The 57,043-nt window shown below is 72.8% G+C and carries 47 protein-coding genes and 3 pseudogenes (1 of these 50 cut by a window edge); 21 read left to right on the top strand and 29 right to left on the bottom strand.

Going from position 1 to position 57,043, the window contains the following annotated elements:
* Positions 1-643: the 5' portion of a helix-turn-helix transcriptional regulator gene (locus ACFV3E_RS30875; RefSeq protein ID WP_500537657.1), read on the bottom strand. It extends 260 nt beyond the left edge of the window; the window shows 643 of its 903 coding nt (coding positions 1-643); it begins with the start codon at positions 641-643; its stop codon lies off the left edge, out of view.
* A 306-nt stretch (positions 644-949) separates the two neighbouring features.
* On the opposite strand from ACFV3E_RS30875, the pseudogene ACFV3E_RS30870 reads away from it, so the two are divergent.
* Positions 950-1,384 (top strand): annotated as a pseudogene (locus ACFV3E_RS30870) (ATP-binding protein); the annotation flags it as partial.
* A gap of 150 nt (positions 1,385-1,534) precedes the next feature.
* On the opposite strand, the gene ACFV3E_RS30865 reads toward ACFV3E_RS30870, so the two are convergent.
* The 4 genes from ACFV3E_RS30865 to ACFV3E_RS30850 form a co-directional block, all read right to left on the bottom strand.
* Positions 1,535-4,282 (bottom strand): ABC transporter substrate-binding protein, encoded by a 2,748-nt coding sequence (locus tag ACFV3E_RS30865; protein WP_500537656.1) that lies wholly within the window; start codon positions 4,280-4,282, stop codon positions 1,535-1,537.
* A gap of 204 nt (positions 4,283-4,486) precedes the next feature.
* Complete coding sequence (locus tag ACFV3E_RS30860; RefSeq protein WP_500537655.1) at positions 4,487-5,533, bottom strand: SCO1860 family LAETG-anchored protein; 1,047 nt, start codon at positions 5,531-5,533, stop codon at positions 4,487-4,489.
* A 212-nt stretch (positions 5,534-5,745) separates the two neighbouring features.
* On the bottom strand, positions 5,746-6,864 hold the full coding sequence (locus ACFV3E_RS30855) for a Hint domain-containing protein (RefSeq protein ID WP_500537654.1): 1,119 nt from the start codon (positions 6,862-6,864) through the stop codon (positions 5,746-5,748).
* A 167-nt stretch (positions 6,865-7,031) separates the two neighbouring features.
* Complete coding sequence (locus ACFV3E_RS30850) at positions 7,032-8,132, bottom strand: amidohydrolase family protein (protein WP_500537653.1); 1,101 nt, start codon at positions 8,130-8,132, stop codon at positions 7,032-7,034.
* A gap of 67 nt (positions 8,133-8,199) precedes the next feature.
* Between ACFV3E_RS30850 and ACFV3E_RS30845 the strand changes: the two genes are divergently transcribed.
* The 5 genes from ACFV3E_RS30845 (at position 8,200) to thpD (ending at position 12,742) form a co-directional block, all read left to right on the top strand.
* A complete protein-coding gene (locus tag ACFV3E_RS30845) occupies positions 8,200-9,288 on the top strand; it encodes a pyridoxal-phosphate-dependent aminotransferase family protein (RefSeq protein ID WP_500537652.1) in 1,089 nt (362 codons plus the stop codon).
* Between the two features lie 319 nt (positions 9,289-9,607).
* Positions 9,608-10,102, top strand: coding sequence for a diaminobutyrate acetyltransferase (gene ectA, locus ACFV3E_RS30840; protein ID WP_500537651.1), 495 nt, complete (start codon positions 9,608-9,610; stop codon positions 10,100-10,102).
* A gap of 50 nt (positions 10,103-10,152) precedes the next feature.
* Positions 10,153-11,424 carry a diaminobutyrate--2-oxoglutarate transaminase gene (ectB, locus tag ACFV3E_RS30835; RefSeq protein ID WP_500537650.1) on the top strand — a complete coding sequence of 424 codons (1,272 nt, stop codon included), beginning with the start codon at positions 10,153-10,155 and terminating at the stop codon, positions 11,422-11,424.
* A 19-nt stretch (positions 11,425-11,443) separates the two neighbouring features.
* Positions 11,444-11,842, top strand: coding sequence for an ectoine synthase (locus tag ACFV3E_RS30830; protein WP_500537649.1), 399 nt, complete (start codon positions 11,444-11,446; stop codon positions 11,840-11,842).
* 6 nt (positions 11,843-11,848) lie between these two features.
* A complete protein-coding gene (gene thpD / locus ACFV3E_RS30825) occupies positions 11,849-12,742 on the top strand; it encodes an ectoine hydroxylase (protein ID WP_500537648.1) in 894 nt (297 codons plus the stop codon).
* A 687-nt stretch (positions 12,743-13,429) separates the two neighbouring features.
* On the opposite strand, the gene ACFV3E_RS30820 is transcribed toward thpD, so the two are convergent.
* Positions 13,430-14,965, bottom strand: coding sequence for an aldehyde dehydrogenase (NADP(+)) (locus ACFV3E_RS30820; protein ID WP_500537647.1), 1,536 nt, complete (start codon positions 14,963-14,965; stop codon positions 13,430-13,432).
* A 111-nt stretch (positions 14,966-15,076) separates the two neighbouring features.
* Here ACFV3E_RS30820 and ACFV3E_RS30815 point away from each other — a divergent pair, with 111 nt between their 5' ends.
* Complete coding sequence (locus ACFV3E_RS30815; protein WP_500537646.1) at positions 15,077-15,844, top strand: IclR family transcriptional regulator; 768 nt, start codon at positions 15,077-15,079, stop codon at positions 15,842-15,844.
* Between the two features lie 9 nt (positions 15,845-15,853).
* On the opposite strand, the gene ACFV3E_RS30810 is transcribed toward ACFV3E_RS30815, so the two are convergent.
* Positions 15,854-17,851 carry a beta-galactosidase gene (locus ACFV3E_RS30810; RefSeq protein WP_500537645.1) on the bottom strand — a complete coding sequence of 666 codons (1,998 nt, stop codon included), beginning with the start codon at positions 17,849-17,851 and terminating at the stop codon, positions 15,854-15,856.
* Positions 17,852-18,008: 157 nt separating this feature from the next.
* Here ACFV3E_RS30810 and ACFV3E_RS30805 point away from each other — a divergent pair, with 157 nt between their 5' ends.
* From ACFV3E_RS30805 to ACFV3E_RS30785, 5 genes are all read left to right on the top strand, one after another.
* Complete coding sequence (locus ACFV3E_RS30805) at positions 18,009-19,325, top strand: ABC transporter substrate-binding protein (RefSeq protein ID WP_500537644.1); 1,317 nt, start codon at positions 18,009-18,011, stop codon at positions 19,323-19,325.
* A 140-nt stretch (positions 19,326-19,465) separates the two neighbouring features.
* Positions 19,466-20,386 carry a carbohydrate ABC transporter permease gene (locus ACFV3E_RS30800; protein WP_500370243.1) on the top strand — a complete coding sequence of 307 codons (921 nt, stop codon included), beginning with the start codon at positions 19,466-19,468 and terminating at the stop codon, positions 20,384-20,386.
* Complete coding sequence (locus ACFV3E_RS30795) at positions 20,386-21,291, top strand: carbohydrate ABC transporter permease (protein WP_500537643.1); 906 nt, start codon at positions 20,386-20,388, stop codon at positions 21,289-21,291. The genes ACFV3E_RS30800 and ACFV3E_RS30795 overlap by 1 nt, the downstream gene beginning before the upstream one ends.
* A 22-nt stretch (positions 21,292-21,313) precedes the next feature.
* Positions 21,314-22,336, top strand: coding sequence for a LacI family DNA-binding transcriptional regulator (locus ACFV3E_RS30790; protein ID WP_500370241.1), 1,023 nt, complete (start codon positions 21,314-21,316; stop codon positions 22,334-22,336).
* A gap of 95 nt (positions 22,337-22,431) precedes the next feature.
* Positions 22,432-22,833 (top strand): hypothetical protein, encoded by a 402-nt coding sequence (locus ACFV3E_RS30785; protein ID WP_500537690.1) that lies wholly within the window; start codon positions 22,432-22,434, stop codon positions 22,831-22,833.
* 32 nt (positions 22,834-22,865) lie between these two features.
* On the opposite strand, the gene ACFV3E_RS30780 is transcribed toward ACFV3E_RS30785, so the two are convergent.
* Positions 22,866-23,426: a carboxymuconolactone decarboxylase family protein gene (locus tag ACFV3E_RS30780; protein ID WP_500537642.1), complete on the bottom strand. Its 561-nt coding sequence runs from the start codon at positions 23,424-23,426 to the stop codon at positions 22,866-22,868.
* A gap of 109 nt (positions 23,427-23,535) precedes the next feature.
* The gene (locus ACFV3E_RS30775) at positions 23,536-24,501 is read right to left on the bottom strand and encodes an SDR family NAD(P)-dependent oxidoreductase (RefSeq protein ID WP_500537641.1); all 966 of its coding nucleotides are present in this window, start codon (positions 24,499-24,501) and stop codon (positions 23,536-23,538) included.
* 120 nt (positions 24,502-24,621) lie between these two features.
* Between ACFV3E_RS30775 and ACFV3E_RS30770 the strand changes: the two genes are divergently transcribed.
* Complete coding sequence (locus tag ACFV3E_RS30770; protein WP_500537640.1) at positions 24,622-25,533, top strand: AraC family transcriptional regulator; 912 nt, start codon at positions 24,622-24,624, stop codon at positions 25,531-25,533.
* Between the two features lie 85 nt (positions 25,534-25,618).
* Here the strand turns inward: ACFV3E_RS30770 and ACFV3E_RS30765 are convergent, their stop codons facing one another.
* The 12 genes from ACFV3E_RS30765 to ACFV3E_RS30710 form a co-directional block, all read right to left on the bottom strand.
* Entirely contained in the window at positions 25,619-26,947 is a 1,329-nt protein-coding gene (locus ACFV3E_RS30765; RefSeq protein WP_500537639.1) for a pectate lyase family protein, read from the bottom strand.
* Positions 26,948-27,052: 105 nt separating this feature from the next.
* Positions 27,053-28,387, bottom strand: coding sequence for an ABC transporter substrate-binding protein (locus ACFV3E_RS30760; protein WP_500537638.1), 1,335 nt, complete (start codon positions 28,385-28,387; stop codon positions 27,053-27,055).
* A gap of 155 nt (positions 28,388-28,542) precedes the next feature.
* Entirely contained in the window at positions 28,543-29,385 is an 843-nt protein-coding gene (locus ACFV3E_RS30755) for a DUF6807 domain-containing protein (protein WP_500537637.1), read from the bottom strand.
* Positions 29,382-30,590: a Gfo/Idh/MocA family protein gene (locus ACFV3E_RS30750; protein WP_500537636.1), complete on the bottom strand. Its 1,209-nt coding sequence runs from the start codon at positions 30,588-30,590 to the stop codon at positions 29,382-29,384. The genes ACFV3E_RS30755 and ACFV3E_RS30750 overlap by 4 nt, the downstream gene beginning before the upstream one ends.
* Before the next feature lie 49 nt (positions 30,591-30,639).
* Positions 30,640-31,560 (bottom strand): carbohydrate ABC transporter permease, encoded by a 921-nt coding sequence (locus tag ACFV3E_RS30745; protein WP_500370233.1) that lies wholly within the window; start codon positions 31,558-31,560, stop codon positions 30,640-30,642.
* The gene (locus ACFV3E_RS30740; RefSeq protein ID WP_500537635.1) at positions 31,557-32,483 is read right to left on the bottom strand and encodes a carbohydrate ABC transporter permease; all 927 of its coding nucleotides are present in this window, start codon (positions 32,481-32,483) and stop codon (positions 31,557-31,559) included. Before ACFV3E_RS30740 ends, ACFV3E_RS30745 begins: the two co-directional genes overlap by 4 nt.
* 108 nt (positions 32,484-32,591) lie before the next feature.
* Positions 32,592-34,316 (bottom strand): L-arabinonate dehydratase, encoded by a 1,725-nt coding sequence (gene araD, locus ACFV3E_RS30735; RefSeq protein ID WP_500537634.1) that lies wholly within the window; start codon positions 34,314-34,316, stop codon positions 32,592-32,594.
* A gap of 24 nt (positions 34,317-34,340) precedes the next feature.
* A complete protein-coding gene (locus ACFV3E_RS30730; protein ID WP_500537633.1) occupies positions 34,341-35,243 on the bottom strand; it encodes a dihydrodipicolinate synthase family protein in 903 nt (300 codons plus the stop codon).
* Positions 35,244-35,338: 95 nt separating this feature from the next.
* On the bottom strand, positions 35,339-36,013 hold the full coding sequence (locus tag ACFV3E_RS30725) for a GntR family transcriptional regulator (protein ID WP_500537689.1): 675 nt from the start codon (positions 36,011-36,013) through the stop codon (positions 35,339-35,341).
* 510 nt (positions 36,014-36,523) lie between these two features.
* The gene (locus ACFV3E_RS30720) at positions 36,524-37,234 is read right to left on the bottom strand and encodes an HAD family hydrolase (protein ID WP_500537632.1); all 711 of its coding nucleotides are present in this window, start codon (positions 37,232-37,234) and stop codon (positions 36,524-36,526) included.
* 460 nt (positions 37,235-37,694) lie between these two features.
* Positions 37,695-38,897, bottom strand: a complete 1,203-nt coding sequence (locus ACFV3E_RS30715) for a hypothetical protein (protein WP_500537631.1) — start codon at positions 38,895-38,897, stop codon at positions 37,695-37,697.
* Between the two features lie 41 nt (positions 38,898-38,938).
* On the bottom strand, positions 38,939-39,874 hold the full coding sequence (locus ACFV3E_RS30710) for a 5-dehydro-4-deoxyglucarate dehydratase (protein WP_500537630.1): 936 nt from the start codon (positions 39,872-39,874) through the stop codon (positions 38,939-38,941).
* A 209-nt stretch (positions 39,875-40,083) separates the two neighbouring features.
* Here ACFV3E_RS30710 and ACFV3E_RS30705 point away from each other — a divergent pair, with 209 nt between their 5' ends.
* Positions 40,084-40,893, top strand: coding sequence for an NAD-dependent epimerase/dehydratase family protein (locus tag ACFV3E_RS30705; protein WP_500370225.1), 810 nt, complete (start codon positions 40,084-40,086; stop codon positions 40,891-40,893).
* On the opposite strand, the gene ACFV3E_RS30700 is transcribed toward ACFV3E_RS30705, so the two are convergent.
* Complete coding sequence (locus ACFV3E_RS30700; protein ID WP_500537629.1) at positions 40,862-41,647, bottom strand: SDR family NAD(P)-dependent oxidoreductase; 786 nt, start codon at positions 41,645-41,647, stop codon at positions 40,862-40,864. The two genes, ACFV3E_RS30705 and ACFV3E_RS30700, sit on opposite strands and share 32 nt — an antisense overlap.
* Before the next feature lie 65 nt (positions 41,648-41,712).
* On the opposite strand from ACFV3E_RS30700, the gene ACFV3E_RS30695 reads away from it, so the two are divergent.
* Positions 41,713-42,930 carry a TerD family protein gene (locus ACFV3E_RS30695; protein WP_500537628.1) on the top strand — a complete coding sequence of 406 codons (1,218 nt, stop codon included), beginning with the start codon at positions 41,713-41,715 and terminating at the stop codon, positions 42,928-42,930.
* A gap of 68 nt (positions 42,931-42,998) precedes the next feature.
* On the opposite strand, the gene ACFV3E_RS30690 is transcribed toward ACFV3E_RS30695, so the two are convergent.
* The 3 genes from ACFV3E_RS30690 to ACFV3E_RS30680 all read right to left on the bottom strand — a co-directional run bounded on the left by ACFV3E_RS30690 (position 42,999) and on the right by ACFV3E_RS30680 (position 47,882).
* Positions 42,999-44,465 (bottom strand): alkaline phosphatase PhoX, encoded by a 1,467-nt coding sequence (locus ACFV3E_RS30690; protein ID WP_500537627.1) that lies wholly within the window; start codon positions 44,463-44,465, stop codon positions 42,999-43,001.
* A gap of 165 nt (positions 44,466-44,630) precedes the next feature.
* The gene (locus tag ACFV3E_RS30685; RefSeq protein WP_500537626.1) at positions 44,631-46,157 is read right to left on the bottom strand and encodes a hypothetical protein; all 1,527 of its coding nucleotides are present in this window, start codon (positions 46,155-46,157) and stop codon (positions 44,631-44,633) included.
* A gap of 864 nt (positions 46,158-47,021) precedes the next feature.
* Positions 47,022-47,882: an alpha/beta fold hydrolase gene (locus tag ACFV3E_RS30680; RefSeq protein ID WP_500537625.1), complete on the bottom strand. Its 861-nt coding sequence runs from the start codon at positions 47,880-47,882 to the stop codon at positions 47,022-47,024.
* A 43-nt stretch (positions 47,883-47,925) separates the two neighbouring features.
* Here ACFV3E_RS30680 and ACFV3E_RS30675 point away from each other — a divergent pair, with 43 nt between their 5' ends.
* Positions 47,926-49,653, top strand: a complete 1,728-nt coding sequence (locus tag ACFV3E_RS30675; protein ID WP_500537624.1) for a dolichyl-phosphate-mannose--protein mannosyltransferase — start codon at positions 47,926-47,928, stop codon at positions 49,651-49,653.
* A gap of 64 nt (positions 49,654-49,717) precedes the next feature.
* Positions 49,718-50,893, top strand: coding sequence for an aromatic ring-hydroxylating oxygenase subunit alpha (locus ACFV3E_RS30670; RefSeq protein ID WP_500537623.1), 1,176 nt, complete (start codon positions 49,718-49,720; stop codon positions 50,891-50,893).
* A gap of 17 nt (positions 50,894-50,910) precedes the next feature.
* Here ACFV3E_RS30670 and ACFV3E_RS30665 read toward each other — a convergent pair whose 3' ends face one another.
* Positions 50,911-51,669 carry a hypothetical protein gene (locus ACFV3E_RS30665; RefSeq protein ID WP_500537622.1) on the bottom strand — a complete coding sequence of 253 codons (759 nt, stop codon included), beginning with the start codon at positions 51,667-51,669 and terminating at the stop codon, positions 50,911-50,913.
* A 206-nt stretch (positions 51,670-51,875) separates the two neighbouring features.
* Between ACFV3E_RS30665 and ACFV3E_RS30660 the strand changes: the two genes are divergently transcribed.
* Positions 51,876-52,346 carry a GNAT family N-acetyltransferase gene (locus ACFV3E_RS30660; protein WP_500537621.1) on the top strand — a complete coding sequence of 157 codons (471 nt, stop codon included), beginning with the start codon at positions 51,876-51,878 and terminating at the stop codon, positions 52,344-52,346.
* A 28-nt stretch (positions 52,347-52,374) separates the two neighbouring features.
* Here ACFV3E_RS30660 and ACFV3E_RS30655 read toward each other — a convergent pair whose 3' ends face one another.
* Complete coding sequence (locus tag ACFV3E_RS30655; protein ID WP_500537620.1) at positions 52,375-53,019, bottom strand: hypothetical protein; 645 nt, start codon at positions 53,017-53,019, stop codon at positions 52,375-52,377.
* 119 nt (positions 53,020-53,138) lie between these two features.
* Between ACFV3E_RS30655 and ACFV3E_RS30650 the strand changes: the two genes are divergently transcribed.
* Positions 53,139-53,678, top strand: coding sequence for an MFS transporter (locus tag ACFV3E_RS30650; RefSeq protein ID WP_500537619.1), 540 nt, complete (start codon positions 53,139-53,141; stop codon positions 53,676-53,678).
* 96 nt (positions 53,679-53,774) lie between these two features.
* On the opposite strand, the pseudogene ACFV3E_RS30645 reads toward ACFV3E_RS30650, so the two are convergent.
* Positions 53,775-53,898, bottom strand: a pseudogene (locus tag ACFV3E_RS30645) (site-specific integrase); the annotation flags it as partial.
* Here ACFV3E_RS30645 and ACFV3E_RS30640 point away from each other — a divergent pair.
* Both ACFV3E_RS30640 and ACFV3E_RS30635 read left to right on the top strand, forming a co-directional pair.
* Positions 53,866-54,063: pseudogene (locus ACFV3E_RS30640) on the top strand (NUDIX hydrolase); the annotation flags it as partial. The pseudogenes ACFV3E_RS30645 and ACFV3E_RS30640 overlap by 33 nt on opposite strands.
* Positions 54,064-54,205: 142 nt before the next feature.
* Positions 54,206-54,868 carry a Type 1 glutamine amidotransferase-like domain-containing protein gene (locus ACFV3E_RS30635; protein WP_500537618.1) on the top strand — a complete coding sequence of 221 codons (663 nt, stop codon included), beginning with the start codon at positions 54,206-54,208 and terminating at the stop codon, positions 54,866-54,868.
* Positions 54,869-55,004: 136 nt separating this feature from the next.
* Here the strand turns inward: ACFV3E_RS30635 and ACFV3E_RS30630 are convergent, their stop codons facing one another.
* A complete protein-coding gene (locus tag ACFV3E_RS30630) occupies positions 55,005-56,768 on the bottom strand; it encodes an IS481 family transposase (protein ID WP_500537688.1) in 1,764 nt (587 codons plus the stop codon).
* Between the last annotated feature and the right edge of the window lie 275 nt (positions 56,769-57,043).

Genomic DNA, 57,043 nt, shown 5'->3' with positions numbered 1-57,043 from the left:
CGTCCGCGGCCGACAGGTGGCCGATCAGCTCGGTCAGACGCGTGTCGTCCGGATTCTGACCCGCGTACAGGTGCAACCCCGTCACCACCATGCGGGCGGCCATGTCCCAGTCGACGAACAGTTCACGTGCCGCAGGATCGAGAAATACATACCGCGCCAAATTACGTTCACGGACCGGCATGGCTTCGAAATCGACGAATAGCGCCCGCGCCATCCGGTTGACGGCGAGGACGTCCATACGGCCGTCCAGGATCATGGCGGGGCTGTCCGCGAGAACCTCGAGCAGGGCGTACGCACCCGGCCGCACTCGCCGCGGAACCTCCGGCTGGCTGGCCCTGACCACGGACTGCGGCCTGGCCAGGTTGAACAGGTGCGCACGCTCGGCGTCGTCCAGCCGCAGAGCCCGGGCCACGGCCTCCAGCACCGCCTCCGAGGCGTTGGCCACCCGTCCGCGTTCCAGACGGATGTAGTAGTCCACGCTCAATCCGGCCGAGAACGCGACCTCCTCGCGACGCAGTCCCGGAACACGGCGACTCGCCCCCGGCGTGACCCCGGCCTGCTCGGGAGCCACCCGGGCGCGCCGCGAACGCAGAAAATCGCTCAGTTCCTTGTTGTCACCCGAACCGGACGCTGCTTTGGCCATATGCCAAGGCTAACGCTCTGCGCGCCACCGCGGCAAAATCGCGGTTTCCACCATGCCAATTCCCGCTCACTCCCATGCATTGTTTCGAAAAAGAGCCTTCGAAGAGCCGTCGAGGGCGTTTCCCGAAAAGGCCCCCGCCTCGGTGATCACTCGGCAATGGGACAGGGGGTCTGCCAGTACCCGGACCAGCAGGCCACGGCCGAGGAGGGCCTGCTTGGCCGCCCTCAGGCACCTCTCCGGCTGGTTCGCTGGAATTGCACGAGGATCGGCTTTCCCCGCCCCGCACGCCTGAAGGGATGAACCGCGATGACGACCACTGAACAGGCCGAACTCATCGAGCCCCAGAAGCCCCGGAAGATATCAGATGCCGCAATGGCGATGGTCGACAGCGGGCCCGGCATCGACGCCGCCGCGACCACCGTGTTCCTCGTCCGGACCCGCACACCCGATGCGGCCCGGATCGCCTCGTGGGACTTCCCCGCCGATCCGACCGTCGTCCGTACCGCCCGGCACATGGCCGCCCGGCAGCTCGGCGAATGGGGGCTGGACCACCTCGTGCCCACCACGGAACTGATCGTCAGTGAGCTGGTCACCAACGCCGTCCGCCACGGCGTCGGCCCCCTCCGTCTCAGGCTCATCAAGCACCAAGTCCTGACCTGCGAAGTCTTCGACAGCGGCAGTGGCCACCCGCGCCTGCGCCACGCTCGCGGCGTCGACGAGAACGGCCGGGGCCTCTTCATGATCGCTCAGCTGTGCCACAGGTGGGGCTTCCGGTCCGCGACCGGCGGCAAGCTCGTCTGGGTCGATCAGGACCTGTCCCGCGCGCCCTCGCATCCGCAGCCGCGGCGTCCCCCGCCGCACGCCCTCTTGCCCGGACCCGGCGCCGCCCGGTCAGCCCTTGACCCCGAGGGCCTGGACGTCGAGGCCGCCCAGGGCCGGGTGGACGTAGGCGTTGGTCAGGCGGTCGGACCGGTAGTTGAGGCGGCGGTCGTAGAGGAAGGGCAGGAGCGTGCCGCGGTCCTGGGCGGTGGAGTCGACGGTGCGCCAGAGGTTGTCGGCGGCGTTGCGGTTGGTCTCGGAGTCGGCCTCGTCCATCAGGGAGTTGATCTCCCGGTCGTCCAGCCCCGCGTAGTTGCTGGGGCTGTCGGGCAGCAGCAGCGGGCGCAGGAATCCGGCCGGGGAGGGCCAGTCGGACTGCCAGGTGGTCATGACGATGCCCCAGCCCTTGTCCTTGATCTGCTGCTGGTCGGTGAGGGCGGCGTAGAAGTCGGCGGCGTCGGGGGTCTGTACGGTCGCCGTGATGCCCACCTCGGCGAGCTGGCCGGCCAGCGACTGCGCGGCCTTGCGGGCGGCCTGGTCGCCGGCGGAGACCGCGACGACCGTGCCGAACCCCTTGGCGTGGCCGCATTCGCCGAGGAAGCGGCGGGCCTGTTCGGGGTAGGAGCCGCCGGTCACGGTGCCGTAGGTGTCGAGGTGCCGGTCGTGGCCGCCGACGGTCGGCGGGAGCATGCCGCCGGCGACGTCGCCCGCGTCCTGGCCGCCCAGGGCGTCACGCAGCAGGCTGCGGTCGGTGGCGTACTGGACGGCCCAGCGGCAGCGGTAGTCGTCCAGGGGCGCGACGGCGGTCTGCAGGGAGAAGTAGCGGACGGCACCGGTCTGCACGAGGTCCGCGCGGGACGTGAGCGCGTCGTCGGCGAGGATGCGGGTCCGGGTGGCCTGCTGGACGCCGGTCTGGGCGAGGTCGAGGTCGGCGGTGCCGTTCATCAGGGCGGTGTCCACGGCGGCCGCGTCCGCGGCGATGGTGAGCTCCACCTCGTCGGGCAGGGCGGTGCGTATCGCGTCCGTCGCCGGGTCCCACTTGTCGTTGCGCACCAGGCGCAGCCCCTTGGCGGCGTCGTAGGAGGCGATGCGGTAGGGGCCGCTGGCGACCGGCTGGTCCTGGTAGCTCTCCTTGGTGTCCTTGGCCTTCGGGACGGGCGAGGACATGGGCAGCGCGAGGACGTGGGGGAAGTCGGCGAAGGGCGCGTCGAGGTGGAAGACGATCGTGCGGTCGTCGGGGGTCCCGACGCTCTTCAGGCCGAGCCCGTCGGGGTCGGTGTCCTTGTAGGGGCCGGGGTAGTCCTGCCCCTGGTCGAGCAGGTCGCGCAGGTGGGTGGGGCCGCCGGGGTACAGGTCCCTGGCGAAGGTGCGCTCGATGCCGTACTTGACGTCCCGTGAGGTGATCGGCGTGCCGTCCTCGAAGGTGACGCCCTCCTTGAGGGTGTACGTGTAGGTGCGGCCGCCGTCGGAGATCGTGCCGGTGCTGGTGGCGAGGTCGGGGGCGAGCCGGGTGCCCGCGGCGCCGGGCTGCGGGGCGAAGTCGACGAGTTTGCGCAGGTAGAGGCGGCCGAGGTTCCACACGATCGGCGAGTAGGTGCGGGCCGGGTCGAGGGAGTCGGGGGTGTAGGCGGAGATGAGCCTGAGGGTGCCGCCCTTGGCGGTGGACGGGTTGACGGCGCCGGTGAGGGCGCCGTTGTAGCCGCCGGTGGGCCTGCGGGCGGCGATCAGGTCCTGGGCGGTGGAGGTGGACCGCTTCTTCGGGTCGTCGCCGAAGGGGTCGACGACGACCGTCACGGTGACCAGGACGGCCACGACGGCCGCGGTGACCGCGGACACCACGCCCCAGCGGCGCCGCCGGGGCGCCGGGACCGGGGTGTCCCAGGCGGGCCGGGTGGGGTAGGACGGCGGGCCGTACGAGGGCGGGTTGTACGCGGGGTGGGGCAGGGTGGGCGGCCGTGCGGGCGGAGGGGGCAGGGCGGGCGGGCCCGTGGGCGGGGTCCGCGAGGCCAGCCAGCCGCTGAGGGCGTCCCTCATCTCCGCGGCGCTCCGCGGGCGCAGGACGGGGTTCTTCGACAGGGCGGACAGCACGATCGCGTCGAGTTCGGGCGGCACCAACGGGTTGCGCGCGGAGGGCGGCGCCGGTGTCCGGTGGACGTGGGCGTACATCACCGACAGCGGGGTGGCCCCGGCGAAGGGGACGGTGCCGGTGAGGAGTTCGGTGAGCATGCAGGCGACCGCGTACAGGTCGCTGCGGGCGTCCACGGCCTCGCCGGCGCACTGCTCGGGGGCCATGTAGCCGGGGGTGCCGATGGCGGAGCCGGTGCCGGTGATGCGGGACAGCGAGTGGACGACCCGGGCGATGCCGAAGTCGGCGACCTTGACCGTGCCCCCGGTGGCGATCAGGACGTTGGAGGGCTTCACGTCGCGGTGGACGAGTCCGCGGGCGTGGGCGTGGGCGAGGGCGTCCAGGATCTCGCAGGTGATGCGGACGGCCCGCGCGATCTCCATCGGGGCCTGTTCGCGCGCGAGTTCGGCGAGGGTGCGGCCCTCGATGTGCTCCATCACCAGGTACGGCACGACCGCGTCGTCCGTCGTCACCTCGTCCTGGTCGTGGACGGTGACGATGCCGGGGTGGTTGAGCCCGGCCGCCGCCCGTGCCTCGCGGGCGAAGCGGCGGCGCGCCTCGGGGTCGCGGGCCAGCTCCGGCAGGAGCGTCTTGACGGCCACGGTCCGGCCGAGCCGGGTGTCGTACGCGAGATGGACCCGGGCCATGCCGCCGGAGCCGAGCAGCGCCCGCAACTCGTACCGTCCCCCGAACATGCGACCCCCCGGCCCCGTCCGCGACGGGCGCGCGGACACTCCCCAACAGGGTAGTGGAAAGTGCCCTTTTCAGACGCCCGTGAGTGAGCGGCCGGAGCGGGGAGCGGCGCGGGAAAGCGCGTGGAGGGCGGCTCCGGACACTCCGCCGCCCTCCACGTCCCCCCCTCACCCCTGGTCCGCCCCCCCGGGGTCGACCCGGGTTCGTCAGTCCCGGGCGCTCTGGGCCGCCGGCTTGCGGCGGGTCTTGCGGATCACGAGGAATCCGGCGGCGAACAGCAGCACGGAACCGCCCGCGAGGTACGGGGTCATGGAGCTGCTGCCGGTCTCGGCGAGGTCACCCGCGGGCGCGGCCTGCGGGGACTGGTCGGCACGCGCGGACTCCGACGGCCCGGCCGGCTGCGAGGGCTCCGCGGACTGCGAGGGCTGCTCGGACTCGCCGCCGGTCTGAGGCTCCTCGCCGCTGCCGGAGCCGTCGCCGCCGTTGCCCCCGTCGCCGTTGCCGCCGCCGTGGTGCCCGCCGCCGTCGTGCCCGCCGCGGCGGGGCGTCTCGCAGGTGGCCCCGGCGAGGGTGACGGTGCCGTTCACCTCGGCGACGCCGAGCTTGAGCGGGTTGACCTCCACCGACAGTTCCAGTGCGGTGGCGGCGGCGCTGCGCGAGGTGACGGTCCTCTTGGCGAGGTCGAGGCGGACCTCGCCCACGCCGGGCACCTCCACCAGGGTCGTGCCGCCGGCCGACACCTTGACGCGCTTGCCGAGGACGACGACATGGCCGGGCAGCTCGACGTCGGCGACCGGCTTCCGGCCGGCCACGCACGTGGCGCGGGCGGAGATCGCGTCGGCCTTGATGAGCCCGAGCAACGGCAGTCCGGGCAGGCTGACGCGCGCCTTGACGAGGTTGGCGTAGCCCTCCGCCTTGTGGCGGTCGGCGGTGGCCCTGGCGGTGGCGACGTCGGCGCGCAGGACGCTGAACGGCCTGCCGCGGTCGACCCCGTCGAGGGTGGCGGAGAGCGCGGTCTCGTCGGCGCTCGCCGGTGCGTGGACCTCGTTGAGCGTCAGGTTCAGCGGCACGTCCACGGACTTGCGGAGCAGTGAGACCTCCAGTCCGGTCCGCAGGACGACCGCGCCGGCCTTGCCGGAGGAGCCGTGGGTCCCCCCGGTCGCGGCGGCCGGGGTCGCCGGCCCGAGGGCGAGGGCACCCGCCGCCAGCGCGACGGCGGCCCCCAGCGCGGCGGCGGGACGGCGCGCGGGCATGCTGAAGGGAGAGCTGGACAAAGTGGAAAACCCCCAAGTGGTCATGGAGTCGCCACGGCGCCGCTGAAGGGGACAGCGCGCTCGCCGGGCGACCTCGACCCCGTAATGATTTACGTACGGAGAGTGAACCGGCGCCCGCCTGAGCCCGATTCACTCCAAAGGGTGGTTTTCGCCTCCGTATTCGAAACCTGCGGCACATGCGTTCCCGCGCGTCACACCTGCGATCGCGCGTATTCGAGCACCTTGGCGAAGTCCACCGCGCCGGGGTCCCCGTGGGAGTTGTGGCACAGCAGGCCGCGGGCCACATAGGTGCGGGTCGAGGTCGACAGCGAGGCGATCGGCTGCTCCCCCAGGTGCTCGACCGCGAGCACCTCCGCCTCGGCGGTGACGTCGGCGACCGCGGCACCCTCCCATGCCCCCACGGGGGTGCCCTGCCGGTCGGCGACCGCGACGATCCGGTGCTTGAACGGGGTGAGTTCACGGCTGGTCACCCATGCGTCGCCGTGCGGCAGCCGCACCAGCCACGGATGGTCGGCCGTCGCGACGACCTCGCCCCGCGCCGTGGTCACCCGGTACGCGTCCTTGCGCGCCGGGTCGTTGCGGGTCACCACCCCGCGGCGGAGCCGGCGCCGCCCCTGCCCGCCCGCGGCATCCGCAGCGCCCCGGGCGTCCTCCTCGTCGAAGCACGCGACCTCGTCGCCGACGGCCAGTTCGGCCGCCCGGGCCCAGCTCAGGTCGGCGCGGAGCACGGGGGTGTCCGGGTGCACGCAGTTCTCCGGCACGTGCTGGTGGCCGCAGACGCCGCGGAAGGCGTTCCACTCCCGTCCGGTCATCCGCTGGCCGCCCGCGTTCCCGTACGAGCGGGGGTAGGGCAGCCAGAGCTTCGGCCCCTTCAGCGGCACAGCGTGGTGGGTGTGCATCCAGGCGAGGAACTCGGCGAGTTCGCGCAGCGCCCACTGCGGGGCCTTGGGCCAGTAGACGTGCCGGTTGGCGGCGCCCCAGTCCTCGTGCCGCTCGGGGTCGCAGGTGCCCACCAGCTCCACCTGGCACACGTTGAGGGTGTTGGTCTCCACCCCGCCGGGCCGGTTGACCAGGGCGCGCGAGGAGATGTCGATGTCGAAGTGCTGGTACCAGACCAGCTTCTCGTCCTCGAAGTCCGGTTTCGCCGTCAGGTTGGGCGCGCTGCCGCCGCCCCCGTACGTCGGCACGCTGCGGCCCTCGGTGGTGTGCAGCACGACGGCGTTGACCTCCATCGCGTCGCCGCCGTAGTCGTCCTGGTACCAGTACCTGCGCGAGGCCCCCGGGTACTTCTGCGGTCCCTGCCTGGTCATCGTGCTCCCCGTCCCGTTGCGGTGTCGGCCGGTACGACCGATCGCAGCACGACAGAAGAGGACGGATCGACTTTTCCCGTACAGGATCACCCGAACCGGTGCTCCGGGATCATTCCGGGCGCATCGGTGGCACGCTCCGCTACCGTGGCGCCGCCGTGTCCGCCGGGTCACCCCACCACGCGACCGCGCAGCACGATGCGCCGGGGCGCGGCCAGGACGCGGACGTCGGCGCGCGGGTCGTCCGGGTAGACGACCAGGTCGGCGGAGGCGCCCTCGGTGAGGCCGTCGCGGCCGAGCCACTCACGGGCGGACCAGGTGGCGGCCGAGAGCGCGTCGAGGGCGGGCAGGCCGGCGGTGACGAGCTCCGCGACCTCGCCGGCGACGAGCCCGTGGGCGAGGGAGCCGCCGGCGTCGGTGCCGGCGAAGATCCGGATCCCGGCGTCGTGGGCGGCGCGGACGGTGTCGTAGCGGCGGGCGTGGAGCCGGCGCATGTGGTCGGCCCAGCGCGGGAACTTGGCCTGGCCGCCGTCCGCGAGTTCGGGGAAGGTCGCGATGTTGACCAGGGTGGGGACGATGGCCACCTGGTGCTCGGCGAAGAGCGGGATGGTGTCCTGCGTGAGCCCGGTGGCGTGCTCGACGCAGTCGATCCCGGCCTCGACCAGGTCCCGCAGGGAGTCCTCGGCGAAGCAGTGGGCGGTGACGCGGGCGCCCTCCTCGTGGGCGGCGGCGATGGCGGCCTCGACGGCGCCGCGCGGCCAGCAGGCGGACAGGTCGCCGGTGTCCCGGTCGATCCAGTCGCCGACCAGCTTGACCCAGCCGTCGCCGCTCCGGGCCTCCCGGCGGACGTGGGCGACCAGGTCCTCGGGCTCGATCTCCCACGCGTAGTTGCGGATGTAGCGGCGGGTGCGGGCGATGTGCCGGCCGGCGCGGATGATCCGCGGCAGGTCCTCGCGGTCGTCGATCCAGCGCGTGTCGGAGGGCGAACCGGCGTCGCGGAGCAGCAGGGTGCCCGTGTCGCGGTCGGTGAGCGCCTGCTTCTCGGAGGTGCCCGGGTCGACCGGGCCGTGATGGTCGAGGCCGACGTGGCAGTGGGCGTCGACCAGGCCGGGCAGGACCCAGCCCTGCACGGTGGTGAGGTCGCGGAGACCGGCGGGGCGCTCGTAGGTGACGCGCCCGCCGACCACCCAGAGCTCGTCCCGTACGTCCTGCGGCCCGGCCAGGATGCGGCCCTTGACGTGCAGTGCGTGCGTCCCCTCGCGATCAGCCATGTCTGCACTCTACGAGCCGCCGGATACCCTCGGGCCGTACACCCCCGACGAAGGAAGCAGCGCTGCCGTGTCCCACCCCCTCCTCGACCTGCCCCCGCTGACCGCCGGGCGCTTCGCCGCGATCGAGCGGAGGGTCGCCGCGCTCCTGCACACCGGGCAGGACGTCGTGATCACGCAGGGCGAGGCCCTGCTGCCGCTGGAGGGCTGCATCCGCGGCGGTGCGCGGCCGGGCTCGACGGCGCTGAACGTGGTGACCGGACCGTACGGCCAGACCTTCGGCAACTGGCTGCGGGACGCGGGCGCCACCGTGGTCGACCTGGAGGTGCCCTTCCACGCCGCCGTGAGCGCGCGGGACGTCGCGCGGGCACTGTCCGACCACCCGGAGGTCGACTTCGTGTCGCTGGTGCACGCGGAGGCGGCCACCGGCAACACCAACCCGGTGGCGGAGATCGGCGAGGTGGTCCGGGCGCACGGCGCGCTGTTCATGGTCGACGCGGTCGCCTCGGTGGCGGCCGAGCCGCTGCTGGTGGACGCGTGGGGCGTGGACCTGTGCGTGATCGGCGCCCAGAAGGCCATGGGAGGGCCCGCCGGGGTCTCGGCGGTGTCGGTGAGCGAGCGCGCGTGGCGGCGCCTGGCGGACAACCCGGCGGCGCCGCGCCGCTCGTACCTGTCCCTGCTGGACTGGAAGGAGCGCTGGATCGACGCCGGGCGCAGGGCGCTGCCGCACGCGCCCGCGCAGTTGGAGATGCTGGCGCTGGAGGCCTGCCTGGAGCGGATCGAGGAGGCCGGGCTCGACTCGGTGGTCGCCCGGCACCGCGCCGCCGCCGCGGCGACCCGGGCCGGTGCGGCGGCGCTGGCCGTCGCCGTCGAGCCGTACGTGTACCGGGACCAGGACGCCGCGCCGGTCGCGACGACGCTGCGCACCCTGGACGGCGTCGCCGCCGACGCCCTGGTCGCCCGCGCCCTCGCGCTGGATCCGGGGCTTCCGCTGGTCGCCGGGGGCGGCGCGCTCGCCAAGGAGATGATCCGGGTCAACCACTACGGCCGGGACGCCGACCCGGCCGTGGTCGTCCGTACGCTGCGCACGCTGGCCGGCGCGCTGGAGGCGGACCCCGGGCCGGCCGTGGCGGCGGCCGAGGCCGCCTGGCGGGCCTGACCCCACCCCCGAGGGCACCCGGAATTCCACGGGGCTTGACCCAAGGGAAATTCCGGGGAATTATCCCGCGGAATCGGGAAAGGTATTCCGCATTCAACTCCTGCCCCGGGATCACGACTTCAAACGCCAAGATTCCATCAACGCGACGTGATGATTTCGAGGATGTGACCGAGCCCACAACCTCACCTTTCCGCCCCGATATATGCGGGCAAAGCATCCCACATCGACGGCCTTCACGCGCCTGATATCAGCAGCACCGACCCGCCACAAGGGCCGCGCGGCATGCAATTCCGAATTCCGCCCGCTACGTTCTTTCGGCATGACCGCCGCAAGGGAATTGCTGCTCGACACCCCGCGAATAGAGGACGGCGCCGCACTGTGGCGCATTGCCCGCGACTCCCGGACCCTGGACCTGAACTCCCCGTACAGCTACCTCCTGTGGTGCCGGGACTTCGCCGGCACCTCCGTGGTGGCGCGTACGGCGCACGGCGAACCGATCGGCTTCGTGACCGGCTACGTCCGCCCGGAGCGCCCCCGCGCCCTCGTCGTCTGGCAGGTCGCCGTGGACGAGGCGCACCGCGGTCAGGGGCTCGCGGCCACGATGCTCGACGACCTCGCGCAGCGGGCCGCCGCGTCCGGTGTGCGCGAGGTCGAGACCACGATCACCCCGGACAACGAGGCCTCGCACCGCCTGTTCACGTCCTTCGGCGCCCGCCACGGAGCCCGCACCGAACGCGAGGTGCTCTTCGACGCTGCGCTGTTCCCCGACGGCCACCAGCCCGAAGTCCTGTACCGCATCGGGCCCCTCGTCTGACCCGGCCGTCCCCGCACGACTCCTCTCTCCCCCCACAGAAGGAATGCACGGTGACCCTCACCCCGCCCGCCCTGTCCGTCTTCGAGACCCTCGAGTCCGAGGTCCGCAGCTACTGCCGCGGCTGGCCCGCCGTCTTCGACCGCGCGCAGGGCAGCCGGCTCTTCGACGAGGACGGCCACGACTACCTCGACTTCTTCTCCGGCGCCGGGGCCCTCAACTACGGACACAACAACCCCGTGCTCAAGCGCGCCCTGCTGGACTACCTGCAGCGCGACGGCATCACGCACGGCCTCGACATGAGCACCACCGCCAAGCGCGCCTTCCTGGAACGCTTCCAGGACGTCGTGGTGCGCCCGCGCGGCATGGACCACAAGGTGATGTTCCCCGGCCCGACCGGCACCAACGCCGTCGAGGCGGCGCTGAAACTGGCCCGCAAGGTCAAGGGCCGCGAGTCGGTGGTGTCGTTCACCAACGCCTTCCACGGCATGTCGCTCGGCTCGCTCGCCGTCACCGGCAACTCGATGAAGCGCGCCGGCGCCGGCATCCCCCTGGTGCACGGCACCCCGATGCCCTTCGACAACTACCTCGACGGCCGCGTCCCCGACTTCCTGTGGTTCGAACGGCTGCTGGAGGACCAGGGCTCCGGCCTCAACCAGCCCGCCGCCGTGATCGTTGAGACGGTCCAGGGCGAGGGCGGCATCAACGTCGCCCGCCCCGAGTGGCTGCGCGGCCTGGCCGACCTGTGCCGGCGCCGCGACATGCTGCTGATCGTCGACGACATCCAGATGGGCTGCGGCCGCACCGGCCCGTTCTTCTCCTTCGAGGAGGCGGGCATCGTGCCGGACATCGTCACCCTCTCCAAGTCGATCGGCGGCTACGGCATGCCGATGGCGCTGACCCTCTTCCGTCCCGAGCTCGACATCTGGGAGCCGGGCGAGCACAACGGCACCTTCCGCGGCCACAACCCCGCCTTCGTCACCGCCACCGCCGCCCTCGACACCTACTGGGCGGACGGCGGGAGCATGGAGAAGCAGACCCTGCGGCGCGGCGAGCAGGCCGAGGCCGTGCTGCGCGAGATCTGCGCCGAGCATCCGCGTTCCGGCGCCCGGTACCGGGGCCGCGGCCTGGTGTGGGGCCTGGAGTTCACCGACCCCGGCCGGGCCTCGCGGGTGTGCGCCCGCGCCTTCGAACTGGGCCTGCTGCTGGAGACCTCCGGCCCCCGCGGCGAGGTCGTCAAGCTGCTGCCCGCCCTGACCATCACCCCCGAGGAGCTCGACGAGGGGCTGCGCACCCTCGCCCGCTCCGTCCGTGAGACCGCCTGACGAAAGGAACCGTCCGACCGTGATCGTGCGATCCCTGAAGGACATCGAGGGCACCGACCGCGATGTCACCGCCGAGACCGGGACCTGGCGCAGCAAGCGCATCGTCCTCGCCGACGACCGCGTGGGGTTCTCGCTGCACGAGACCGTGATGTACGCGGGGACCGAGACCTCCATGTGGTACGCCCACCACGTCGAGGCGGTGCTGTGCGTCGAGGGCGAGGGCGAGCTGACCGACGACGAGACCGGCGAGCGCCACGCGATCTCCCCCGGCACGCTCTACCTGCTCGACGGCCACGAACGGCACACCATGCGCCCCAGGACCGACCTGCGCTTCGTCTGCGTCTTCAACCCGCCCGTCACCGGGCGCGAGGTGCACGACGAGAACGGCGTCTACCCCCTGCTCACCGAGGGAGCGTGACCAGCGATGACCACCATGACGACGGCCGACCTCTATCCCACCCGTGGCACGGCCGAGGTGCTGACCCCGCGTCAGGACCCGGTCGTCTGGGGCGGCCCCGGCACGTCCGGCCCGATCCAGCCGTCCGCGCTGCGCGACTTCGACCGCGACGGCTTCCTGCCCGTGGACGCGATCATCGGGTCCGAGGACGTGGCCCGCTACCGCGCCGAGCTGGAGCGGCTGTGCGCCGACCCGGCGGTGCGCGCGGACGAGCGGTCCATCGTGGAGGCGAAGTCCCGGGACATCCGCTCGGTCTTCGAGGTCCACAAGATCAGCCCGGTCTTCGCCGAACTGGTCCGCGACCCCCGCGTCGTCGGCCGCGCCCGGCAGATCCTCGGCTCGGACGTCTACGTCCACCAGAGCCGGATCAACGTCAAGCCGGGCTTCGGCGCCTCCGGCTTCTACTGGCACTCGGACTTCGAGACCTGGCACGCCGAGGACGGGCTGCCCCGCATGCGCACGGTCTCGGTCTCGATCGCGCTGACCGAGAACCACGCCACCAACGGCGGCCTGATGATCATGCCGGGCTCGCACCGGACGTTCCTGGGCTGCGCGGGCGCGACACCGGAGGACAACTACAAGAAGTCCCTCCAGATGCAGGACGCGGGCACGCCCTCCGACGCGGCCCTCACGGAACTGGCGGGCCGCCACGGGATCCGGCTCTTCACCGGGCCGCCCGGGTCCGCGGTGTGGTTCGACTGCAACGCCATGCACGGCTCGGGGGACAACATCACGCCGTACCCGCGCAGCAACGTCTTCATCGTCTTCAACAGCGTGGAGAACGCGGCCGTCGAACCCTTCGCGGCGCCCGTCCGCCGCCCCGAGTTCATCGGAGCGCGCGACTTCTCCGCAGTGCGGTAACCCTCCGGGGGGCCGGTTGTCGTGTGCGGCGCCGTCGTGGCTGCGGGCGGCTGCGCCGGGCTGCCCGGTGGTTGTGTGCGGCTTTGTTGCGCCTGCGGTTGGGGGTTTCCTCGCCGCCCTCCCGATTGCCCGGCGCGGTCAGTGCGGGCCTGCGCTCTGTTGGCGTGAGGTCGGTGCCGCGCCGGCGCACGTCTCCCCCAGCCTTCGGCCGGGGGGACCCCCATGGGCGCACCCCGCCACACCCCCTCCCGATGTCGCGGCGCACGACGGCCGGTGGGGGGTGAGTGAGGCACTTGCGGCGGCCCCGGACCGCCCTCCTACCCCCCACCGGCCGTTGGTCGCCCGACGATACGGAGGGGGCGGGGGAGTTGGGGGCACCCCCGGCCGAAGGCTGGGGGAGGGTGGGCGTTCTGGACGCTGACGTGTATTTGTTGTGCGGCACAGACGGCACCGATCTGGACCGCCCGCCATGCACATGAATATGCGGTCCAGAATGCCCAGCCCCGGAGGCCCCGCCCCCCGCCCACCACGCACGCGCGAGGCCCGCACCAACCGCGCCGGATGGGGGTCCCCCCGGCCGAAGGCTGGGGGAGGGCGGGAGGGCGGGTGGACGCCCGCCGCAGGCGCAACGCACCCGCACACAAACACCCGGCAGCCCGGCGCAGCCGCCCGCAGACGGGAACCCCGTCAGGCCTCGCGGTGGCCGTTGAAGCGGCGCGGCAACCCCAGGGGGTTGCCATCGCGCAGCTCCGCCGGGAGCAGCCCCTGCGGCGCGTCCTGGTACACGACGGGCCGCAGCCACCGCTCGATCGCCGTGCCGCCGACCGACGTGGACGTCGAGGTCGTGGCCGGGTACGGGCCCCCGTGGTGCATGGCCGGGGCGACGGCGACCCCCGTGGGCCAGCCGTTCACCACGACGCGCCCCGCCAGCGGGGTGAGGCGGCGCAGCAGGTCCGCGCCGGAGCCTTCGCCGTCGGTGCCGGACGCCTCGGCCTCGCTCAGGTGCGCCGTCGCCGTGAGGTTCCCGGGGAGCCGTCCGAGCACCCCCTCGACCTCCTCCGCGCCGCCGTACCGCGCGACGACCGTGACCGGACCGAAGTGCTCCTCCAGCAGCGCGTCGTGCACGCCGCCCTCCGCGAGCCGGGCCGCCGGGACGGAGACGAAGCCGGCGCGCACCAGGTGCTCGCCGCCGTCGCCGGGCTCGACCGGCGCCTCCACCTCGGGCAGCGTGGTCAGTTCGCGCACGCCCGCGATGAAGTTGTCCCGCATGCGGGCGTCGAGCAGCGTGCCGGGGGCGACGTCGCCGACCGCGGCCGCCAGGGACTTCAGGAGGCGGTCGCCGGCCTCGCCCGCCGGGGCCAGGACGAGGCCGGGCTTGACGCAGAACTGGCCGACGCCGAGGGTCACGGACCCGGCGAGCCCGGCGCCGATCTGCTCGGCGCGCTCCTCGGCCGCGGCCTCCGTGATCACCACGGGGTTGAGGCTGCCGAGTTCGCCGTGGAACGGGATCGGCACCGGTCGTGCCGCGGCGGCGTCGAAGAGGGCGCGCCCGCCCCGTACGGAGCCGGTGAACCCCGCGGCGGAGACCAGCGGGTGCTTGACCAGGTCGATGCCCGCCTGGAAGCCGTGGACCACCGAGACGACGTCGGCGGGCAGGCCGACGGCGACGGCGGCGCGGCGCAGCGCGTCCGCGCACAGCTCGCTCGTCGCCGGGTGGTCGGGGTGGGCCTTGACGACGACGGGGCAGCCGGCCGCGAGCGCGCTGGCGGTGTCGCCGCCCGGCACGGAGAAGGCGAGGGGGAAGTTGCTCGCGGAGTACACGGCCACGACGCCGAGCGGGATCTTGTAGCGCCGCAGGTCGGGCCGGGGCGGGGCGAGCGTCGCGTCGGCGTGGTCGATGATGACGTCGAGGAAGGCGCCCTCCTCGACGATCTCGGCGAAGGCCCTCAGCTGGTAGGTGGTGCGCCCGAGTTCGCCGGTGAGGCGGGCAGGGCCGAGGGCGGTCTCCGCGTCGGCGGCCTCCAGGATGCGGGGGCCGGCCTCCTCCAGGAAGTCGGCCGCGGTGCGCAGCAGCCGGGCGCGCACCTCGCGGTCGGCCAGCGCCGGGAAGGCCGCGGCGGCGGCGCGCACCGCGGTGTCGACCTCCTCGGCGGTGGCTTCGACGGCGACCTGCTCCCGCTGCTTCCCGGTTCGGGGATCGACGCTCCACACTGGTACGGCCACCGCGGTACCTCCAGGCCTTCCGTTCGATATACTGAACAGCATCCGCAACTGTGAATCTGTTCGGGAGCCTACTTGTGCGGATCCCGGCCGAACAAGGGGGGTCCACTCCAGATGGCTGCAGGTGAGGGCGGCGCGCAGGTCAAATCCGCGGTGCGGACGGTGGAGCTGCTGGAGTTCTTCGCGGGGCAACCCGGCATGCACAGCCTGGCCGCCGTGCAGGAGGCCGTGGGCTACCCCAAGTCCAGCCTGTACATGCTGCTGCGCACGCTCGTGGAGCTGGGCTGGATCGAGACCGACGCCACCGGCACCCGCTACGGCATCGGCGTGCGCGCCCTGCTGGTCGGCACCTCGTACATCGACGGCGACGAGGTCGTCGCCGCGGCCCGCCCGACCCTGGACCGGCTCTCGGACGACACCAGCGAGACCATCCACCTGGCCCGCCTCGACGGAACCAGCGTCGTCTACCTGGCGACCCGTCAGTCCTCGCACTACCTGCGGCCGTTCACCCGGGTCGGCCGCCGGCTGCCGGCCCACTCGACCTCGCTCGGCAAGGCGCTGCTCGCCACGTACACCGACGAGCAGGTCCGCAAGCTCCTGCCGGAGACGCTGGAGCCGCTCACCGAGCACACCCACACCGACCGCGAGAAGCTGATCGCGGAGCTGCGCCAGATCCGGGAGCAGGGCTACGCCGTGGACCGCGAGGAGAACACGCTGGGCCTGCGCTGCTTCGGCGTCGCCATCCCGTACCGCACGCCCGCCCGCGACGCGATCAGCTGCTCGGTCCCGGTGGCCCGGCTGACCCCGGCCCACGAGCAGCTGATCAAGGACGCCCTCTTCGACGCGCGCGACCGCCTCACGCTGGCGACCCGCCGTCTGTGACCGTCCGGGTCAGGACTCCTCGCGGAGCACCCGGACGGAGCCCTGCGGCACGCTGAGCCGGCCGATGACCCGTTCCCCGGTGAGCAGTTCGGTACCCGGCGCGTCGAGGGGCACCTTCGCCTCGGCCCCGGTGTGGTTGATCACGAAGAGGTACGTGCCCTGCTCGCCGGCGCGCCGGACGACCTCGACGTCATGCGGCAGTTCGGCCCGGTCCGGCAGTCCCGCGTCCTCCGCGGCGGCGGCCAGGACCGCGCCGAGCTCCGCGGGGCCGAGCCGGGTCGAGACGTACCAGGCCGTGCCCTCGCCCAGGGCGTGCCGGGTGACGGCGGGGAGGCCGGCGGCGGGGCCGTCGGCGTACGTCCACACCGGCTCGGCGCCGCGCGGGACGACGACCTCGGTCCACAGGTCGCCGATGAGGGCGGGGCCCTCGGGGCCGTCGAGCCGGACCCGTTCCCCGTCGAGCAGGGGCGCGAACTCCTCGACGGTCAGCCCGAGCACGTCCCGCAGCGCACCGGGCACGGGGCCCGGGTGGACGGTGTCGTGCTCGTCGACGACGCCGGAGAAGTAGGAGACCAGCAGCGTGCCGCCACCCTCGACGTAGGCGCGCAGGTTCCGTCCGGCGGCCTCGGTGGTGAGGTAGAGGGCCGGGACGACGACAAGGGGATAGGCCGACAGATCGGCTTCGGGAGGCGTGAAGTCGACGGTCAGGTGCCGGTCGAAGAGGGCCTCGTAGTAACTGTCGGCGCGTTCGCGCGCGTCGTGGTCCTGGCTGGGCCGCCACTCCAGCTTCTGCGCCCACCAGGACTGCCAGTCCCACAGCACGGCGGCGTCGGCGACGGTCCGGGTGCCGGCGACCTCGGCGAGGGCGGCGACGTCGGCGCCCAGCCGGACCACCTCGCGCCAGACCCGGCTGTCGGTGCCCGCGTGCGGCAGCATCGCGGAGTGGAACTTCTCGGCGCCGTAGCGGGACTGCCGCCACTGGAAGAACAGGGCGCCCTCCGAGCCGCGTGCCACGTGCGCGAGGCTGTTGCGGGCCATCTGGCCGGGGGCCTTGGCGGGGTTGCGGCGCTGCCAGTTGACGCCGCTGGTGGAGTGCTCCAGCAGCAGCCAGGGGGCGCCGCCGGCGACGGAGCGGGTGAGGTCGGCGGCCATCGCCAGGTTGACGTGGGTGCGGCGGCCGTCGGTGATCAGGTAGTGGTCGTTGGTGACGAGGTCGACCTCGCGACCCCAGGCCCAGTAGTCCAGGGGGTCGCACTGGCTGAGCGCGGTCATGAAGTTGGTGGTGACCGGGACGCCGGGTGACAGCCGGTGCAGGATGTCGCGTTCCGCGGTGAAGTTGCCGCGGACGGTCTCGTCCGTGAAGCGGGCGTAGTCCAGCTGCTGGGCCGGGTTGGCGACGGTGGGGGTCAGCCGCGGGGCGTCGACGTGCGCCCAGTCGCCGTAGGTCTGGCCCCAGAAGGCCGTGCCCCAGGCGGCGTTGAGGGCGTCGAGGCTCTCGTAACGGGCCCGCAGCCACTGCCGGAACTCCTCGGCGGACGCCTCGCAGTAGCAGGCGCCGACCGGTACGCCGTACTCGTTGTGGACGTGCCACATCGCCACGGCCGGGTGGCTCCCGTAGCGCTCGGCCAGCCGCTCGGTGATCCCGGCGGCGGCCCGGCGGTAGGCGGCGGAGCTGTGGCAGATGGCGCCGCGCGAGCCGAAGCCGTAGCGGACGCCCTCGCGGTTCACCGGGAGCGCCTCGGGGTGGGCGGCGTAGAACCAGGCGGGCGGCACGACGGTGGGGGTGCCGAGGTCGGCGCGGATGCCGTGCTCGTGCAGCAGGTCCAGCAGCCGGTCGAGCCAGGCGAAGTCGTAGCGGCCGGGCTCGGGCTCCAGCTTCGACCAGGCGAAGATGCCCACGCTGACCATGGTCACACCGGCCTCGCGCATCAGCCGGACGTCCTCGTGCCAGACCTCCTCGGGCCACTGCTCGGGGTTGTAGTCGCCGCCGTAGGCAAGGCGCACCATGGGATCTCCTGGGTCAACTCTGGGAACGTGCACAGCTGCCCGAGGGGCGGCTCGGCCAAGGTAACCGCACGGCCACAAGCATTGACAAGTGTCGGAGATGTTTCTCTACTGTGAACGCTCACAGCGCCCCCGCGCACCCTCGTCAGGGGAGGAACCCATGAACAAGCGCCTCGTCGCCGCCTTCGCGGCGGCCGCGCTCTCCACCACGCTGCTGGCCGGCTGCGGTTCGTCGGACGACGGCGGAGACGGAGACAAGGCGGAGTCCGGACCGGTCAGCCTCACGTACTGGGCCTGGGCCCCCGGCCTGGACAAGGTCGCGGCGATCTGGAACGCCGGTCCCGGCAAGGAGGCCGGCATCACGGTCACGGTGAAGAAGCAGGCGTCGGGCGACGACCTGGTCACCAAGATCATCACCGCCTCGAAGGCGCACAAGGCGCCCGACCTGGTGCAGGCCGAGTTCCAGGCCCTCCCCACCCTGGTGAGCAACGACGTCCTGGCCGACATATCCGGGCAGGCGGGCGACGTGAAGAAGGACTTCGCCGACGGCGTGTGGCAGCAGGTGACCCTCGGCTCCGACGCGGTGTACGCGATCCCGCAGGACACCGGGCCGCTGATGTTCTACTACCGCCAGGACCTGTTCACGAAGTACGGCCTGAACGTGCCCACGACGTGGGACGAGTTCGCACAGACGGCCCGCGCCCTGAAGAAGAAGGACGCCGAGAAGTCGCTGACCACCTTCTCGGCGACCGACCCCGGCCTGTTCGCGGGCCTGTCGCAGCAGGCGGGCGCGAAGTGGTGGACGACCGCCGGGGACAAGTGGAACGTCGCCATCGACGACGCCGCCTCCACCAAGGTCGCCGACTTCTGGGGCGGCCTGGTCAAGGAGGGCGTCGTCGACAACCAGCCGATGTACACCCCCGCGTGGAACAAGGCGCTCAACACCGGGACCCAGATCGCCTGGGTCAGCGCCGTGTGGGCGCCGGGCGTGCTGACGACCGCGGCCCCCGACACCAAGGGCAAGTGGGCCATGGCGCCGCTGCCGCAGTGGGACGCGGGTGAGAACGTCACGGGCAGCTGGGGCGGCTCCACGACCGGCGTCAGCAACGACTCGAAGCACAAGGACGCCGCGGTGAAGTTCGCGACCTGGCTGAACACCGACCCGGAGGCCGTGACGGCCCTGGTCAAGAACGGCGGCATCTACCCGGCGGCGACGGCCGCCCAGACCGGGGACGCGCTCGCCCAGGCGCCGGAGTTCTTCTCCAACCAGCCGGACTTCTACACCAAGGCGGCCGAGATCGCCAAGACCACCGCCCCGGCGGCGTGGGGTCCGAACGTGAACGTCGCCTACAGCGCGTTCAAGGACGCCTTCGGCAAGGCGGCGCAGGACAAGGCCGGCTTCGGCCCGGCGCTGGGCACGGTGCAGTCGACGACGGTCGCCGACATGAAGAAGCAGGGCTTCTCGGTCGCGGAGTAGCGCGCGGCAGCCGCTCGGGCCGACCGGGGGCACCACGCGCCCCCGGTCCCGCCCGTCCGCCCGTGCGTCAGCCGCCCGTCCGTCGCCGTCAGCCGTCAGCCGTCAGCCGTCAGCCGTCAGCCGTCCGAAACGAGCCGCCCATGCCGCCCACGTCCGCTGCCCGGCGCACCCGACGCCTCGCCCCCTACGGATTCCTCGTCCCCGCCGTCGTCCTGTTCGCCGCGACCTTCGCGCTCCCCATCGGCTACGCCGTCTACCTGAGCTTCCGCAAGATCGAGGTCAAGGGCCTGGGCCTGGGCCGGGGCGCACGCGGCGAGGCCTGGGCGGGGCTGTCCAACTACACCTCCGTCCTGTCCGACACCGAGCTCCTGCACGGCGCCGCCCGCATCCTCGGCTACGGCGCGATCGTGGTGCCGGTGATGCTGGGCCTCGCCCTGCTGTTCGCCCTGATGCTGGACGCGCAGCGGACCCGGCTGCGCGGCTTCTCGCGGCTGGCGATCTTCCTGCCGTACGCCGTGCCCGGGGTGGTCGCGGCGCTGCTGTGGGGCTTCCTCTACCTGCCCTCGCTCAGCCCGCTCCACTACGCGCTGGGCGCCATGGGCCTGCCGGAGCCGGACCTGCTGACCGGCGGCGCGCTCTTCGGCGCGCTGGCGAACGTCGCCGTGTGGGGCGGCACGGGCTTCAACATGATCGTGATCTACACGTCGCTGCGGGCGGTGCCCGCCGAGATCTACGAGGCCGCGCGGATCGACGGCTGCTCGGAGCTGCAGATCGCGCTGCGGATCAAGATCCCCACGGTGGCGCCGGCGCTCGTGCTGACCTTCTTCTTCTCGATGATCGCGACCTTCCAGGTCTTCGGCGAGCCGATGACCCTGAAGGGGATGACGAACTCGATCTCCACGACCTGGAGCCCGCTGATGAAGGTCTACCAGGACGCCTTCGTGCGCGGCGACCTCCACTCGGCGGCCGCGACGTCCGTGGTCATCGCCGTCGTCACCCTCGTCCTGTCCTTCGGCTTCCTGCGGGCAGCCAACTCCCGTACCCGGCAGGGAGCCTCCTGATGAGCGTCACCGCAACCCCCCTCGCCCAGCGGCCCGGCGCCACCACGGCGGCCCGCACCACCGCGCCGCGGCGCCGCCGCGGGACCGGCCTGGTCCCGACCGTCGTGCTGCTGCTCGGCGCGGCCTACTGCCTGCTCCCGGTCGCATGGGTGCTGGTGGCGTCGACGAAGAGCAGCCGCGAGCTGTTCGCGACGTTCACCTTCCTGCCCGGCACGGGTCTGGTCGACAACATCTCCGCGCTGACGGCGTACCGCGACGGCGTCTACTGGCGGTGGATGCTCAACTCCCTCTTCTACGCGGGCCTCGGCGCGCTGCTGTCCACCGCGGTGTCCGCGGTGAGCGGCTACGCGCTGGCGAAGTACCGCTTCCGGGGCCGCGAGGCGATCTTCAACGTCCTGCTGACCGGGGTGCTGATGCCGCCGGTCATCCTGGCGATCCCGCAGTACCTGCTGATGGCCAAGGCGGGTCTGGCCGACAGCTACCTGTCGGTGCTGCTGCCGAGCGTCCTGGCGCCGTACGGCATCTACCTGGCCCGGATCTACGCCTCCGCCGCCGTGCCGGACGAGGTGGTGGAGGCGGCCCGGGTGGACGGGGCGGGCGAGTGGCGGATCTTCCGCACGATCGCGCTGCCGGTGATGCTGCCCGGGCTGGTGACGGTCTTCCTCTTCCAGTTCGTGGCGATCTGGAACAACTTCCTGCTGCCGTTCATCATGCTGGGCGACGACGAGAAGTTCCCGGTGACGCTGGGCCTGTTCACCCTGCTCCAGCAGGGCGCCTCGGCGCCCGCCCTCTACACGCTGGTGATCACCGGTGCGATGCTGGCGATAATGCCGCTGATCGCCCTGTTCCTGGTGATCCAGCGGTTCTGGAGCCTGGACCTGCTCTCCGGGGCCGTAAAGTCCTGAGGAGCCCCGAAGGAAGAACGGTATGAGCCGCACAGAACGACGCCGTCCCCCGACGATCCACGACGTGGCCCGCGAGGCGGGCGTGTCACGGGGCACGGTGTCGCGCGTCCTCAACGGCGGGCACAACGTGAGCCCGGCCGCGATGGAGGCGGTCAACGCCGCCATCCGCCGCACCGGCTACGTGGTGAACCGGCACGCCCGCAGCCTGATCACCGGGCGGTCGGACTCGGTGGGCTTCCTGCTCACCGAACCGCAGGAGCGCTTCTTCGAGGACCCGAACTTCAACGTGCTGCTCAGCGGCTGCACCCAGGCGCTGGCCGCGCACGACATACCGCTGCTGCTGATGATCGCCGGCGACGAGTCCGAGCGGCGTCGGATAACCCGCTACATCACCGCCGGGCACGTCGACGGCGTGCTGCTGGTGTCCAGCCACTCGGGGAACCCGGTCGCCGAGCGGCTGGAGAAGGCCGGGGTCCCGGTCGTCGCGTGCGGGGAGCCGCTGGGGCAGGGCGGCAGGGTCGCGTACGTGGCGGCCGACGAGCGGGGCGGCGCGCACCGGATGGTGCGGCACCTCGTGGCCTCCGGGCGGCGCACGATCGCCATGATCACGGGGCCGCTGGACACCCCCGGCGGTGTGCAGCGCCTGGCGGGCTACCGCGAGGAGCTGGCCGCCTCGGGGCTGCCCGCCGACGAGACGCTGATCGCCGAGGGCGACTACAGCCGGGCCAGCGGGGAGGCCGCGATGACCGCGCTGCTGCACCGCTCCCCCGGCCTGGACGCGGTCTTCGTCGCCTCCGACCTGATGGCGCAGGGCGCCCTGGCGGCGCTGGAGCGGGCCGGGCGGCGGGTGCCGCAGGACGTCGCGGTCGGCGGCTTCGACGACTCCCCGGCGGCGCTGGCGACGCTGCCGCCGCTGACCACGATCCGCCAGCCGTGGGACCGGATCAGCGCCGAGATGGTGCGGCTGCTGCTCGCCCGCATCGCCGGTGACGAGCCGTCCGCGGTGATCCTCCCGACGGAGCTGGTACGGCGGGACTCGGCCTGAACATCCCATAGGATCATGGGAGTTGGGGCGTCGAAGCCGCCGCCCCCGGACTTGGAGGACCGGTGCGTCTCCCCCGCTCCCTTTCCGGCTGGACCATGGCCGTCTTCGGTGTGCTCGCCGCCGCGCTCGGCATCGTCGGGATCGTCTCGCCGGCCGTGCAGCTGTCCCTGCTCGGCTTCCACCGTCCGGACCACCGCGCGGCCGGCGACTACACCCTGGTCTTCCTCACCGCGTCCTCGATGGCGGCGCTCAACATGGGCGTGTACTACGTCCTGGCGGCTCTCGCCGACTGGCGCTCCTTCTTCCGCTGGACGGTCCCGTTCCGGCTGCTGACCTTCACCGTCTTCACCACGGCCGTGGTGATCGGCCGGGCGCCCTCCGGCTTCCTCGGGGTCGGCGTGTGGGAGGGCGTGGGCGCGCTGGTGACGGGTGCGGCCCTCTGGCACGAGGGCCGCAGGGCCCGGGCCGCGACCCCCGAGGGCGCCGCGGCGGCGTGACCCGGCCGCGGCGTGACCCGGCCGCGGGGCGGTCAGGACGTACGGGGCGGGACCGCGCACCACTCGGAGAAGCCCTGGCTGGTCAGCCCGAGGGCGCTGTTGAGCCGGGAGCGCAGGTTCTCCACCGCGACCATGGCCGTGAGCTCGACGAAGGCGGCCTCACCGAGCCGGTCGAGCAGCCGGCGGGCCAGGTCGTCGGTGACGGACGGCTCCGTCTCGCTCATGGCCTCGGCGTACTCCATCACCCACTGTTCGAGCTCGGTGAAGTCCTCCCGGTGCTCACGCCAGACGGGCACCTTGCCCACCTTCTCCATGGGCAGTCCCAGACCCTCGGCCTTCCAGTGGCCGAAGTCCACGCACCAGGAGCAGCCGATACGGACCGCGGACGCCATGACGGCGAGGTGCCCCAGGCCCGGGTCGAGCGCGTGCCACTTCTCCACGCCCTGCTCGAAGCGGGCGTAGGACATCAGCACCTTCGGGTGGTGGCCGATCGCCCGGCCGGGGTCGGGGACCCTGCCGAACCTGCGGCGCGCGTACCACTCCGCGAGCCGGATGAACGGGGTCCGGGGCGGGTCGAGGGAGATGCGGGACATGTCGTGCCTCCTGGAATCGTCCGCGTCGTGCCTGCGGGAGTACGACGGACGGCGGCCTCCCCGGTGTGACATCCGGGGGCGGAGGACATCTGCGGGCACCTCCGTGAGGTCACATCCGCAGGGCGCACAGGGCGCGGTCCCAGAGCCGGTCCGCGGCGATCGGGTCCACGGCGTGGGCGGCGACGCCGCCGGGGCGCTCTTCGTCCCCGTCCACGACCGGCGCCTCCTGGTTGTCCTCGAAGTAGCGTCCGGTCACCCCGTCGAGCAGCGGCGACGCCGCGAGCAGCACCGAGGTGGCGGCTCCCTGCTCCGCGGTCTTGTGGTACGGCTGCGGGATGACGGCGCCGTCCTCGTCCGTCACGCCCATCGCCCGCATGGTGCCGGCGTCGATGTGGCGCTGGAGGTTGGTGCCGAGGATCCATCCGGGGTTGAGCGCGTTGGCCGTGATGCCGTCGGCGGCCCACCGGCGGGCCCCCACCGCGAGCAGGACGTCGGCGGTCTTGGACTGCGCGTAGGCCGTCCAGGGGTCGTAGGGACGCCGCTCGAAGTGGGGGTCGCCGAAGTCGAACGCGGCGTTGCGGTGGGCTCCGGAGCTGACGACCACCAGACGGGCCGAGCCGGCCGCCCGCAGTGCGGGGTGGAGTGCCGTGGCGAGGGCGAAGTGCCCGAGGTGGTTGGTGGCGAGCTGCAGCTCCCACCCGAGGCCGGTGACCTGGCGGGCGGGGAGGGCCATGATCCCGGCGTTGGCGACGAGGATGTCGAGCGGCCCGCTCCAGGCGTCCGCGAAGTGTGCGACGGAGGCGAGGTCGGCCAGGTCGAGGGCCCGTACGTCCACCGAGCCCGCCGGGGCGGTGGTGGCGAGCTCACGGAGGGCGGGTGCCGCGGCGCCGGGGTCGCGCGTGGCGACGGTGACGTCCGCGCCGGCCGAGGCCATCGCCCGGACGGTTTCGAGGCCGATGCCGGAGGCGCCGCCGGTGACGAGGGCGCGCCGGCCGGTGAGGTCGACTCCGCCGATGACCTCGGAGGCCGTGGCGTGCGAGGGGAAGGGGGTCTGCAGCAGGGGGTGGTCGAGCACGGTGACCTTCTCGGGAGGGGAACGGCTGGTACCCGAACCAGGCTATGGACGGCATTGCGTATTCTCCATAATGAAAACTCCGGAAAACTTCAGCCATCGTCCAGCTCTTGGAGGTACGTCATGGATCCGCTCGAGGACGTGCTGGCCCTGCTGGAGACCAGGGCCCACCTCTCGACGGGCCTCGTGGCGGGCGGCGAGTGGGCGGTGCGCTTCGAGGCGCCGTCCGGGGTGAAGTTCAACGCGGTCCGGCGCGGCGGGTGCCTCCTGGAGGTCGAAGGTGCGGACGGGCCGGTGGAGCTGGCCGCGGGCGACTGCTTCCTGCTCACCCAGGCCCGCCCGTTCGTGCTGCGCAGCGCTCCCGGCGTGGCCCCGGTCGCCGCGGAGCCGGTGTTCGCCGCGGCGGGGGGCGGTTTCGCCCGGGTCGGCCGGGGGGACGACGTCCTGCTCGTCGGCGGCCGCTTCTCCTTCGGCGACCGCGCGCGGGCCCTGCTGCTGGACGCCCTGCCGCCGGTCATCCACGTGCCCGCGGGGACCGCGCACGCGCAGACCGTGGGCTGGGCACTGGAGCAGATCGGGCAGGAGCTGCTGCGACGGCCCGTGGCCTCCACCCTCGTGGCGGAGCACCTGGCCGTCGTCATGCTGGTCCACGTGCTGCGTCTGCACCTCGCCGAGGAGTCGCACGGCGCGTCGGGCTGGCCCGCGGGCCTGGCCGACCCCGTCGTGGCGCCCGCCCTGGCCGCGCTGCACCGCGCGCCGGCGCACGGCTGGACGGTCGCCGAACTCGCCCGCACCAGCGGGGTGTCGAGGTCCACGCTCGCCGCGCGGTTCAAGCGGACCGTGGGCTGTCCGCCGCTGGACTACCTCAGGCGGTGGCGCATCGAACTCGCCTCGCAGCGCCTGCGCAAGGGCACCGAGACCCTCGCCGTCATCGCCCGCGCGGTCGGCTACGGCTCCGAGAGCGCGCTCAGCACGGCCTTCAAGGAGGTGACGGGGAGCTCGCCCCGTGCGTACCGCGGCGGTCCCGCGGCCTGACGGGACGGCCCCGAGCCCGGGCCTCCGCCGGCCGGGGACGGTCGGCCGACGGGCGGGTGCGGGGCGGGTACGGGGCGGCGGCCGGTCAGAGCCTTCCGCTGCCCGCGTGGCAGTCGACGACCTGCGGTACGGCGCCCGCACGGTCGACCCGGGTGCGCAGGGCCGGGATCCACCCCGCGTCGTCGCCGAGCTGCTCGGCGGGGACGCCCGCGTTGTGGACGGCGAGCAGGTCGACGGGGCGGCCGTTGACGAGGTTGCCGTCCTCGGTGAGGGCGGTGCCCTTCCACTTCTTGATGACCGTGGCGCGGTCGACGCCCGCGGGCAGGGTGAAGGCGTTGGCCTCCGCCACGAGCTGCGACTGGACGCCGACACCGAGGCTGTAGCCGTAGGCGTAGCCGGAGTCCGCGGTCGCCACGTAATGGTTGTTGTAGACGTCGACCTGGCCGAAGCGGACGCGCGGGGCGCGCTCGGTGACGTTCCGGTAGAGGTTGTGGTGGAGGGTGACGCGCAGCCTGCCCGCGTCGGTGGCGGCGGCGCTGTCGCTGTTGCCGATGAGCGAGGTCTTGCCGTGGTCCCGGAAGACGTTCCAGGACCCGGTGACGAGGTCGGAGCCCTTGATGACGTCGAAGAGGCCGTCGTGCTTCTGGAAGACGCGGCCGAAGTACGTGGGCAGGGTCGTGTCGGGCTCGTCGCCGTCGGAGAAGGTGTTGTGGTCCACCCACACGTGCGTGGAGCCGACCACGCTGAGGTTGTCGTACTCGGAGTTCCAGTTGCCGGTGTCGCCGTCGGTGGGGTCCCAGGCGGGGAAGCAGTCGGCGGCGTTCTCGAAGGACAGGTTGCGGATGATGACGTCGTCGGCGTCCTGGACCATGAGGTCGCCGCCGCGGAGGGTGGCGCCCCGGCCGAGGCCGACGATGGTGGTGCGGGAGCCGACCCGCACCTGGACGCGTTCCGCCTGGACCTTCTGCGAGGCGGCACGCGCGTCCTCGAGCGGGCCGGACGGCTCGCGGTCGGTGCCCCACACCGCGGGGTCGTAGGCGGCGAGGTAGCCGTCGAGCGTGTAGCCGTCGGTGGCGTAGTCCGCGCAGTCCAGCGGGGTGCCGTCGTCGGCGGTGTTGACGTCGATGACGCCCTTGACCTGGACGATCCGGGGGGTGCCGTCGCCGTCGCCGAGGGCGGCGACCAGTTCGGCGCGGTTGCGCACGGTGAAGACGTGGGCGGCGTCGGCGGCCGAGCCGCCCCTGGTGCCCCCGCCGGCCGAGGCCCAGCCGTCGCCGGCGGGCAGTACGGCACGGCCGAGGGCGGCCCCGCGCGGGACGGCCTGAGCCGCGGCCGGAGCGGTGAGGGCGAGGGCGAGCGTCGTGCAGCCCACCAGGGCAGCGATGACGCGCGCATGACACACGGATCTACGCATTGCGGCTCCTTGGGAGGAGGTGGGGATGGGAGAGGGAGCGGGGACGGCCGGCGGCTCACGGCGCGGCGTGGGCGCCGCCGGCCGTCCCGTACCCGGGCACGCGGATCAGGAGGTGTGCTTCTTCCAGTCCGCCTGCGCGGCGTTGAGCTTCCCGGCGAGGGCGTCGAGGAAGTCCTTGGCGCTCAGCCGGCCGAGGACGACCTTCTGGAACTCCGGTTCGCTGTCGGCCTTGCTGAGGGTGTTCCAGTCCGGCAGGTAGTACGGCAGCTGGACGATCTTCGTCTTGGGGTCGGTGAGCGCCTCGATGACGATCTTGGTGGCCCCGGCGGAGGCGATCCAGTCGTCGTCCTGCGCCTCGGTGTTGGACGGGATGGCCCCGGCCGACTCGTTCCACAGGCTGTTCGCCTCCGCGGAGGCGGCGAACTCGATGAACTTCCAGGCGGCCTCCTTGTTCTCGGAACTCTTGAACAGACCGAGCCCGTCCACCGGGTTGGAGACCGTGGTGCGCACCCCCGCCGCGTCCACCGGCATGGCCACGCCCGCGAACTCGTCCTGTCCGAGGGCGTCCAGGTGGTTCTGGTAGGAGCCCAGGTTGTGCTGGAGGATGCCGATCTTCCCGTTGTCGAACTCGGCGACCATCTTGGTGAAGTCGTTGTTGAGGTCGGCCTCGGGCGTGGTCTCCTTGTACAGCGCGACGTACTTCTCCAGCGCCGCGACGTTCTTCGGGTCGTTGACGGTGGTCGTGTCGCCGTTCCAGAAGCTGTCGATGCCCGACTGTCCGTACATCATGTCCAGGGCCTGGGCGATCGAGCCGGCGCCGCCGCGGAAGGTGAAGCCGAACTCGTTGTTCTTCCGGTCCGTCAGCTTCTCCGTCGCCGTGAAGAACGCGTCCCAGGTGGTGGGCGCCGGCACCCCCGCGGCCTCGAACAGGTCGGTGCGGTACCACAGGACGCCCATGTTCGCGGAGGTCGGCACCGAGAACAGCTCGTCGCCGCCGCCCGCCACCTGCACGCTCTTGACCAGGTCGGGGTCGAACCTGCCCTTCAGGGGGCTGTCGTCGATGCGGTCGGTCACCGGGTCGAGCGCGCCCTGCGCCACCAGGCTCGCGAGCATCGCGGTGCCCACGCCGCCCACGTCGGGCAGCCCCTTGCCGCCCGCGATGGCGGTGTCGTACTTGGACTGCACGTCGGCGGCGGCGACCCCGACGTACTTCACCTTGACGTCCGGGTTCTTCTTCTCGAAGCGGGAGATGATCTCCTTCCACACCTCGGTGCGGACACCGCCGTTGTTGTCCCAGAAGGTGACGGTGCCCTTGCCGCTGCCCTCGCTGCCCGAGCTGCCCTTGCCGTCGGTGCCGCAGGCGGACGCGGTCAGCGCCAGCGCGGAGACGGCCGCGACGGCGGCGGCGAGGCGCGCTCCGCGGCCTTTCGGTGCTCTCATGGTGACTCTCCTGTCGGGGTGTGTGCGGGTGGTGGGGACGTGAGGGAGGGTGGCCGGGGGTCCGGCGGGGGTTCCGGGCCCGAGCGGCGCGGGCCGTCGCCGGTGTCCGCGGCGGTGGGTGCCGTCGCCGAGGCCGGCGGTCCAGGGGCGCATCGTCAGCCGCTCCCCTCGACGAGGCGGCGGGCCAGCGCGCCGGCCTGCGCGGGTCCGAGGCTCCCGTCGGCGACGGCGGTGACGATCCGCCGGGTCACGGTGCCGCCCGCGGGGACGGGCAGCCGCCGCGCCCAGGCGAGGGAGGAGCCGACGCCCGGGTACTCGGCGGTGCGCACGAACCACGGGTCGCGGCGGGTCCCGGCGGTCGCCCCGGCGAAGACCAGCGTCCAGCCCTCGCCGGAGAGGGCCAGCCAGTCGGCCGCCCGGCCGTGCACGGCCTCCTCGCCCTCCGCGCCGGCCGTGAACACCCGTGCGCGCTCCGGCTCGGCGGGCGCCCGCCAGAAGAAGCCGCCGTAACCGGCGCCGGGACGGCCGTTGGTGGCGGGGCTGCCGAGGGTCAGCTCCCGGTCGCCGGGGTTGGCCAGCGCGAAGGTGACGTCGAGCGCCCAGCAGCCCTCGCCGAGCGCGCGGGCCGTGACCGTCCGTCGCTCGCGGAGCAGTTCGCGGTCCCCGGTGCGCCAGGACAGCTCCTCGGTGAAACCGTCCGGGCCGCCGCGGAGCAGGCCCAGGTGCTCCTGGACGCCGTGGTCGTCCAGCTCGGCCGGGCCCCGGTCGCGGACGTAGGTGCGCCCGCCCCAGAAGTTGCGCCCGTCGACGTCGGGGACGGCGACGCTCACCCCGAGGTGGTGGAGGTGGTCGCCGGGCATGAACTCGGTGACGGGCACCCCGGCCAGGGTGGTCAGCGGGTGCAGGTACGGGCGCGGTGCGAGCCGCCCGGGCAGCTCGGGGTGGTGGACGTACCGTCCGACGGTGCGTCCCGCGGCGCGCAGCACGGTGGCCGTCATCGCCGGACCACCCCGGTCGGTGCGGCCCACGGGGCGCCCAGCTCGGAGAAGAGGGCCAGGGACTCCGCGCCGGCGGTGACCATGCCGTCGACCCCGGTGACGACACGTCGCGTGGACCGTTCGCCGGGCTCGGTGCGCCACGCGCCGTCGGGGAGCGGCACCGGGTCCGGGGCGATGCGCACGGCCTCGACGACCTTCATGAAGGCGCCGGTCGCGCGGGGCGGCACGAGCAGGTCCTCGCCGTGCCGCACGTGCGCGACCAGGTTCTCCAGCAGGTCCGTGCGCCCGTACCGCTGCTCCTGCGGGCCGCGCCCGGCGCGTTGCAGCAGGACGCGGTCCTGCTTGTACCAGAAGGTCACACGGCCGCGGTCGCCGTGGACGACGACGTACGGCTCGGTGTTCCGCTCGGCGCACAGGGTGGCGGTGACCGTGACGACCGTGCCCCGCGCGGTGCGCAGCCGCAGGGCGGAGGTGTCGTCGGCCTCGATGGCGTTGGCCCGGAAGAGCTCCAGCTCGATCGCCCCCACGTCCTCGGCGCGTTCGCTGCCGTCCAGGGCGAGCGCGGTGGCGACGGCGTGGGCGAGGGGGTTGGTGAGCACCCCGTCGACGACGTCCGTACCGCCGATCCTGCGCCGCCCCGACCAGGCGGCCCGGCGGAAGTAGTGCTCGTCGCGCACCCAGTTGCCGGCGGCGCCGATGCCGCGCACGGCGCCGATCGCGCCGTCGGCGACGAGCGCCCGCACGGCGGTCACGGCGTGCGAGCCGAGCGACTGGAAGCCGATCTGGCAGGCCCGCCCACTCGCCTCGACCCCGGCGACCAGCCGCTCGTACGCGGCGTAGGAGGGCGCGGGCGGCTTCTCCAGCAGCACGTGGGCGCCCTGCGCGGCCGCGGCCAGCGCCAGGTCGGTGTGCGTGTGGAGGGGGGTGCAGACGATGACGATCCCGGCACCGGTCCGCGCGGTCAGTTCGCCCAGGTCGGTGCCGTGGGCGGGTTCGGGGAACCCGGCCGGTTCCCCCGGTGCGAGCGGGACCGTGTCGCAGATCCCGGCGAGCCGCACCAGACCGGTGGCCGACAGCCTCCTCAGGTTCTCCAGGTGCCAGGCGCCGTGACCGCGGGCCCCGGCCAGGACGACGGGCACGGGCGCGTCGCCGGGCGGCGTCGCCGCCGGGCCGCCGCCGGCGGGCCGCGTGGATGCATCTCGCACGGTTCGGACCTCCTCGTCCGCGGGACAGGGGTGGGGGGCGGGACGGACGTCAGCCCTTCACCGCACCCGCGCTGAAGCCGGTGACCAGCCACTTCTGGATGAAGGCGAAGACGATGACGACCGGCACCGCGGCCACGACGCCGCCCGCGGCGAGCGTTCCGAGCTCGACGCTCTCGCCGGAGCCGATGGTGTAGCTGAGGCCCACGGGGATCGTGTACTTCTCCTGCGTGCTGAGGAACATCAGCGAGAAGAGGAAGTGGTTCCAGCTGTGCACGAAGGCGAAGGAGCCCACCGCGACCAGCCCCGGCCGCAGCAGCGGCAGCACCACCGCGCAGAAGGCCCGGATCCGGCCGCAGCCGTCGACCCAGGCGGCCTCCTCCAGCGACACCGGGACGTTCCTGATGAAGCCGCTGATGAGGATGATCGACAGCGGCAGCTGGAAGACCGTCTCGGCGACGATGACGCTCCACAGGGAGTCGATCATGCGGAGTTCGCTGAAGATCTGGAAGAGCGGCACCAGCATGAGCGCGCCCGGGATGAACTGCGAGCACAGCAGGGCGAGCAGGAAGGCGCGCTTGGCGCGGAAGTCGAAACGGGCCAGCGCGTAGCCGCCGAGCAGGGCGATCACGGTGGTCATCACGAGCGTGGCCACGCCGATGAGCAGGCTGTTCTTGAAGAAGACCGCGAAGCCGAGGTCGTTCCACACCTTCGAGAAGTGCGCGGTGGTGGCCGGCCACGGCACCAGCGAGGTGGACCCCGAGGGGCGCAGCGCGAACAGCAGCATCCAGTAGAAGGGGACGAGCGTGAACAGCAGGTACAGACCGAGCGGCAGGTAGATCTGCCACCGCGGCGCACCCGCGCCGAGCGCCCGGCGCCCGCGGCGCGGCCCGGTGCCGCCGCCGTCGGGACGCACGGCGGGCGCCACGCGCGGCAGGGGGAGGCCGTTCCTCTCCGGCACGGTGGTGGTCATGTGCGGTCGCCCCCGAACTTGCTCAGACGCAGGTAGACGATGGAGCAGAACAGGAGGATCACGAAGGCGACGGTGGTGAGCGCGGACGCGTAGCCGAAGTCGTGGCCGTCGATGCCGGTGTTGGCGACGTACAGCGGCAGCGTGGTCGTCGAACCGGCGGGACCGCCGCCGGTGAGCGTGTAGAGCAGGTCGACGTTGTTGAACTCCCACACCCCGCGCAGCAGTGTGGACAGCACGATGGCGTCCCGCAGGTGGGGCAGGGTGATGTGGAAGAACCGCCGGAAGCGGCCCGCGCCGTCGACCGAGGCCGCCTCGTACAGCTCGTTCGGGATGGACTGCAGGTCGGCGAGGATGAGGATGGCGAAGAACGGCACCCCGCGCCACAGTTCGGCCAGCACGGCGGCCGGGAAGACGGTGTCGGGATCGGAGAGCACCGAGGTGCCGTACTCGCCGATGCCGGCGTCCGCCAGGTAGCGGCTGATGCCGGTGGCGGGGTTGTACAGCAGCATCCAGATCGTGGTGGTCAGCACGCCGGAGACGGCCCACGGCGAGAAGACCAGGGCGCGCGACAGGCCGCGGCCGACGAAGGTCTGGTTGACGACCAGGGCCAGGGCCAGTCCGAGGGCGAGCTGCAGCCCCACCTCCGCGGCGACCCACTTGAGGCTGAAGAGCAGGCTCTGCCAGAACAGCGGATCGTCGAAGAGGATCCGCCGGAAGTTGCCGAGGCCGGCGAAGCCGTTCCGCCAGGGCTTGGTGACGTTGTGGTCCTGCAGGCTGTAGTAGAGGACGCTGACCATCGGGTAGGCGATGAAGCCCAGCATCAGCAGGACGGCGGGGGCGATCAGGAGGTACGGGGTGCGCCGGGCCGCACCGGACGGCCGGCGCCGCGGGGGCCGGGGTGGTTTCGCCACGGCAGTGGCCATGACCGGTACTCCTTCGTACGGGTGCGGGGAAAGCGCTTGCCGAGTGGTACGGGGCCGCCACGGGCGCGGTGGCGGTACGGGCGGTACGGGGTGGTGCGCGGCGGGGCGTCAGCCCGCGTAGGGCTCCGGCACTTCTCCGGGCCGGGCCAGGAAGCGGAAGTCGCAGCCGGTGTCGGCCTGGGTGATCTGGTCCTGGTACAGCGCGCCGTAGCCGCGTCCGTAGCGGGGCGGCGGTGCCTGCCACTGCGCCCGCCGGCGTTCCAGTTCCGCGTCGTCGACCTCCAGGCGCAGGGTGCGCGCCTGGACGTCCAGGGTGATCGGGTCGCCGGTACGGACGAGGGCGAGCGGCCCGCCCACGTGCGACTCGGGCGCCACGTGCAGCACGCACGCGCCGTAACTCGTGCCGCTCATCCGGGCGTCGGAGATCCGCACCATGTCGCGCACCCCCTTCTTCAGGAGGTGGCCGGGCAGCGGCAGCATCCCGTACTCGGGCATGCCCGGGCCGCCGAGCGGACCGGAGCCGCGCAGCACGAGCACGCTGTCCTCCGTGATGCCGAGCGCCGGGTCGTCGATGGTGCGCTGCAGGGTCCGGTAGTCGTCGAACACCACGGCCGGCCCGGTGTGCTTGAGCAGGTGCGGCTCGGCGGCGATGTGCTTGATGACCGCGCCGTCCGGGCACAGGTTGCCGCGCAGGACGGCGACGCCGCCCTCGGCCGCGAGCGGCCTGTCCAGCGGGCGGATCACGTCCTCGTCGTGGACGAGGGCACCGGCGAGCTGTTCGCGCAGCGTGGCGTGCGCGACGGTCGGCCGGTCGAGGTGCAGGACACCGGCGTCCCGCAGCCGGGTCAGGAACCCGGGGAGGCCGCCCGCGAAGTGGAAGTCCTCCATCAGGTGGCGGCCGCCCGGCCGGAGGTTCGCCAGGACCGGCACCGTGCGGGCGATGCGGTCGAAGTCGTCCAGCGTCAGCGGGACACCGCTGCGCCCGGCCATCGCGATCAGGTGGATCACGGCGTTGGTCGAACCGCCCAGCGCGAGGACCGTGGCCACCGCGTCCTCGTACGCCTCACGGGTCAGGATCGCGGACGGCCGCAGGTCCTCGCGCACGAGGTCCACGATCCGCATCCCCGAGGCCGCCGCCATGCGGTCGTGCCCGGAGTCGACGGCGGGGATCGACGACGCGCCCGGCACCGTCATCCCCAGCGCCTCCGCCGCGGCGGTCAGCGTGGAGGCGGTGCCCATGGTCATGCAGTGGCCGGGCGAACGGGCCAGCCCGCTCTCCAGTTCGGCCATCTCGCAGTCACCGATGAGGCCGGCCCGCTTGTCGTCCCAGTACTTCCACATGTCGGTGCCGGAACCCAGGACCTCGGTGCGCCAGTGCCCGGGCAGCATGGGCCCCGCCGGCACGAACACCGCGGGCAGGCCGGCGCTCGCGGCCCCCATGAGCAGCGCGGGCGTGGACTTGTCGCAACCGCCCATCAGGACCGCCCCGTCCACCGGGTAGGAGCGCAGCAGCTCCTCGGTCTCCATCGCGAGCAGGTTGCGGTAGAGCATCGGCGTCGGCTTCTGGTACGTCTCCGACAGCGTCGCGACGGGGAACTCCAGGGGGAAGCCGCCCGCCTGCCACACCCCGCGCTTGACCGCCTGGGCCCGGTCGCGGAGGTGGACGTGGCAGGGGTTGATGTCGCTCCAGGTGTTGAGGACCGCGATCACCGGCTTGCCCAGGTGCTCCTCGGGCAGGTAGCCCAGCTGCCGGGTGCGGGCCCGGTGGCTGAACGAGCGCAGGCCGTCCGTCCCGTACCACTGGTGGCTGCGGAGCTCTTCCGGCTTCTTCACGGCGGCCCTCCGTCCCGTCCCGGCTCACACGTCCCAGCCGGCGACGAGCGCGGCCACCCGCTCGCGCCGGCCCCCGGTCAGCAGGCGGCTGGGCGGGCGCACGTCGCGGCGGCACAGTCCCAGCACCGCCAGCGCCTCCTTGACCACCGACACGTTGTTGGCGGACTGCTGTTCGGCCCGCAGGTCCTCGAACTCCCTGATCTGCTCCCACACCTTCATCGCCGCCGCGTAGTCGCCGTCGCGCAGCGCGCGCAGCATCTCCAGGGACACCCGGGGCGCGACGTTGACCAGGCCCGAGGTGAAACCTCTCGCGCCGACCGCCCAGTACGCGGGGGCGTACAGCTCGGCGAGGCCCGCGACCCAGGTGAAGCGGTCCAGCCCCGCGTCCCGGGCCACCGCCGCGAAGCGGGCGGCGTCCGGCACCGCGTACTTCACCCCGACGACGTTCGGGCACAGCTCGCCGAGGCGCGCGATCAGCCCGCCGTCCAGCACCGCGTTGCGGACGTACGGGACGACCCCGGTCTCCGGGACGGCCTCCGCGATGGCCCGGTGGTAGTCCACCCAGCCCTCCGGCGACACGTACGGGTGGATCGGCTGGTGCACCATCACCATCTGCGCCCCGGCGTCGCGTGCGTGCCGCGCGGCGGCCACCGCGGTCGGCACGTCGTGGCCGACGCCCACCACGACCTGGGTGTCCGGGTCCGCCTCGGCCATCGTCAGCTCGACGACCAGCCGCCGCTCGGCCGGGTCGAGGGCGTAGAACTCCCCGGTGTTGCCGTTCGGCGTGACCGTCCGCACCCCGCTGTCGAGCAGTCTGCGCAGCAACGCCCGGTACGCGGTGCGCTCCACGCCCCCGTCCGCGCCGAACGGGGTCACCGGGATCGCCACGACATCGGCGAGCGCCGACGACTGCTCTGCGAATGACATGCGGTTGCCCTTCGGCTCGGGTCGCTACGGGGTGCGGTGGGGTGTGGGGGAGCGGGCGCGCGGAGGGCCGTCCCCTCACCCCGCGCGCCCGCGGCTCAGCGGGCCGTTCCTCCGCCGCCGTCCGAGCCCTCGGGGAACGCCCGGGCCACGAAGCTCGCGATGTGGTCGTGGAGCAGCCGCGCCGCGCCGTCCGCGTCCCCGTCGAGGGCACGCGCCAGGATCTCCCGGTGCTCGCGGGCCTCCTGCTCCCACGACGGGGTCTCCTGCCAGACCACCGCCGAGACCAGGGCCGCCTGGTCCCGCACGTCGTCGAGCATCCGGGCCAGCAGGGGGTTGCCGCACGGCGTGTACAGCGCCCGGTGGAACTCCCGGTTGGCGAGCGACCGGTCGGCCCGGTCCCCCGCCTCGTCGGCCCGCGACAGCGCGTCCCGCGCGGCCTCCAGCGGGGCGCGGTGCGTGACCGTACGGCGCAGCGCCTCGGGCTCCAGCAGCAGGCGCACGTCGTACACCTGACGCGCCATCTCCGCGTCCACGGTCCGCACGGTCACGCCCTTGTACTGGCTCATCACGACCAGCCCGGTGCCGGCGAGCGTCTTGAGCGCCTCCCGCACGGGCGTCTTCGACACCCCGAACTGCGCGGCCAGCTCGGCCTCCACGAGTGCCTGACCGGGCTTCAGCCGCCCGGTCAGTATCCCGTGCTTGATCGTTTCCAGCACGACCTGGGTACGGGACGGAATCGGCGTCGGCGCGATGCCGGCGAGCAGGTCCATGGGGGCTCTCTCGGATCTCACGTATGGCGTCTCATATATGACGTACGAAGTGCGACGCGATGAAAGTAGGGCGGGGGGCGGGGTTCGTCAATGGGCCCGACGCACTTTGTGTGCGGTGCGGTTGTCGTGTGCGAGTGCGTTGTGGTTGCTGTTGGGGTTTCTCCCCCGCCCTCCCGCCCGATTGCCCGGCGCGGTCAGTGCGGGCCTGCGCACTGTTGGTTTGGGGTCGGTGCCGCGCCGGGGTACGCCCCCAGCCTTCGGCCGGGGGGACCCCCATGGGGGCACCCCGCCACACCCCCTCCCACCGGTTGGGGCGACTGACGACCGGAGGGGGTGGAGAGGGAAAGTCGCCTTCCGCCGACCGAAGCGCAGCGGTATACCGGCGAGGTAACCGATCAGGTTCGCCCCGAAGCAGACGCGCCCACGTCATTCGGTGGCGGATCCCCGCTCGTCCCCTGCGGCGGGGCGCACCCCCTCCCGATGTGTGGGCGACTGACGGCCGGAAGGGGGTCAGGGGCGCACGTGCTGCTGCAGTCCGCAGGATGCGAGCACGAGGTGCAGGCGCTCGTCGGTGGCCTCGGCGAGAGGCGGGACCAGCAGGGTCGCGATGCCCGCCTCGACCGCCGCACCGTCATAGGCGGAACGGTCCCCGACCATCAGCGCCTCGCCCGGACCCACCGCGAGCTCGTCCAACGCCATTCGGAAGATGGCGGGATCGGGCTTGCAGACACCGTGCTCGAAGGACAGCACGAACCGGTCGACGTAACCGTCGAGGCCCGCCTTCTCGAACCAGGGGCGGATGTCGAAGTGGACGTCGCTGACCACGGCAACCCGCACCCCGGCGGCCTTCAGCGTCGCGAGCGTACGCTCCACGTCCACCGCGAAGAGATCGACGTCCGGTTGCGCCAGTTCGGCATAGAGGGCGTCCATCAGCGCCTCGTCGATGCCCGCGGCCGAGGCCCAATGCCTGAAGCCGGCCCGGTACGACTCCACGGACGCGTCCGCGCCGTTCATCGCCTGCGCCACTTCGGGTTGCCTGATCGCCGCGTCGAGACCAGCGCTGAGCCGCCTCACCTCCGACGGCGAGGCGTCCCGGGCGAGACGCCTCAACGCGCCCTCGATCCACGCCCCGCCCTTGGGACCGGCGTGGTCAGGCCCCCACTTGGGGACGATGAGCGTTCCCACCCAGTCCAGAAGGACGGCCCTCACCTTTTCGATCACCTCGCCGGTATACCGGTGCGCTGCTGTCGGCGGAAGGGGACTCCCCTCCGTCACCCCCTCCGGCCGTCAGTCACCCGCTCCGGTCGTGGAGGCGCCTAACGGCCGGTGAGGGTGCAAAGAGCGGTCCGGGGTGGCCGCAAGTGCCTTACTGACCCCCCACCGGCCGTCATGCGCCCATACGACGGGAGGGGGTGTGGCGGGGTGCCCCCATGGGGGTCCCCCCGGCCGAAGGCTGGGGGAGACGAGCGGCGAACCCGGCGCCCAATGACGTGGGGGTAAACCGCGAGCGCTGAGGACGTGCGCCGGCGCGGCCACGACCCCACGCCAACGGTGCGCAGGCCCGCACTGACCGCGCCGGGCAATCGGGCGGGAGGGTGGGGGATGCCCGCCGCAGGCGCAAACAACCCGCACACAACCACCGGGCCGCAACCACACCCCACCCGCACCCGAGGCGCAAGCCTCACCCCACCCCCGCCAAAAACGACCGCACCGCCGCCAGGTCCCCCGCGGACGCGAGCCCCGCGTGGTAGAGCCGCAGCTCCGTCGCCCCGGCCGCCGCCGCCCGGGAGGCGTCCGCGGCCAGCGTGCCGGGGCTGCCCCCCATTCCCGCGACCACGGGGAAGTTGGCGGCCAGCACGGTGCCCGCCCGCGCGTGCGGCACGCAGGCCGCCACCAGGTCCGCCCCGGGCAGCACGAGCCCGTCCGCGTGGCCCAGGACGTACCCCGGGTCGACGCCCACGTTGGCCCCGCAGCGGTGGGCGTGCGGATCCGCGTGCAGCAGCACCTGGAACCCCGGTGCCGCCGCGGCCCGTGCCGCCGCGGCCCGTGCGGCCGCACCCCGTACCGCCTCCACCGCCGCCCGCTGCAACTCCCGCGCGACGGGGCCCCGCCACGCCGTCGTCAGCCCCGCGAGGTCCGCCCCGAGCAGCTTCTCGACGTCGGCCCACTCGTCGGGCCCCGGGGTCCACTCCCCCGCCCACACCGGCGCCAGGGCGTCGCGCACGGCCGCCCGCAGTTCGTCCGGGTCCGCGCCCAGCCCGGTGTACCCCGCCTCGCACGCGGGGCAGAAGCACAGGGACATCAGGTACTGCGCGGCCCCGGGCAGCGGCACGCCGCCCGTCTTGTCGTGGGCGTGCAGGTGGGCGAGGCCGTACCAGCCGCAGGACTCCAGTTCCGTACCCGCCGTGCCGGTCCCCGGCCGCACCGCGGCCTCCGCCGCCAGCGTGACGAGGTACTCGCGCACCTCCGGCTGGGCGATGCACGGCGCCCACGGGTAGTGGTCGCCGTAGGCGTTGCGCACGGCCACCCGGGGGTGTTCGTCCCCGAGGCGGGAGTTGTGGGCGAGCACGACCCAGGAGTGCACGGCCAGTCCGGCCGCCCGCAGGGCCCGGGCGGCCTCGCCGTAGGCGTCCTCGGCGCCCGCCCAGTCCTGGGTGTACGGCCGCAGGGCGCGCCCCGCCCAGCGCCGCTCGTCCGGCGGGTAGAGCACGGCGGCGTGGCGGGCGGTGACGACGCGGTGCCCGGGGTGGCGTGGGGTCAGCGCCCGTGTGGAGTGGTACGCGGAGGCGAGGGTGACCTGCTGCACGCCGAGGCCGGCGATGCGGTCCGCCGCCTCAGGGTCGCCGACGACGTCCCACGGGTAGACGAAGGTGGAGGCTCTCAACGCGGCTCCTGGGGATGGGGGTTGACGCGGGTCACCGTACGTCAGTCCTCGCCGAGCAGGGCGAGTCCGCGGTCGATGAGTTCGGCCAGTTCCTTGATGTGCGCGGGCGCGGGCTCGGACAGCGGCGGGCGCACCTCGCCGACGTCGAGCCCGCGCAGCCGGACGCCGGCCTTGACCAGGGAGACGGCGTAGCCGCGGCCCTGCTGGCGCAGTTCCACCAGGGGCCGGTAGAAGCCGTCGAGGAGGGCGTTCACGGTGGTGTCGTCGCCGCCGGTCAGGGCGCGGTGGAAGGCGAGGGCGATCTCGGGCGCGAAGCAGAAGACCGCGGAGGAGTAGAGGGTGACGCCGATGCCTCGGTAGGCGAGGCCGGTGAGTTCGGCGGTGGGGAGGCCGTTGAAGTAGCGGAAGTCGCGGTCGGGGACCGCGCTGCGGACGGCGCTGATGATGCGCTGCATCAGGTCGAGGTCGCCGACGCCGTCCTTGAGGCCGATGATGCGCGGGATGCGGGCGAGTTCGGCGACGGTCGCGGGGGTGAGGACGGCGTTGTCGCGCTGGTAGACGATGACGTCGAGCGAGGTGCCCTCGGCGAGCGCCGCGTAGTGCCGCAGCAGTCCGGCCTGGTCGGCGACGACGAGGTAGGGCGGCATGGCGAGCAGTCCGTCGGCGCCCGCCTCCTCGGCGAGGCGCGCGAACTGCAGGGCCAGGGCGGTGCCGTAGCCGGCGCCGGCGACGACGGGGACCCGGCCCGCGGACTCCTCGACGGCCGCGGCGACGCAGGCGCGGAACTCCTCGGGCGTCAGCGCGTGGAACTCGCCGGTGCCGCAGCACGCGAAGACCGCCCCGGCTCCGGCCTCGATCCCGCGGCGCACGTGCGCGCGGAAGACCTCCAGGTCAACGGCGCCGTCCGGGCCGAAGGGCGTCACGGGGAAGAACAGCAGGCCGTCGAGGCGCGCGGAGAGTGAGGCGGCATCGGTCATCGGGTTCTCCCTGAAGACTGGCGTCTGTGCGCTCATCTGATCGATGTCTATATTCATGAACGCGTTTACGCTAAGGCAGCACATAAGGAGGGGTCAAGGAAGACAGCCGCAGGTGGTGGAGTCTTGACGCTTCGACAAGCTCTCTTTAGCGTGTCCATGCATATGAATGACATCCACGAACGTGGACGTCCGATCGAGGAGACCCGCGCATGCCCGCTCCCCGCACCGTCCTGCTGACCGGCGCCGCAGGCGGCCTGGGCACCCTGATGCGCGAACTGCTGCCGGCCTACGGCTACCGGCTGCGCCTGCTCGACATGCGGCCCGTCGAGGGCGCACCCGACGCGATCACCGCGGACCTGGCGGACCGCGCCGCCCTGCGCGAGGCCGTACGCGGGGTCGACGCGATCATCCACCTCGCGGGCATCTCCCTGGAAGCCCCCTTCGAGAAGATCCTGCGCGCCAACATCGAGGGCACCTACCACCTCTACGAGGCCGCCCGGGAGGAGGGCGTGCCGCGGATCGTCTTCGCCTCCAGCAACCACGCCGTGGGCTTCACCCCGCGCCCGGTCGGGGACGACCCGCTCATCCCGGTCGACACCCCGCGCCGCCCCGACACCTTCTACGGCCTGTCCAAGTGCTTCGGCGAGGACCTCGCCCAGCTCTACTGGGACCTGCACGGCCTGGAGACCGTCTCCATCCGCATCGGCTCCTGCTTCCGGGAGCCGACCTCGGTGCGCATGCTGTCGGTCTGGATGAGCCCCGAGGACGGCGCCCGGCTGCTGCACGCCGCCCTCACCGCCGAGGGCGTAGGGCACACCGTGGTCCACGGCAGCTCCGCCAACACCCGGCTGTGGTGGGACCTGTCCTCCGCGCGGGCACTGGGCTACGAGCCGCAGGACGACTCCGAGCCCTTCGCGGCCAAGCTCATCGCCGAGCAGGGCGAACTCGACCCGGACAACCCGGACCACGCCCACCTCGGCGGCCACTTCACCACGCATCCGCCGCTCTGGCCCCACTGACCCGCGGCGGCCCCCAGCGGCCCTGGCGGCCGCGTTCCGCGCCGCCGTTCACCTGGTGGATCTGCGCGGTGATGTGGGCGGCACCCGGAGAGGCGAGCCAGTGGGCGAGCGAGGCGACGTCCCCGGGGACGCCGACCCGGCCGGTGAGGGTCTGGCCGACGAGGAACGCGCGCCGCTCCCGCGTCATGCGCCCGCCGAAGAACTCGGTGTCGTCGATGAAACCGGGCGCGATGACGTTGACCGTGATCCCGCGCCCGCCCAGGTCGGCCGCCAGGTCGTAGGCGTACGGGTGCAGGGCGGCCTTGGCCGCGCCGTACGAGCCGGACCCGCCGCCGCGCACCGCGGCGATGGAGCTGAGCAGCAGCACCCGGCCGCCGTCGGCTGGCAGGTCGCGCAGCGCCTCGGTGAGCAGCACGGCGGTCAGCACGTTGGACCGGAAGTTGCCCGTCCACAGCTCGGTGGGCGACGGCTCGCCGCCGCCGAGCGCGACGTTCCCGCCCGCGTTGTTGACCAGGACGTCCACCCGCCCGAAGCGCTCGGCCACGAGCTCGCGGACCCCGGCCGTCTCCGCCTCGTCGGTCAGGTCCGCCGGGACCGCCAGGGCCGATCCGGAACCCAGCCGGGCGACCGCCCCGTCCAGGACGTCCTTACGCCGCCCGACCAGCACGACCCGGTCCCCGTCGCGGACGAAGGCCTCCGCGACGGCCAGACCGATGCCCGTACCGCCACCGCTGATGACCACGATGCGCGACACGTGAAAACCCCGTTCGGTAATGGAACCGTAAACCCGGAACGATCGTTAAGCGGAACATGACCGCAATGACACCCGGCTCGAACATCCCGCTCTCCGCGGCGCGCGTGGCAGTGGAGGTATCCGCGCCCGTGCGGCTTGATGTGTCGGGCCTCCTGATCGCCGCCGACGGCAAGGTGCGCTCCGACGACGACTTCGTGTTCTACAACCAGCCCGCGGGGCCGGGTGTGACCTACCGGTCCGGCGGCGGCACCTCCCCCGACGCGATCACGGTGGACACCGTGGCCGTGCCCGCCGGCATCGAGAAGATCGTCGTGACGGCGAGCCCCGACGCGCCCGGGGCGACCTTCGCCGGCACCGAGCCGACGGCGACGGTGCGGGACGCCGACAGCGGCGCCGTCCTGGCGACCTTCACCCCGCCGGCCCTGAGCACCGAGACCGCCCTCGTGGTGGTCGAGATCTACCGCCGCTCCGGCGCCTGGAAGGCCCGCGCGGTCGGCCAGGGGTACGCCAACGGGCTGGCGGGCATCGCGACCGACTTCGGCGTGTCCGTCGACGAGCCCGCGGCCGCCGCGCCGCAGGCACCGCCGCAGGCGCCGCCCGTGGCTCCCCCGCCGCCCGCTCCCCCGGCCGCCGCCATGACGCCTCCCCCCGCGCCCCCGGCGCCGCCCGCGCCGCCGGCACCCCCCGCCCCGCCGGTCGGCACCGGCAAGATCAACCTGGACAAGGGCCGGGTCAACCTCCAGAAGAACCAGACGGTCTCCCTGGTCAAGGGCGGCAAGCCGCTGATGACCTCGGTCCGCATGGGCCTCGGCTGGGAGCCCGCCTACCGCGGCAAGGACATCGACCTGGACGCCTCGGTCATCGCGTACGGGCCGCAGCGCAACCACATCGAGTCCTGCTACTTCGGCCGGCTCACCATCCTGGGCGGCGCGATCCAGCACTCCGGTGACAACCTCACCGGCGAGGGCGCGGGCGACGACGAGGTCATCACCGTCCACCTCGGCGGGCTGCCGCCCGAGGTCACCGGGCTGGTCTTCACGGTGAACTCCTTCTCCGGCCAGAAGTTCAACCAGGTGGCCAAGGCCTACTGCCGCCTGCTGGACGGCACGACGGGCGAGGAACTGGTGCGCTTCGACCTCACCGGCGCCGAGCCCCGCACGGGCGTGATGATGGCCAAGTTCGTCCGCCAGTTCTCCGGCGAGTGGGAGATGACGGCGCTGGGCGACTTCGTCGACTCCCGCACCGTGAAGGGCATGGTCAAGCCCGCCGCGCAGGCGCTCTGAGCGACGCGGGCGCGCCCGGTGGTCCGTGCGGGGCACGGACCACCGGGCGCGGGTGGTGCGGTCGGAGCTCAGCAGGCGCCGCCGTGGCTCTGACGGCGCCACGGTCCGGTGATGGCCAGCATGATGCCCGGCACCTGGATGTTGGCGAACAGCGTCCTGCCGTCGGGCGAGAAGGTCACACCGGTGAACTCGCTGTACTCCGGCTCCTGCGCGGTGCCGATGTTCAGCTCGTTGCGGGCGATCGGGTAGGTGCGGCCGTCGCCGAGCGCGCCGAACAGGTGCTGCTGGCCCTCGCCGTCCTCGGCGATGACCAGGCCGCCGTAGGGCGAGACGGTGATGTTGTCCGGGCCGTCGAAGGCGCCGTCGACCGACGGGTCGGGGTTGACGCCCAGGAGGACCTTGAGGGTCAGGGTGCGGCGCTTGGGGTCGTAGAACCACACGGCACCGTCGTGGGACGCGCCCGGGCTCTCCTCGCGGGCGTAGGAGGAGACGACGTACACGCCGCCGTCGCCCCACCACATGCCTTCCAGCTTGCGGGCCCGGGTGACCTCGCCGGCCGCGAACTGCTTGCGGACGGAGGTGGCGGCGGCGTCGCGGTCCGGGACGTCCACCCAGTCCACGCCGTAGACCGTGCCGATCTTCGTGGCGCGGGACAGGTCGTCGACGAACTTGCCGCCGGAGTCGAAGCACTTGAAGGCCTGCAGCACACCCGCGTCGGCCCCCAGGGCGCGCAGCTTGCCGCGGCCGTGGTGGAAGCCGGCCGGCGGGGTCCAGCGGAAGAACAGGCCGTTGGGGTTGGAGGCGTCCTCGGTGAGGAAGAGGTGGCCGCGCTTGGGGTCGACGACGACCGCCTCGTGCGCGTAGCGGCCCAGGGCCTTGATCGGCTTGGGGTCGCGGTTGGCCTTGCGGTCGTACGGGTCGACCTCGAAGACGTAGCCGTGGTCCTTCAGGAAGCCGTTCTTGCCGGCCTTGTCCTCGGTCTCCTCGCAGGTCAGCCAGGTGCCCCAGGGGGTGCGGCCGCCCGCGCAGTTGGTGACGGTGCCGGCCACGCCGACCCACTCCACGACGTGGCCGCCGTGCTGGGCGACCTCGACGATGGTCACGCCGCCGGCCGCGCCGGAGTCGTAGACCAGGCCCTCGGTCAGCGGGACCGGGTGCGGCCAGTCGGCGCGGGCGCCGGCCAGCTCGTGGTTGTTGGCGAGCAGCGTGGCACCGCGCAGCCCCTCGAAGGTCGCGGTGCCGTCGTGGTTGGAGGGGGTCGACTCGCCGGACTCCAGCTTGGTGACGCCGGTCCGGGTGATGACGCGGTACGAGAAGCCCTTGGGCAGGGCCAGGATGCCCTTGGGGTCCTTGATCAGATCGCCGTAACCCAGCCGGCCGTGGTGCCGGGACGCCCCGGCCTCCGCGGCGGTCGCCGGGGCCTCGGCGGCGAGGGCGCCCGGCGCGGTCGCGAGGACGTCGACGGTTCCGGCCAGCGCGACTCCGGCGCCGGTGATCGCCGTGCGCTTGGCGAAGTCTCTACGGGTGAGCGGCATCGTTGTCTCCTGGGGCCACGAGGTCACTGCTCTGCCGCAGTCACGCTCCCGCTCCGCGGCGAACGGGAGTTGAACTGAGCGGGACATTCCGACGCCCATTCCCTGAGGCGTTCGGGCCGCCTCCGCACCCCGTTCCGCAACCCGTTCCGCGCCGCGGCAGGCGGCTCAGGGCGCCGTGGGTCCCGCCGAACGGGCCTTGAACGCGGCCTTGCGCGCCTCCTTGGCCAGCCGCTTGTCGGGGTGGATGCGGCCCATGGCCTCCAGGACGTCGGCGGTCGCCGGGTGGTCCACCCGCCAGGCCGCGGTGAAGAACCCGTCGTGCCGGGCGACGAGGTCGGTGACCAGCTCGCGCAGCAACTCGGGGTCGTCGTCGGCGTCGAGCTGGGCGGCGATGGTGTCGACGGTGAGCCAGAAGATCATGTCCTCGTCGGGCGTGGGGACGTCCGCCGCCTCGCGTTCGGTCAGCCAGACCCGGGCCAGTCCGCCGAGCTGGCGGTCGGCCAGGACCTCGCGCAGGGCCGGCTCTGCCTCGTCGCCGAGCAGGCTCAGGGTCTGCTGGGCGACCAGCCGGCGGCCGGGCGCGTTGCGGTCCTCGCCGCGCGCCGCCTCCAGCAGCTCACGGGCCGCGTCGTACGGCTTGCGGTTGCCGAGCCAGGCGTCGGCCTCCCGGCGGGCGATCTGGTCCGGGTACCGGAACAGCGCCTCCAGGAGGGCGGCGGCGGGCTCCCCGGCCAGGTCGCCGGCGACCGGGGCGTGCAGGCCGGCCTCGACCATCCGGGACCGCACCCCGTAGACGCCGAGCGGGGTCAGCCGCACCAGGCCGTACCGGGAGACCTCCTCGGGCCCGATCTCCTGCGGGAAGGCCAGCGTCCCCTCGGCGGGGCCGGCGTCCTCGGACTCGGCCTCCTCGATCAGCGCCTCGTCCAGCGGCTGGTACTCCAGCAGCCCGGTGGTCGTGAGCAGCCGGAAGTGCTCGTCGAGGCGCATCATCACCTCGGTGACGTCCTCCAGCAGGGCGTCGCTCGGCTCCTCCACGTCCTCGGGGACGACGAGGGAGGCGGCCAGGACCGGCAGCGGCACGGCGTCCTTGGCGTCGCCGCCGGAGTCCTCCATGACGGTGAAGAGGTAGAGGTTGGCGAGCGCGCCGTCGAGGAACTCGGCCTCCTCCTCCGGGTCCCAGTCCAGGGTGCTCAGGTCGACCTCCCCGTCCGGGCCCAGTTCCTCCATCAGGCCGTCCAGGTCGGGGGTCGCGGCCTCGGCCAGCGCCGTGTCCAGTGCGGCGAGCCACAGCTCCAGCACCTCGCGGGGCTCGCCCGCGTCCAGCCGGGTCAGCGCCTCGCCGGGCACGGCGCGCCCCGCGGGCTCGTCCAGGGCCACGCTCGGGGCGCCCTCCTCGTCCTCGTCCGCGGTGTCCGCGATGTCCAGGTCGACGAGGCCCGCGTCCACGGCCACGCCCCAGGCCTGGGTCGTCTCCGCCGGGCCGTCCGGCTGCTCCTCCAGGCCCAGCTCGCGGACCGCGCGCGGGACGTCCTCGGCGGTCAGCTCCCCCATCGCGTCCACGGTCACGTGCGGCGCGCACCAGCGTGCCAGCCGTACCGCGCGGTCGAGGAGCGGTACGGCGAGTGCGAGCCGCGCCAGCTCCTCCTCGGGCAGCAGCCTCACCGGCGGCAGGTCGAGGCGGTCAGCGGCCATGGCGGGATCTCCAATGCAGCGGTGTCTGGGGGCGCGTGAGCGCGCAGCACCAGCCTAGACGTGCGGGCGCCCGGCGGGTGCGCTTCGGCCTCCCGTCACCCGTCGTTACCGCAACGGACGCGCGGGGCGTCGGCATTGGCGCGCGTCGGCGGACCCCGGAGGGCGACCACGGCGGCTCCACCCGTCAGCGGTGTCACTTCCGCCCCACCGCCGTGGCCGGGCACCGGTGCGCACGTCCCGGAGCCCGCGCCACACGGCGCGCACGGGTGTGCGGCAGGGCGTACGGCGGGCCCTTCGCGCCCCGCGGGGTGGGGCGGGGCGGGCGCCGGGCACCTGACGTGATCCCCGCCATGACGACGAGCGGGGCGGACCCGGCGCAGGAGGCGCTCGACCGGCACGTGCGGACATTCTTCGCGGGCCACCCGGTGGGCACTGCCGACCGCGACCTGGGCGACGGACGGCGCGGCACGGTCCCCGGCCTGCGGGTCCTCGAGGTGGGCCCGGGCCCCCGCGGCGACTACCGGACCTACGTCACGGCCGGTCGCGGGTCATGGTTCGACCGCGACTTGCCACCGCCTCGAGTTCGTCCTGACCGCCCCGGTCCGCGACCCCCGCTTCGCCGACCTGATCGCCATGACCGTCCACCACCACCGCGGTCCCCGGCCGCATCCGCTCGACGTGGGCCACAGCCTGCCGGTCGGCGGGCCCTGGGTCCCCGGTTCGGCCTGCGACCACATCCTGGTCAGCCTCCCGTACCTGCACGGCCCCGAGCCCCTGGAGCGGCGCTTCGACGACGCGAAGATCCTTCCGCCGGCCCCGCACCGGGCACCGGTCGTCCGAGCCGGCCCGCTCCGCCGACCGTGGTCAGTCCTGCGAGAGGAAGTCCTCCAGCGCCTCCAGCCAGGCGTCGGGCTGATCGACGTGGGTCATGTGCCCCGCCTCCTCGATCACCGCCGCCCGCGCGGACGGCAGGAGCCGCAGCGTGGGTGCGACCAGACCGACCGGGAAGGTCATGTCCTGCCGTCCGTGCAGCAGCAGCACGGGCACGCCGAGCGCCGCGAGCCGCCCGGGGTCGCCGGGGCGGCGCGGCCCCGGCAGCGTCCCGGCCTGCCAGGGGCGCAGCCATTCCGCGGTGAAGCGGACGCCGCGCAGGACGTCGAGGTAACCCGGCAGGGCCTCCTCCCGCCACACGTTCGCCCGCGCGGAGGCCACGGCGGCCGCACGCGTGAGGGCCGCTCCGGACAGCGAGGGGTCGGACCACACCGCGGCCTCCGCCGCCAGCCGCTCCTCGCGCTCCCGCCAGCCGTCGAAGGCGTCCGGCGGCACCGGCAGGACACTGCTCGACGCGATCACCAGGCGTCGTACACGCCCGGGCGCGGCCAGGGCGAGGCGCTGCGCGATCAGCCCTCCGTACGAGAAGCCGAGGACGTCCGTCCGCCCGATCCCCAGGGCGTCCAGCAGCCGCACGAGGTCGGCGGTGGCCGCGTCCGGCGTGTAGTGGCCGTCGGCGAGCCCGCGCGTGGAGCGCCCGCAGCCGCGCAGGTCCGGGAGGACGATCCGGCGGTGCCCGGCGAGCCGGTCCAGGGGCCGGCGCAGGTACGTGTGGTCCCAGTCGGGTCCGCCGTGCACCACCAGCAGCGGCGGGCCGGACGGACGGCCGGCCCGGGCGACGAACAACTCCACCGCCGGGTCGTGCGAGACCGGCACCAGCATCTCCTCGAACACGGGGGCCAGTATGACGATCCGACAACGTCCCTAGGATGGCCGGGTGACGACGGACACCGCTACGCCGGACCGCACCGAAGACGCCGCCGGCGACCCCCGGGCGGCGACCGCCGCCGACTGGCCGCTGCGACTGCGCCGGTTCGGCCACAGCCCACGCCCCCGGACCGACACGCGCGAGCGGCTGGTCCCGCCCTTCCCCGAACCGGGCACCCGGACATGGCAGGCCCTGGGCCTGGGTCCGGCGCCGGCGCACCGCGCCGCACGGGCCATGGGCTGGCTCGGCCCCGTCCTGGTCGCCGTCCTCGCCGGCGTGCTGCGCCTCGTGGACCTCGGCAGCCCGCGCGCCATCGTCTTCGACGAGACGTTCTACGCCAAGGACGCCTGGTCCCTGCTCCGGCTCGGCTACGAGGGCACCTGGCCCGACCGCAAGGTCTCCGACCCGCAGATCCTGGGGGACCCCCAGGTCATCCCGCTCTCCGAGACCGGCCACTTCATGGCGCACCCGCCGATGGGCAAGTGGGTGATCGCCCTCGGCGAGTGGATGTTCGGCCTGAACCCGCTCGGCTGGCGCTTCATGGCGGCCGTGCTCGGCACGCTGTCGGTGCTGATGCTGTGCCGCATCGGCCGCCGGCTGTTCCGCTCCACGGCACTGGGCTGCCTCGCGGGCGGCCTGATGGCGGTGGACGGGCTGCACTTCGTGATGAGCCGGGTCGCCCTCCTCGACGTGGTCGTCATGTTCTTCGTGCTGGCGGCGTTCGGCTGCCTGCTGATCGACCGCGACCGCGCGCGGGCCCGGCTCGCGGCGGCCCTCCCGGTGGGCCCCGACGGCTTCGCCGGGCCCGACGCCGTCACCGGCGCCCGCGCGGGAACCGGCCCGCGTCCCTGGCGGCTCGCGGCCGGCGCGCTCCTGGGCCTGGCCTCCGCCGTCAAGTGGAACGGCCTGTACTACCTGGCGTTCTTCCTGCTGATGACCGTGCTCTGGGACGTCGGCGCCCGCCGTCTGGCCGGGGCCCGCCGCCCCCGCCGCGCGGTGCTCCGCCGCGACCTCGGCTGGTCCTTCCTGTCCCTCGTCCCGGTCGCCCTGGTCACGTACCTGGTGACCTGGACCGGCTGGTTCCTCAGCGCCGACGGCTACGGCCGGGACTGGGCCGACGGGCGCGGCGGCACGTGGTCGTGGATCCCGGCCCCGCTGCGCAGCCTGTGGCACTACGAGTACGGGGTCTACCAGTTCAACGTCGGCCTGGAGGACCCGCACCCGTACCAGTCCAACCCGTGGAGCTGGCTGGTGCTGGGCCGTCCGGTGTCCTTCTTCTACGAGTCCCCCAAGCCGGGGCAGGACGGCTGCGACGCCGCCAGCTGCTCGCGGGAGATCCTCGCCCTCGGCACGCCGCTGCTGTGGTGGGCGGCCTGCTTCGCCCTCGTCTACCTGCTCTACCGCTGGGCGCTGCGCCGCGACTGGCGCGCCGGCGCCGTCCTGTGCGCGGTCGCCGCGGGCTACCTCCCGTGGTTCCACTACCAGAACCGCACCATCTTCTCCTTCTACGCCGTCGTCTTCCTCCCCTACCTCTGCCTGGCCCTCGCCATGGCGCTCGGCGCGCTCCTCGGCCGGCCCGGCGCCGGCGAACGCCGACGCACCTACGGGGCGGTGGCCGGGGGCGTCCTCGTCCTGCTGATCGTCTGGAACTTCATCTACTTCTTCCCGATCTACACCGGGCGGACGATCCCGTACGACGACTGGCACGCCCGGATGTGGCTGAACACCTGGATCTGACCCGGCCGCCCGTGGCCGGGATACCATGCCCCCCCGTCCAGGCAGCCCCGTCCGGAGGTGTGCGATGGCACGTCCCGTCTTCCCCGAGGCCCCCGTCCCGCCCGGTGAACTGGACCGCGCGCTGCGGCCGTTCGGAACCTCGACGATGCTGCCCGGCGAGGCGTACACCTCGGCCGCCGTCCTCGACTGGGAGCGTCGGCACCTGTTCGCCGGCACCTGGTGCTGCCTCGGCCGCGCCGACGACCTGTTCACGGGGCCGGACGGGGCCGCCGTCACGCAGCGCGCCCTGGTCGTGGGCGACGTCCCGGTCCTGCTCACGCGCCCCGGGGACGACGGCGCCGTCCGCGCGTTCGCCAACACCTGCCGGCACCGCGCCCACGAACTCCTGCCCGAGGGCGGCACGGGCACCCGGGAGATCGTCCCGTGCCCCTACCACGCCTGGGCGTACGGCCTGGACGGCGCGTTGCGCAGGGCGCCCGGCTTCCAGGACGTGCCCTCCTTCGAGCGCCGGGACCACGGGCTGGCCGAACTGCCCGCCGTCGAGTGGCACGGCTGGGTCATGGCCAACGCGACCGGTGACGCGGCCCCGTTCGCCGAGCACCTCGGCGGGATGGGCCCGCTGGTCGACCCGTACGCCCCCGGGGAGCTGAAGGCCGCCGAGCGGCACGGGTACACGGTCCGCGCGAACTGGAAGGTGATCGCCGAGAACTACCACGAGTGCTACCACTGCCCCCTGATCCACCCCGAGCTGTGCGCCGTGTCCCCGCCGACCAGCGGCGACAACTACGACCTCCCCGGCGCATGGGTGGGCGGGGCGATGGACCTGCGGGACGGCGCGGAGACGATGTCCCTGACCGGCCGGTCCCGGGGGACCTTCATCGACGGCACGGACCGGCGCCGCGTGCTGTACCTCGGCCTCTTCCCGAACCTGCTGCTCTCCCTGCACCCCGACTACGTGATGAGCCATCTGCTCGTCCCGGAAGCCCCGGACCGCACCCGGGTCACCTGCACCTGGTACGTACCCGAGGGCGTGGCCGACGCCTCGTACGCCGTGGAGTTCTGGGACCGCACGAACCGGCAGGACTGGGCCGCCTGCGAGTCGGTGCAGCGCGGCCTGGCCTCCCCGCACTTCCGCCCCGGCCCCTTCGCCCCCAGCGAGGACGCGGTCCACCGCTGGGTCACGATGGTCGGCCGCGCCTACCGCGGCACGCCCCCGTGGGAACCGCTCGACCCCGCCTAGTCCGCCGCCCGGGCGGGTCACTCCACGAAGCTGCCGCTCCGCGACCCCATGCGCGCGTCCCCGACCTCCAGCAGTACGTCGGAGATCGTGAAGTGCTTTTCGAGGGCCGTCCGCAGCGACTCCAGGGCGGCGCGGATCTCGGACAGCTGCTCGCGCGGCTCGCGCTCCCGCAGGTACCGGACGACGGATTCGTACGTCGACGGTCCCCATGGGGACGACGTGGCGAGCGCGGTGTCACGCCACCGGGGCGCGAACTCCTGCAGGTTGGCCATCATCCGGCGCTGCCCCTCCCTGCTGCCGGGATGACCGACGTCCATCGCCCTCGCGAGGTCCTCCTGCGTCGGGGCGAGCGGCAGGGCCCCGGAGCGCATGATGGCGAGGAGCACCTGCAGGGCGTTGAACTTGCCGCTGAGCAGCGGCTGGAGCCGGTTGTAGGCCTCGGGGTCGATGATCTGCAGCGCCACACCGTGGTCACCCATCAGGCCGGAGATCCGCGCGAGGTTCACGATCTGCCTCTGCACACCCCGGGCGACCCAGTCCCCCGCGCCGAGCGCGTACGCGTCGTCACCGTGCTCGAGGTGCCGGCCCATTCGCTCCGCGTAGCCCTCCAGGTTCCTGACGATGCCTTCCGCCTCCAGCATCGCCTCGTTGAGCCGCACGTAGAGGATGAACAGCTCCGCGCCGAGTTTGCGGCGCCGCTTCTCCTCGCGGATCGCCCTCAGTCCCGGCAGCCCTTGCACGAGTGCCTCGACCAGGGTTCGTACCAATTCGACCATGGCTTTCCTTCGCGGTCCGATCGAACGGTGGTGGGAACCGGCAGGGCCCGGACTCTAACAGCCGCCAACGCGTGCGGGGGCCCCGCGCCCGGCGCGCCAGTACCGCTCCGGACGCTGCGGGCCGCATACGCTGCCAGGACGTGCGACCCGGCGTCCCCGGCTACGCGTACGCACGGGGAAATGCCGGACGCGGGAAAGGGTGTGGCATGACGTCCCCAGGCGTGCACCTCCGGGAGATCACCGACGACAACCGCGAGGCCGTCCGTGCCCTGCGCGTCCGGAACAAGCAGAAGCAGTTCGTCGCATCCGTGTCCCTGTCGCTGAAGCAGGCGGCGAAGATGCCGGACGCCAACCCCTGGTACCGCGCCGTGTACCGCGGCGACGAGCCGGTCGGCTTTGTGATGCTGTCGTGGAAACCGCAGGCCGGCCCCTACCAGGGACGCCACTTCATCTGGCGCCTCCTCATCGACAAGCGCCACCAGGGGCACGGCATCGGCCGGGAGGTGCTCACCCAGATCGCCGACCTGGTCCGCGCGGACGGCGCCACCGAGCTGCTGACCAGCTACGAACCCGGCGACGGCGAACCGTGGCCCTTCTACCGCAAGTTCGGCTTCGAGCCGACCGGTGAGATCGACGACGGCGAGATCGTCCTGCGGCTCTCCCTCCCACCCGGCTGAGCGCCGCGCGGGCGCGTGAACGCATCGGTCACCCGTCGAAGCGCCGCCACGGGATGTCGAGCGGTCCGAGCGGATGCAGTGCGCCGCGGTGCCGGGCGCCGGCCCAGACGTCGAGCTTTCCTTCGTCCCCGCCGGGGCTGACCGCGGCGACGAGACCAGGGCCGACCAGGAAGTCCGTCGGCGCGTCGGCGGGCGACAGGAACGGCCGCAGTGGCACGCGCACCAGCCGGCTTTCGAGAACGGGAAGCAGATGCGGGGGAAGGTCGTCACACCAAGCCTGATGGACGGCGCCGAGCGCGGCCTCCGCAAGGGAGAACTGCAGGAGGAATCCGCTCAGCGGTTCCGGCTCGGGCACAGGGTGGCTGTCCTCGAACCACACGATGGGATCGGTGTCGGTGGCGCCCGGCTCCCAGGGGATCGACCAGTCCCAGCAGCCCTGGCACTCGACACCGAAGACCAGGCGATCCGCGGTGCTGTCCGTGCGCAGCTTGTCGAGCGGCCTGATCCGGTTGTGCCTGCCGAGGACGGCAGGGCGCTGCGCGGCCAGACGGTAGAAGTCGGCCAGTGCCCCCGGGATCGAACCGGGCACGTCGGTGACCGCCCCCTGCGGGGCGGTCACCGGGTACCAGCCGGTCAGAAAGGACTCAAGGGCCCGGCCGGGCGCCGTCCGCACGTCGCCGAGCCAGTCCGGCCCGGGGAGAGGGGGCGCATCGCGGCCTGCGCCGGCTGCAGCTGTCGTACAGCGCCCTGAACTTCTTCAACGGCCTCTCGGCGGCCGGGCTGGTGGCCTATGTGACCCGACACGCCGGCAGTGTCGGCTGGGGGTCGTACTCCGCGTTCGGCGGAGTGGGGCTGGTCTCCGGCGCCCTGTACATGACGCTGCGCAAACGGCCGCATCGCGCCGACGTCCTCCTGCCCGTCGCACAGGCCACCGGCGCCGTGGTCGGCCACATCCTGCTCGTCGTACCGGGTGCCCACTGGCTCTGGTACCTGGGGAGTTTCGGCCGCAACGCGGGGCTGCAGCTCACCGGCGGCCCGATGACCGCGATCTGGCAGCGCCAGTCACCCGGCGACGCGCTCGGCGTCGTCAGCGGCTGCCGCCGCCTGATATCCCAGGGCGCCTACCCGGTCGCGGTGCTCATCGGTGGACTTTCCTACGATTGGTGGACGGCAGCGGTCGATTCCGACGGCATGTTCTTCACCGTCCTGGGGGCCGCGGAACTCGCGGCGGTCTCGCTGTGGCTCTTCGGCCCCGTACGGGCGGTGTTCGTCGCCGAGAACACGCACGTCGGCGAGCAGCCGATGGGGAAGACCGGCGCCAAGGTCGCCTAGGACGAGGGGATCTGACGCACCCCGACGTACGAGCGCCCTCCCGCGGGAGGGCGTTCGCCACGTCGGCCAAGGCCGCCGCCGGTTCACGGCCCGGAGGACGCGGTCGACCGCGGCCCGGGTGCGCCTCGCTGTTCGGCATCAGGTGGGTGCACGTGCGAAGGGTGAAGCTCGGATCATGGTGACCGAGGCACTCACTCAGCGCCTTGCTGCTCTCCCCGGCACCGAACGCACCTCCGACGAGTCCACAGCCGTCGACTGGCTCTCGCCCGAGGAGGTCTCGGCGCGCATGTCCGAGGTCTTCGCGGTTCGGCTCCCGGACGCCCTGGGCAGTGCCGGCCCGCATGTCCGTAGTCACGACGGCAAGCGCCTTACCGCGGTCCAATGAACGTCAATCGCAGTCGGAGGATGAGCCGAGAGCCCCGGCGACCTGAAGGACCTCTGAAGAGGTCGCCCGAACCGCGATGAGTTCCAGCACGGTCTCGGGTCTTCAGGTACATCCATCTTCTGCACGCGAAATTGGAGGCACCTTGAAGCTCTTGCTTACGTCAGGCGGCGTCACGAACCCAAGCATCCACACGGCGCTCGTGAAGCTTCTCGGCAAGCCGATCGCCGAGTGCCACGCCCTCTGCATCCCGACAGCACAATGGGGTCACCCGATGTGCGGGCCGACATCGGTGCGGGGCCTCGTAGCCGCCCAGCCCACGTGGCAACACCTGACCGGCCTCGGCTGGGCGTCACTCGGCGTCCTCGAACTCACCGCACTGCCCAGCATCGGCGCGGAACGATGGGTCCCCTGGATCCGGGAGGCCGACGTGCTCCTGGTCGACGGCGGCGACGCGACGTACCTGTGCCACTGGATGCGGGAGTCCGGGCTGGCCGATCTGATGCCTTCGCTGCCCGACACGGTCTGGGTGGGAGTGAGTGCCGGAAGCATGGTGATGACGCCCCGGATCGGAGCGTACTTCGTCGAGTGGCCGTCCGCGCCGGACGACCGCACTCTGGGAGTCGTCGACTTCTCCATCTTCCCGCACCTGGACGCTTTCCCAACGAACACCCTGGCTGACGCGGAGCGGTGGGCCGCCGACATCGGCGTCCCGGCCTACGCCATCGACGAACAGACGGCCATCAAGGTCGTCGACGGCTCCGTCGAGGTGGTCTCCGAAGGACAATGGACGAAATTCGGGGCATAGCCGCCCGACAGTCGTGACGTCGCGTCGTTCCGCGAGACCTGCAACCATCAACCGAGACAGGACATCATGGTCTGATCTCTGTCGGGTCTCGGTTGAGGCTTGACGGTTTGGCGTCGCGTGATGCTTGACGTTTGGGCTAGACGGTTTTTCGTTTGTTGTACTCCCCGGATTTGCGGACGACCACTCCCTTGGTGGTGGTGCGGGGGACGGTGGTGATCAGGTCGTTGCCGTGGAAGACCTGGATGACGGTGTCGTCGAGGTGGGCGGTGACGACCTGGCGGGCCCAGGTGCGGCCGACTTGGACGCGCTGGCCGGCGACGACGAAGCCGCCGTTGCTGGAGACGATCCGTTCGGCGGTCTGCGGTGCCGGCGGTGGGACGGTCGGTGGCGGGCCGGCGAGCCGGGCTCCGCGCAGTCGGCCGCAAGCCGTCGCCGGCAGCGGGCAAGGCAGCGCGGCCAGCAGGACCCGTCGTTCATCCAGGACCTGCATGACGGTGCCGTCCAGCCGGAGGGTTACCCGTCGTCCGGCGAACGCCCAGCCGATGTTGACCTTGTCGCCGCCCAGGCCGACGTATCCGACCGGGTTGACGGTGCGGTCGACCTCCACCGCCGCAGCAGTGGCCGGGCCGGGCTCCTGGGTCCACGGGCCGGCTGGCCGGGCATCGCCGCAGGCCAGCAGGGTTCGAAGGTCCCGGCCGGACAGTTTGGAGGGCAGGGTCTTGTGCCGGGTGCCATCGATCAGGACGTGCAGCCGGTTCACGTCGATCCGCAGGGTCACCGCGGTGCCGGCCAGGGCCGGGCCGAACCAGATCTGCTGGCCGCACAAGCCCAGGTTGCCCGACCGCGGCACCACCCGGTCGACCTCGACCGCCCCGACCTCGCCGCCTGGCTTCGTCCACGACCGCGGCTCGGAACGCTGCTTCGGCACCACCGCGGCGGGATCGCCAGGCGTCGCCTCCAGACTGGGTGGAAGTTTCACCGGTAGCGCCGTGACCTCCGTGCTGGTGAATCGGCTGGCCGGCGGCTGCATGTCCAGCGCCTGGTGCGGACGGGCGGTGTTGTAGTCGACCAGCCATGCATCGATGGCTGCCTGGGCGGCTGCGAGGTCGGTGAACCGGTCGCAGTCGTCCAGGAGTTCACGCCGCAGGGTCTGGTGGAACCGCTCGATCTTCCCCGTGGTTGTCGGCGACTTCGGTTTGGTCAGCCGGTGCTTGATCCCGTTCTCCCGGCAGATCCGGTCGAACAGCACCTCGCCGGGCTTGCCCGAGCCGAACCGGGCGGTGAACTGCTTGCCATTGTCGGTCAGCACCTCCTCCGGGACCCCGAACCGCTGCAGGGCCTCCCCGAAGGCCAGGCAGACCGCACGTCCGGTCGCCCGCGGCACGACTTTCGCGATCACCACGAACCGCGAGTGGTCATCGATGCCGGTGACCACCTTGCACTCCGCCCCGCCGGCCAGCAGGACGCCGCCGACGATGTCCAGCTGCCACAACTCCATCGCCGCCGAGCGTTCCCACCTGCGGTAATCCGACCTGCGGCGCTTCCTGACCCCCGGCTCGACCAGGCCATTGCGGACCAGCACCCGATAGACCGTCGCCCGCGACGGCACCGGTGTGATCCCTTTGCGTTCCAGTTCGTGCACCAGCCGCCGCTGACCCCAGCCCGGATGCGCCCGCCGCAGGTCACACACCAAAGCTTCCACCGCGGACGGGATCCGGTGCGGACACGACGCCGGGCGGTGCGAACGGTCCGCCAGCCCCGAAAGACCGGCCTGCTCGTACTTGCGCACCCACGCATGCACCGACTGCCGCGAGACCCCGTAACGCGCCGCGACCTCGACCACCGGGGCGCCCGCGGCCACCTCCATGACCGCGTGATACCGCTGCTCGACCACGCTCAACTCCACCAGCACGGCCCCGGCCCTCCCCGCACGCGCGAATCAGACGCGTACAGACAAGCCGAGGCAAGCGGTGTCAAGCATCAGGTGAAGCCACACTGTCAACCATCAACCGAGACAGGACATCATGGTCTGATCTCGGTGCGGTAAGACTCTCTCTACCTCATCAAGCCCCGCCCTTCCGGACTCCGTTGGGAAAGTCGTGATTCGGGCGTGACAGTGTCGTTTGTCTTGTTGATGGCTATGGTCGTTGGCGGGATGGAGGAGCGGGATGTCGC

The sequence above is a fragment of the Streptomyces sp. NPDC059718 genome, assembly GCF_042733315.1.
Classification (GTDB): Bacteria; Actinomycetota; Actinomycetes; order Streptomycetales; family Streptomycetaceae; genus Actinacidiphila.
This window is presented reverse-complemented; position numbering and strand designations above follow the sequence as displayed.

Coding starts and splice junctions, on each gene's coding strand:
- ACFV3E_RS30800 (WP_500370243.1), top strand. CDS start 19,466: ATGCCGCCCACGTCCGCTGCCCGGCGCACCCGACGCCTCGCCCCCTAC.
- thpD (WP_500537648.1), top strand. CDS start 11,849: ATGACCACCATGACGACGGCCGACCTCTATCCCACCCGTGGCACGGCC.
- ACFV3E_RS30790 (WP_500370241.1), top strand. CDS start 21,314: ATGAGCCGCACAGAACGACGCCGTCCCCCGACGATCCACGACGTGGCC.
- ACFV3E_RS30760 (WP_500537638.1), bottom strand. CDS start 28,387: ATGAGAGCACCGAAAGGCCGCGGAGCGCGCCTCGCCGCCGCCGTCGCG.
- ACFV3E_RS30660 (WP_500537621.1), top strand. CDS start 51,876: ATGACGTCCCCAGGCGTGCACCTCCGGGAGATCACCGACGACAACCGC.
- ACFV3E_RS30665 (WP_500537622.1), bottom strand. CDS start 51,669: ATGGTCGAATTGGTACGAACCCTGGTCGAGGCACTCGTGCAAGGGCTG.
- ACFV3E_RS30710 (WP_500537630.1), bottom strand. CDS start 39,874: ATGACCGATGCCGCCTCACTCTCCGCGCGCCTCGACGGCCTGCTGTTC.
- ACFV3E_RS30690 (WP_500537627.1), bottom strand. CDS start 44,465: ATGCCGCTCACCCGTAGAGACTTCGCCAAGCGCACGGCGATCACCGGC.
- ACFV3E_RS30705 (WP_500370225.1), top strand. CDS start 40,084: ATGCCCGCTCCCCGCACCGTCCTGCTGACCGGCGCCGCAGGCGGCCTG.
- ACFV3E_RS30730 (WP_500537633.1), bottom strand. CDS start 35,243: ATGTCATTCGCAGAGCAGTCGTCGGCGCTCGCCGATGTCGTGGCGATC.
- ectA (WP_500537651.1), top strand. CDS start 9,608: ATGACCGCCGCAAGGGAATTGCTGCTCGACACCCCGCGAATAGAGGAC.
- ACFV3E_RS30755 (WP_500537637.1), bottom strand. CDS start 29,385: ATGACGGCCACCGTGCTGCGCGCCGCGGGACGCACCGTCGGACGGTAC.
- ACFV3E_RS30795 (WP_500537643.1), top strand. CDS start 20,386: ATGAGCGTCACCGCAACCCCCCTCGCCCAGCGGCCCGGCGCCACCACG.
- ACFV3E_RS30685 (WP_500537626.1), bottom strand. CDS start 46,157: ATGGCCGCTGACCGCCTCGACCTGCCGCCGGTGAGGCTGCTGCCCGAG.
- ACFV3E_RS30780 (WP_500537642.1), bottom strand. CDS start 23,426: ATGTCCCGCATCTCCCTCGACCCGCCCCGGACCCCGTTCATCCGGCTC.
- ACFV3E_RS30860 (WP_500537655.1), bottom strand. CDS start 5,533: ATGCCCGCGCGCCGTCCCGCCGCCGCGCTGGGGGCCGCCGTCGCGCTG.
- ACFV3E_RS30725 (WP_500537689.1), bottom strand. CDS start 36,013: ATGGACCTGCTCGCCGGCATCGCGCCGACGCCGATTCCGTCCCGTACC.
- ACFV3E_RS30765 (WP_500537639.1), bottom strand. CDS start 26,947: ATGCGTAGATCCGTGTGTCATGCGCGCGTCATCGCTGCCCTGGTGGGC.
- ACFV3E_RS30785 (WP_500537690.1), top strand. CDS start 22,432: ATGGCCGTCTTCGGTGTGCTCGCCGCCGCGCTCGGCATCGTCGGGATC.
- ACFV3E_RS30865 (WP_500537656.1), bottom strand. CDS start 4,282: ATGTTCGGGGGACGGTACGAGTTGCGGGCGCTGCTCGGCTCCGGCGGC.
- ACFV3E_RS30855 (WP_500537654.1), bottom strand. CDS start 6,864: ATGACCAGGCAGGGACCGCAGAAGTACCCGGGGGCCTCGCGCAGGTAC.
- ACFV3E_RS30770 (WP_500537640.1), top strand. CDS start 24,622: ATGGATCCGCTCGAGGACGTGCTGGCCCTGCTGGAGACCAGGGCCCAC.
- ACFV3E_RS30670 (WP_500537623.1), top strand. CDS start 49,718: ATGGCACGTCCCGTCTTCCCCGAGGCCCCCGTCCCGCCCGGTGAACTG.
- ACFV3E_RS30745 (WP_500370233.1), bottom strand. CDS start 31,560: ATGACCACCACCGTGCCGGAGAGGAACGGCCTCCCCCTGCCGCGCGTG.
- ACFV3E_RS30740 (WP_500537635.1), bottom strand. CDS start 32,483: ATGGCCACTGCCGTGGCGAAACCACCCCGGCCCCCGCGGCGCCGGCCG.
- ACFV3E_RS30815 (WP_500537646.1), top strand. CDS start 15,077: ATGGCTGCAGGTGAGGGCGGCGCGCAGGTCAAATCCGCGGTGCGGACG.
- ACFV3E_RS30810 (WP_500537645.1), bottom strand. CDS start 17,851: ATGGTGCGCCTTGCCTACGGCGGCGACTACAACCCCGAGCAGTGGCCC.
- ACFV3E_RS30850 (WP_500537653.1), bottom strand. CDS start 8,132: ATGGCTGATCGCGAGGGGACGCACGCACTGCACGTCAAGGGCCGCATC.
- ACFV3E_RS30695 (WP_500537628.1), top strand. CDS start 41,713: ATGACACCCGGCTCGAACATCCCGCTCTCCGCGGCGCGCGTGGCAGTG.
- ACFV3E_RS30805 (WP_500537644.1), top strand. CDS start 18,009: ATGAACAAGCGCCTCGTCGCCGCCTTCGCGGCGGCCGCGCTCTCCACC.